The organism is Paracoccus aurantiacus, from assembly GCF_007993065.1.
In the GTDB taxonomy this organism is placed as follows: domain Bacteria; phylum Pseudomonadota; class Alphaproteobacteria; order Rhodobacterales; family Rhodobacteraceae; genus Paracoccus; species Paracoccus aurantiacus.
The window spans coordinates 1-56570 of the sequence record NZ_VOPL01000004.1 but is presented as its reverse complement, the minus strand read 5'-3'; the positions used below and the strand labels follow the sequence as shown (position 1 = coordinate 56570).

54 protein-coding genes and 2 tRNA genes (1 of these 56 running past the window's edge) are annotated in these 56570 nt (G+C 62.3%); 23 read left to right on the top strand and 33 right to left on the bottom strand.

Features of this window, described 5'->3' with window-relative positions; translation table 11 throughout:
• A protein-coding gene (gene map, locus FQV27_RS10775) for a type I methionyl aminopeptidase (RefSeq protein ID WP_186827281.1) crosses the window boundary here: on the bottom strand, positions 1–616 show its 5' portion. 188 nt of this gene lie to the left of the window's left edge; 616 of the gene's 804 nt are visible here — the first part of the coding sequence; it begins with the start codon at positions 614–616; its stop codon lies beyond the left edge, outside the window.
• Positions 617–725: 109 nt separating this feature from the next.
• On the opposite strand from map, the gene FQV27_RS10770 reads away from it, so the two are divergent.
• Together FQV27_RS10770 and FQV27_RS10765 are read left to right on the top strand one after the other, a co-directional pair.
• Positions 726–1466: a competence/damage-inducible protein A gene (locus tag FQV27_RS10770; RefSeq protein ID WP_147098283.1), complete on the top strand. Its 741-nt coding sequence runs from the start codon at positions 726–728 to the stop codon at positions 1464–1466.
• Positions 1463–2194 carry a GNAT family N-acetyltransferase gene (locus FQV27_RS10765; RefSeq protein ID WP_246133075.1) on the top strand — a complete coding sequence of 244 codons (732 nt, stop codon included), beginning with the start codon at positions 1463–1465 and terminating at the stop codon, positions 2192–2194. Before FQV27_RS10770 ends, FQV27_RS10765 begins: the two co-directional genes overlap by 4 nt.
• Here FQV27_RS10765 and FQV27_RS10760 read toward each other — a convergent pair.
• Together FQV27_RS10760 and FQV27_RS10755 are read right to left on the bottom strand one after the other, a co-directional pair.
• Positions 2191–2574, bottom strand: coding sequence for a hypothetical protein (locus FQV27_RS10760; RefSeq protein ID WP_147098961.1), 384 nt, complete (start codon positions 2572–2574; stop codon positions 2191–2193). The two genes, FQV27_RS10765 and FQV27_RS10760, sit on opposite strands and share 4 nt — an antisense overlap.
• Positions 2575–2601: 27 nt before the next feature.
• The gene (locus FQV27_RS10755; protein WP_147098280.1) at positions 2602–3387 is read right to left on the bottom strand and encodes a DUF6478 family protein; all 786 of its coding nucleotides are present in this window, start codon (positions 3385–3387) and stop codon (positions 2602–2604) included.
• Between the two features lie 159 nt (positions 3388–3546).
• Here FQV27_RS10755 and FQV27_RS10750 point away from each other — a divergent pair, with 159 nt between their 5' ends.
• The gene (locus FQV27_RS10750) at positions 3547–4143 is read left to right on the top strand and encodes a CAP domain-containing protein (RefSeq protein ID WP_147098278.1); all 597 of its coding nucleotides are present in this window, start codon (positions 3547–3549) and stop codon (positions 4141–4143) included.
• Between the two features lie 37 nt (positions 4144–4180).
• Here the strand turns inward: FQV27_RS10750 and cls are convergent, their stop codons facing one another.
• Positions 4181–5611, bottom strand: a complete 1431-nt coding sequence (gene cls, locus FQV27_RS10745) for a cardiolipin synthase (protein ID WP_147098276.1) — start codon at positions 5609–5611, stop codon at positions 4181–4183.
• Between the two features lie 98 nt (positions 5612–5709).
• Here cls and accD point away from each other — a divergent pair, with 98 nt between their 5' ends.
• Positions 5710–6636 carry an acetyl-CoA carboxylase, carboxyltransferase subunit beta gene (gene accD / locus FQV27_RS10740; protein WP_147098274.1) on the top strand — a complete coding sequence of 309 codons (927 nt, stop codon included), beginning with the start codon at positions 5710–5712 and terminating at the stop codon, positions 6634–6636.
• Positions 6637–6653: 17 nt separating this feature from the next.
• Positions 6654–7928 carry a bifunctional folylpolyglutamate synthase/dihydrofolate synthase gene (locus FQV27_RS10735; RefSeq protein ID WP_147098272.1) on the top strand — a complete coding sequence of 425 codons (1275 nt, stop codon included), beginning with the start codon at positions 6654–6656 and terminating at the stop codon, positions 7926–7928.
• Here the strand turns inward: FQV27_RS10735 and zapE are convergent.
• The 4 genes from zapE to FQV27_RS10715 form a co-directional block, all read right to left on the bottom strand.
• Entirely contained in the window at positions 7925–9040 is a 1116-nt protein-coding gene (gene zapE, locus FQV27_RS10730; RefSeq protein ID WP_147098270.1) for a cell division protein ZapE, read from the bottom strand. The genes FQV27_RS10735 and zapE overlap by 4 nt on opposite strands.
• Before the next feature lie 21 nt (positions 9041–9061).
• Complete coding sequence (locus tag FQV27_RS10725) at positions 9062–9808, bottom strand: glycerophosphodiester phosphodiesterase family protein (protein ID WP_147098268.1); 747 nt, start codon at positions 9806–9808, stop codon at positions 9062–9064.
• Positions 9805–10263 carry a RidA family protein gene (locus FQV27_RS10720; protein WP_147098266.1) on the bottom strand — a complete coding sequence of 153 codons (459 nt, stop codon included), beginning with the start codon at positions 10261–10263 and terminating at the stop codon, positions 9805–9807. The genes FQV27_RS10725 and FQV27_RS10720 overlap by 4 nt, the downstream gene beginning before the upstream one ends.
• Before the next feature lie 65 nt (positions 10264–10328).
• Positions 10329–10889 (bottom strand): NADPH-dependent FMN reductase, encoded by a 561-nt coding sequence (locus tag FQV27_RS10715; RefSeq protein WP_147098264.1) that lies wholly within the window; start codon positions 10887–10889, stop codon positions 10329–10331.
• A gap of 166 nt (positions 10890–11055) precedes the next feature.
• On the opposite strand from FQV27_RS10715, the gene FQV27_RS10710 reads away from it, so the two are divergent.
• The gene (locus tag FQV27_RS10710; RefSeq protein ID WP_246133073.1) at positions 11056–11847 is read left to right on the top strand and encodes an aminoglycoside phosphotransferase family protein; all 792 of its coding nucleotides are present in this window, start codon (positions 11056–11058) and stop codon (positions 11845–11847) included.
• On the opposite strand, the gene FQV27_RS10705 is transcribed toward FQV27_RS10710, so the two are convergent.
• Positions 11844–15293 carry a chromosome segregation SMC family protein gene (locus FQV27_RS10705; protein WP_147098260.1) on the bottom strand — a complete coding sequence of 1150 codons (3450 nt, stop codon included), beginning with the start codon at positions 15291–15293 and terminating at the stop codon, positions 11844–11846. The two genes, FQV27_RS10710 and FQV27_RS10705, sit on opposite strands and share 4 nt — an antisense overlap.
• Before the next feature lie 237 nt (positions 15294–15530).
• Here FQV27_RS10705 and FQV27_RS10700 point away from each other — a divergent pair, with 237 nt between their 5' ends.
• From FQV27_RS10700 to FQV27_RS10690, 3 genes are read left to right on the top strand one after another with little or no spacing between them, the layout of a single operon-like run.
• Positions 15531–15887, top strand: a complete 357-nt coding sequence (locus tag FQV27_RS10700) for a CidA/LrgA family protein (RefSeq protein WP_147098258.1) — start codon at positions 15531–15533, stop codon at positions 15885–15887.
• Positions 15880–16593: an LrgB family protein gene (locus FQV27_RS10695; protein WP_147098256.1), complete on the top strand. Its 714-nt coding sequence runs from the start codon at positions 15880–15882 to the stop codon at positions 16591–16593. The genes FQV27_RS10700 and FQV27_RS10695 overlap by 8 nt, the downstream gene beginning before the upstream one ends.
• Complete coding sequence (locus FQV27_RS10690; RefSeq protein ID WP_147098254.1) at positions 16593–17720, top strand: GNAT family N-acetyltransferase; 1128 nt, start codon at positions 16593–16595, stop codon at positions 17718–17720. Before FQV27_RS10695 ends, FQV27_RS10690 begins: the two co-directional genes overlap by 1 nt.
• Here the strand turns inward: FQV27_RS10690 and FQV27_RS10685 are convergent.
• Entirely contained in the window at positions 17717–18091 is a 375-nt protein-coding gene (locus tag FQV27_RS10685; protein ID WP_147098252.1) for a VOC family protein, read from the bottom strand. The two genes, FQV27_RS10690 and FQV27_RS10685, sit on opposite strands and share 4 nt — an antisense overlap.
• 133 nt (positions 18092–18224) lie before the next feature.
• Here FQV27_RS10685 and FQV27_RS10680 point away from each other — a divergent pair, with 133 nt between their 5' ends.
• Entirely contained in the window at positions 18225–18884 is a 660-nt protein-coding gene (locus FQV27_RS10680) for a glutathione S-transferase family protein (RefSeq protein ID WP_147098250.1), read from the top strand.
• On the opposite strand, the gene FQV27_RS10675 is transcribed toward FQV27_RS10680, so the two are convergent.
• Positions 18881–19639 (bottom strand): N-formylglutamate amidohydrolase, encoded by a 759-nt coding sequence (locus FQV27_RS10675; RefSeq protein WP_147098249.1) that lies wholly within the window; start codon positions 19637–19639, stop codon positions 18881–18883. The two genes, FQV27_RS10680 and FQV27_RS10675, sit on opposite strands and share 4 nt — an antisense overlap.
• Before the next feature lie 102 nt (positions 19640–19741).
• Between FQV27_RS10675 and pyk the strand changes: the two genes are divergently transcribed.
• From pyk to rplT, 4 genes are all read left to right on the top strand, one after another.
• The gene (gene pyk / locus FQV27_RS10670; protein WP_147098247.1) at positions 19742–21187 is read left to right on the top strand and encodes a pyruvate kinase; all 1446 of its coding nucleotides are present in this window, start codon (positions 19742–19744) and stop codon (positions 21185–21187) included.
• Between the two features lie 32 nt (positions 21188–21219).
• On the top strand, positions 21220–21429 hold the full coding sequence (locus FQV27_RS10665) for a hypothetical protein (protein WP_147098245.1): 210 nt from the start codon (positions 21220–21222) through the stop codon (positions 21427–21429).
• 110 nt (positions 21430–21539) lie between these two features.
• A complete protein-coding gene (gene rpmI, locus FQV27_RS10660; protein WP_147098243.1) occupies positions 21540–21740 on the top strand; it encodes a 50S ribosomal protein L35 in 201 nt (66 codons plus the stop codon).
• A 15-nt stretch (positions 21741–21755) separates the two neighbouring features.
• Complete coding sequence (rplT, locus tag FQV27_RS10655) at positions 21756–22115, top strand: 50S ribosomal protein L20 (protein ID WP_147098241.1); 360 nt, start codon at positions 21756–21758, stop codon at positions 22113–22115.
• Between the two features lie 57 nt (positions 22116–22172).
• On the opposite strand, the gene FQV27_RS10650 is transcribed toward rplT, so the two are convergent.
• The gene (locus FQV27_RS10650) at positions 22173–23474 is read right to left on the bottom strand and encodes a carboxylesterase family protein (RefSeq protein ID WP_222611691.1); all 1302 of its coding nucleotides are present in this window, start codon (positions 23472–23474) and stop codon (positions 22173–22175) included.
• A gap of 100 nt (positions 23475–23574) precedes the next feature.
• Here FQV27_RS10650 and FQV27_RS10645 point away from each other — a divergent pair, with 100 nt between their 5' ends.
• From FQV27_RS10645 to FQV27_RS10615, 7 genes are all read left to right on the top strand, one after another.
• Positions 23575–23910 carry an STAS domain-containing protein gene (locus tag FQV27_RS10645; RefSeq protein WP_147098240.1) on the top strand — a complete coding sequence of 112 codons (336 nt, stop codon included), beginning with the start codon at positions 23575–23577 and terminating at the stop codon, positions 23908–23910.
• A complete protein-coding gene (locus FQV27_RS10640; protein ID WP_147098237.1) occupies positions 23907–24389 on the top strand; it encodes an ATP-binding protein in 483 nt (160 codons plus the stop codon). Before FQV27_RS10645 ends, FQV27_RS10640 begins: the two co-directional genes overlap by 4 nt.
• A 242-nt stretch (positions 24390–24631) precedes the next feature.
• Positions 24632–25729: a carboxynorspermidine decarboxylase gene (locus tag FQV27_RS10635; RefSeq protein ID WP_147098235.1), complete on the top strand. Its 1098-nt coding sequence runs from the start codon at positions 24632–24634 to the stop codon at positions 25727–25729.
• 17 nt (positions 25730–25746) lie between these two features.
• Entirely contained in the window at positions 25747–26970 is a 1224-nt protein-coding gene (locus FQV27_RS10630) for a saccharopine dehydrogenase family protein (protein ID WP_147098233.1), read from the top strand.
• A 101-nt stretch (positions 26971–27071) separates the two neighbouring features.
• Positions 27072–28400 (top strand): AI-2E family transporter, encoded by a 1329-nt coding sequence (locus tag FQV27_RS10625; RefSeq protein WP_147098231.1) that lies wholly within the window; start codon positions 27072–27074, stop codon positions 28398–28400.
• Positions 28401–28523: 123 nt separating this feature from the next.
• The gene (gene hspQ / locus FQV27_RS10620) at positions 28524–28850 is read left to right on the top strand and encodes a heat shock protein HspQ (RefSeq protein WP_147098229.1); all 327 of its coding nucleotides are present in this window, start codon (positions 28524–28526) and stop codon (positions 28848–28850) included.
• 25 nt (positions 28851–28875) lie between these two features.
• Positions 28876–29904 (top strand): lysine-2,3-aminomutase-like protein, encoded by a 1029-nt coding sequence (locus FQV27_RS10615; protein WP_147098227.1) that lies wholly within the window; start codon positions 28876–28878, stop codon positions 29902–29904.
• 15 nt (positions 29905–29919) lie between these two features.
• Here the strand turns inward: FQV27_RS10615 and FQV27_RS10610 are convergent, their stop codons facing one another.
• From FQV27_RS10610 to FQV27_RS10595, 4 genes are read right to left on the bottom strand one after another with little or no spacing between them, the layout of a single operon-like run.
• A complete protein-coding gene (locus FQV27_RS10610) occupies positions 29920–31029 on the bottom strand; it encodes an ABC transporter permease (RefSeq protein ID WP_147098225.1) in 1110 nt (369 codons plus the stop codon).
• A gap of 3 nt (positions 31030–31032) precedes the next feature.
• Positions 31033–32163, bottom strand: coding sequence for an ABC transporter permease (locus FQV27_RS10605; protein ID WP_147098223.1), 1131 nt, complete (start codon positions 32161–32163; stop codon positions 31033–31035).
• Positions 32160–33941 carry an ATP-binding cassette domain-containing protein gene (locus tag FQV27_RS10600; protein WP_147098221.1) on the bottom strand — a complete coding sequence of 594 codons (1782 nt, stop codon included), beginning with the start codon at positions 33939–33941 and terminating at the stop codon, positions 32160–32162. The genes FQV27_RS10605 and FQV27_RS10600 overlap by 4 nt, the downstream gene beginning before the upstream one ends.
• A complete protein-coding gene (locus FQV27_RS10595) occupies positions 33938–34933 on the bottom strand; it encodes an HlyD family secretion protein (RefSeq protein ID WP_147098219.1) in 996 nt (331 codons plus the stop codon). The genes FQV27_RS10600 and FQV27_RS10595 overlap by 4 nt, the downstream gene beginning before the upstream one ends.
• A gap of 130 nt (positions 34934–35063) precedes the next feature.
• Here FQV27_RS10595 and FQV27_RS10590 point away from each other — a divergent pair, with 130 nt between their 5' ends.
• On the top strand, positions 35064–35759 hold the full coding sequence (locus tag FQV27_RS10590; RefSeq protein ID WP_147098217.1) for a TetR/AcrR family transcriptional regulator: 696 nt from the start codon (positions 35064–35066) through the stop codon (positions 35757–35759).
• A gap of 4 nt (positions 35760–35763) precedes the next feature.
• On the opposite strand, the gene FQV27_RS10585 is transcribed toward FQV27_RS10590, so the two are convergent.
• The 14 genes from FQV27_RS10585 to FQV27_RS10520 form a co-directional block, all read right to left on the bottom strand.
• A tRNA-Val gene (locus tag FQV27_RS10585) sits at positions 35764–35838 on the bottom strand.
• A 98-nt stretch (positions 35839–35936) separates the two neighbouring features.
• Positions 35937–38351, bottom strand: a complete 2415-nt coding sequence (gene lon / locus FQV27_RS10580; protein WP_147098215.1) for an endopeptidase La — start codon at positions 38349–38351, stop codon at positions 35937–35939.
• Positions 38352–38593: 242 nt separating this feature from the next.
• Positions 38594–42826 (bottom strand): DNA-directed RNA polymerase subunit beta', encoded by a 4233-nt coding sequence (rpoC, locus tag FQV27_RS10575; protein ID WP_147098213.1) that lies wholly within the window; start codon positions 42824–42826, stop codon positions 38594–38596.
• A 69-nt stretch (positions 42827–42895) separates the two neighbouring features.
• Entirely contained in the window at positions 42896–43693 is a 798-nt protein-coding gene (locus FQV27_RS10570; RefSeq protein ID WP_147098211.1) for an acyltransferase, read from the bottom strand.
• Positions 43690–47844, bottom strand: coding sequence for a DNA-directed RNA polymerase subunit beta (gene rpoB / locus FQV27_RS10565; protein ID WP_147098209.1), 4155 nt, complete (start codon positions 47842–47844; stop codon positions 43690–43692). The genes FQV27_RS10570 and rpoB overlap by 4 nt, the downstream gene beginning before the upstream one ends.
• A gap of 240 nt (positions 47845–48084) precedes the next feature.
• Positions 48085–48459, bottom strand: coding sequence for a 50S ribosomal protein L7/L12 (gene rplL, locus FQV27_RS10560; RefSeq protein WP_147098206.1), 375 nt, complete (start codon positions 48457–48459; stop codon positions 48085–48087).
• A gap of 66 nt (positions 48460–48525) precedes the next feature.
• Positions 48526–49041, bottom strand: a complete 516-nt coding sequence (gene rplJ, locus FQV27_RS10555; RefSeq protein WP_147098204.1) for a 50S ribosomal protein L10 — start codon at positions 49039–49041, stop codon at positions 48526–48528.
• A gap of 352 nt (positions 49042–49393) precedes the next feature.
• Complete coding sequence (rplA, locus tag FQV27_RS10550) at positions 49394–50095, bottom strand: 50S ribosomal protein L1 (RefSeq protein ID WP_147098203.1); 702 nt, start codon at positions 50093–50095, stop codon at positions 49394–49396.
• A gap of 4 nt (positions 50096–50099) precedes the next feature.
• The gene (rplK, locus tag FQV27_RS10545) at positions 50100–50552 is read right to left on the bottom strand and encodes a 50S ribosomal protein L11 (RefSeq protein WP_147098201.1); all 453 of its coding nucleotides are present in this window, start codon (positions 50550–50552) and stop codon (positions 50100–50102) included.
• Between the two features lie 86 nt (positions 50553–50638).
• Entirely contained in the window at positions 50639–51178 is a 540-nt protein-coding gene (gene nusG, locus FQV27_RS10540) for a transcription termination/antitermination protein NusG (RefSeq protein ID WP_147098199.1), read from the bottom strand.
• Positions 51179–51335: 157 nt separating this feature from the next.
• Positions 51336–51527, bottom strand: a complete 192-nt coding sequence (secE, locus tag FQV27_RS10535) for a preprotein translocase subunit SecE (RefSeq protein ID WP_147098197.1) — start codon at positions 51525–51527, stop codon at positions 51336–51338.
• Positions 51528–51604: 77 nt separating this feature from the next.
• Positions 51605–52540 (bottom strand): hypothetical protein, encoded by a 936-nt coding sequence (locus FQV27_RS10530; protein WP_147098194.1) that lies wholly within the window; start codon positions 52538–52540, stop codon positions 51605–51607.
• Positions 52541–52591: 51 nt separating this feature from the next.
• Positions 52592–52667, bottom strand: a tRNA-Trp gene (locus FQV27_RS10525).
• 130 nt (positions 52668–52797) lie between these two features.
• A complete protein-coding gene (locus FQV27_RS10520) occupies positions 52798–54663 on the bottom strand; it encodes an ABC transporter ATP-binding protein (RefSeq protein ID WP_147098192.1) in 1866 nt (621 codons plus the stop codon).
• Positions 54664–54869: 206 nt separating this feature from the next.
• Here FQV27_RS10520 and FQV27_RS10515 point away from each other — a divergent pair, with 206 nt between their 5' ends.
• Positions 54870–55364: a DUF892 family protein gene (locus FQV27_RS10515; protein ID WP_147098190.1), complete on the top strand. Its 495-nt coding sequence runs from the start codon at positions 54870–54872 to the stop codon at positions 55362–55364.
• A gap of 69 nt (positions 55365–55433) precedes the next feature.
• On the opposite strand, the gene FQV27_RS10510 is transcribed toward FQV27_RS10515, so the two are convergent.
• From FQV27_RS10510 to FQV27_RS10500, 3 genes are all read right to left on the bottom strand, one after another.
• The gene (locus FQV27_RS10510) at positions 55434–55847 is read right to left on the bottom strand and encodes a GFA family protein (RefSeq protein WP_147098188.1); all 414 of its coding nucleotides are present in this window, start codon (positions 55845–55847) and stop codon (positions 55434–55436) included.
• Complete coding sequence (locus FQV27_RS10505) at positions 55844–56236, bottom strand: VOC family protein (protein ID WP_147098187.1); 393 nt, start codon at positions 56234–56236, stop codon at positions 55844–55846. The genes FQV27_RS10510 and FQV27_RS10505 overlap by 4 nt, the downstream gene beginning before the upstream one ends.
• Positions 56237–56431: 195 nt before the next feature.
• A partial coding sequence (locus FQV27_RS10500; RefSeq protein ID WP_484217494.1) for an EF-Tu C-terminal domain-related protein occupies positions 56432–56570 on the bottom strand: 139 nt, incomplete at its 5' end.

Genomic DNA, 56570 nt, shown 5'->3' with positions numbered 1-56570 from the left:
ACATGCCTTCTTCCAGCACCGGCCCTTTGCCCGGACGCCCGAAATGCAGCACGTTCGGCGGCGCATGGAACACACGCCCTAGGCCGTGACCGCAGAAATCCCGGACCACCGACATACGCTGCGCCTCGGCATATTCCTGGATAGCCCAACCGATATCGCCGAATGTCGCGCCCGGACGCACCGCCTCGATGCCCTTCATCAGTGCATCATGCGTCACCTGAATAAGACGCGCGGATTTGATCGAAGGTTTCCCGGCGACATACATCCGGCTGGTATCGCCGTACCATCCGTCAACGATCACGGTGACGTCGATATTGAGGATATCGCCATCCTTCAGCAGCTTGTCACCGGGGATGCCGTGGCAGACGACATGGTTGACGCTGATGCAGCTTGCATGCTGATACCCGCGATAGCCAATGGTGGCCGAGGTCGCGCCGGCATCCTCGACCCGCTGGCGGATAAAGTCATCAAGACTGCCCGTGGTGGCGCCGGGATGAACCAGATCACCCACCTCATCAAGGATCTGCGCCGCCAGCAGCCCGGCCTTGTGCATTCCGGCAAAATCGCCCGACTGGTGAATGCGAATGCCCTCGCGCGTCAAAGAACCGTCTTTCATCGCCAACCCTTTCTTTCGCCCCGACATAACCATGCCGGCACGCTTGTTCCAGCCCTGCTTGTTCATCGGCCATAGCGGGCGTAACTTGTCCGCGCGAATGGAGGTTGCCATGCTATCGGAAAACAAGACTGCTGCAATTCTGGTCATCGGCGACGAGATCCTCTCGGGCCGCACGCGCGAGGGGAATGCGCACCACCTTGCAGGCGTGCTGAGCGCGGTCGGTATCGACCTGAAGGAAATCCGGGTCGTCGCGGACGAACAGCCCCTGATCGTCGAAGCCATTCGCGCACTCGACAGCTCGCTCGGCGGGCGCTACGACCTTCTCTTTACCTCGGGCGGGATCGGGCCGACCCATGACGACGTGACAGCCGATTCCGTGGCCGAGGCATTCGGCACCGGAATCGAGATGAATGAGGAGGCGCTTGCCGTCATGCGCGCCCGCTGGGAAGCGCGAGGTGTCCCGGTCACTGGCAACCGCACCCGCATGGCGCGCATTCCCGTCGGCGCAAAGCTGATCGCGAACAGCTACAGCGCAGCGCCCGGCTTCCATATCGGAAATACCTACGTCATGGCCGGCGTTCCCGAGGTTTTCCGCGCCATGGTTGACGCGATTTTGCCCGAACTGCCGACCGGGCGTCCGCCTGTAAGCGAGTCGCTGGACCTGCATCGTGGTGAATCCGAGGTCGCGGAAGAACTGAAATCCGTCGCTGAAGCTTATCCCGACCTCTCTCTCGGCTCGTATCCCTGGCACCGCGACGGCACATTCGGCACCATGCTGGTCGTCCGCGGTCTGGATCAGGATCGCGTGGCTGCGGCGATGGCTGAACTCAAGGGCCGGATCAGCGCGTGATCGCTGCCGATACCCCGCTTGACAGAACGTTCGAGGCAAGCTGGCCTGCCGCAGAATACGCCGTCGCCGGTGCGTTTCGCATCGGTCGGGGCGAAGGCGGCGGAATGCGCGTCAGCTCGGCGCGGCTTGTTTCGACCGAGTGGAACATGGATGATATCGGCCAAGCGATTGAAATCCAGCGAAGCTGGGGACAGCCGCCCGCCTTTCGCCTAAGCGAGGGTCAGGGCATCGAGGCCGAAGACCTGCGCGCCGCGCTGCAGTCGCGTGGATTTCGTCGCCATACGCCGACGCGGCTGCTCTGTGCCGATCTGGGCGCGCTGACCGATACGCCGGTGCCTCGCGTCACCTGCTTTGCCGTCTGGCCCCCGCTCGCAATCCAGCGCGAGTTGTGGACCGAACAGGGGATCGGCGCAGCGCGTCAGGCGATCATGGCGCGGGTAACGCTGCCCAAGGTGGCGCTTCTTGGCCGGATCGAGGATCGCGCCGCCGCTGTCGGATTCGTCGCCGCAGGTGAGTCGCTGGCGATTCTTCACGCGCTTGAGGTGCTGCCATCGCTGCGCCGCAAGGGGCTGGCGCGATGGATGTTGCGCGAAGCGGCGTTCTGGGCCGCTGGCCAAGGCTGCGACACTCTGGCGCTTGCGGTTACGTCCGAAAACGCCCCCGCGCTTTCACTTTATGACGAAATGGGCTTTCGGGACATCGGCGGCTACAGCTACTTCGTTCACTAGGTACGCGCGGCAGCGTAACGGCGAAATTCGCGCTTCAGCAGGTCCAATTCCGCACGGATCAGGTCGATCTCTGCACGCAGATCCGTATCGAGCGGCGCGCCAGCAACCAACGTCAGCGTTGCCAGATGCCGCGCCGAAGGCGACAGCGCCTCATCCTGACCGTCGTCGCTCATCAGAATCAGGCTCTGCATTCCGTCCGACAGGCAGTGCGGCGGAATTGCGACCTCGACCTTCCATGCGCCGGGACCATCGCTGAGGACCTGCGCTTCGGCGACCGGCGCGGCGAGATGGAAAAGACGGATGCGCGCGGGCGCATTGTCGGCCAGCAGACGCCCGGACCAGATGCCGGCGGTCACACCGTAGGATTCGAATTCGGACATGGTCACGCCTGCCTCTTTGTCACTCGATCAGATATGTGCGCGGGGATGGCGCGAAAGGATCATCTCCCGGATCGTTACGGCCGTCATACGCGGATTCTCGACGATCAGGTCGAGCCATATCTTTTCAAGCCGCTTCTCGTTCATCTGCGTCTGCGCCAGGTCAAATTCGGTAACCAGATGGGCCATGCGTCCCGCCTGCAGCTCGCCGACATGGCGCAGCAGTTCTTCGGTGTTAGGGCCATTGCCGATATTCAGCCGATAATAAAGTTCGGTGCCCGCCTCTGGTTCGATCGTCGTTTCGACACGGATGATGTGGTCGCGCGTCAGGTTGGTCAGGGCGTCGCGCGGAAGGTCGATGGAAAGCGACATGAAGCTGCCGCCGAAGCCCATCACCTCGACCTGCAACCCATAGGCCGCCAATTCGCCAGCGCGCGTGTTCCGCACCTGTCTCAGGATCAGCGCGCGCTCAGGGCAATCGTGCCAGACGGCGACCCCTTCGGCGATGCGACTGGCATTTTCGGGCGCAGCCACGCCGCTGGGACTGACCGGGACGACCATGAAATCGGGTCGCCATCGCCAATCGGTGCCGCCGGGCAGCGGCACCCGGTCGATATCGGCGCGCGCGCTTGCGACCCGGCGGTCGGACTGGGTCAGGAAACGGTCAAGATGGCGGCGCAGCGACATCGCTTCGTCCCGGAGACCGCCCAGACGGGACTGGCGAAGGCGAAGCGCGCCCGCGCTTAGGCGCGCCCACTGCTCCTCGGCGCGCAGGCGCTGCATTCGCTCAATCCAATGTCTGAGGCGGAAGGCCATTTTTTGCCGCTGGTTCCCGGTCGTTTCAACGTCCTTCGGCATAATCAAGCCGGTCCGAAGGAGCAAGCGCGTGATTGCGCGGATTAACTCGACTTTAGGGGTTTTCAGGTTATCAAAATACACGCTTAACGCGAATCAACTGAAACGGGAAAATCTGAAATGAATATTCTGCGAGCCGCCGGGCTGATTTTCACCGCCAGCCTGGGCCTGACCGCCTGCGGCCCGCAAACGCCTGCGGAACCAGAACTCACGGCACGGACCTCGACCCTGTCTCCGCGGCTGCCGAAGGGGATCGTGCGGACGGATGGACACGAGGATATCTACGTGGCCTCGGCGGGCCGCGCGCAGTGCCTGCAGACCGCCGCCGCCGATGCGGCCACGGCACTTGCCTCGACAAACGCATCACGGGCGCAGCATGGACTGGCACCCTTGCGCACCGACCCGCGCCTGCAACGCTCGGCCGAGTCGCATGCCTGCGACATGGCACAGCGCGGAACACTGACGCATGCAGGTGGGAAAAGCAAAGGACCGATGGGCCGGGTCAAACAGCGCGGCTACAAACCCCGTCTCGCCGCAGAAAATATTGCCGGTGGCCGCTTCGATCTGGGGCGCGTCATGTCTGAATGGTCAAGCTCGCCGGGCCACCGCTCGAACATGATGATCGCCGGCCTGCGCGATTTCGGGATCGGCAAGGCGGTCGCCGCGGACGGAAAGATCGTTTTCTGGGCCGCCGTTTACGCGCAACCCGCGCGCTGAGACGACACGCAGCCGTCGAAGGTGACGCAATTGCCGATCATAGAAGCGGTGTCGCCAGTGCCAGCGTATTGTTGACGATGCGCCGCCAGCGCGGCCATGCCTCGACCTCGGCCAGCGTCAGTGCGCGCGAACGGGCTACATAGCTGGCCTGTCGCGTGTCTATCGCGGTAATGACGTCATGACCTGCGGCGATAACGTTCATCTCGTAGTTCAGCTCGAAGCTGCGGCGGTCCAGATTGCCGCTGCCCAGCATGGCGACCCGCCCGTCAACCGTAATCAGCTTTGCATGCAGCAGGCCCGGCTGAAAAAGCATCAGCCGCACGCCAGAACGTAAAAGTCCAAGATAAAACCCCTGCGAGGTCGCGCCGACCAGCAGCGAATCATTCCGCTCCGGCAGGATCATGGTGACTTCCACACCACGCCTCGCGCAGGCGCGGATGGCAGTGTCCAGCGATGTGTCCGGCACATAATAGGGCGTGGTTATCATCACCCGCTCGCGCGCCGCGGCAAGGATCGCCACGATACAGTCCGATACGCTGCCGGCGCGACGGTCCGGTCCCGTCGCGACCACCTGCGCAATCGCACCCGGATCTGCAACGGCGGGCACGGCTGCCAGGATCTCGTCACCAAGATCGGCACCCGTATAGCTCATCCAGTCGGCAAGAAAGGCACCCTGCATCTGCCGCAAAATCGGCCCCTCGAACGAAAACCAGACATCGATCCAGGGCGCGTAGCGCTGCTTGACGGCGAAAGCCATGTCCGCAGCATTTCTGCTGCCGGTAAAGCCGATCCGGTTATCCACCAGCACGATCTTGCGGTGATTACGCAGATCAAGCCGTCGGGTCAGTGCGCGCAGCACCGAATAGCCCGTCGGCATCGCCTCGACCAGTGCTACCCCGGCGGCTTCCATCTGACGCCACGATGCGGAACGCGCGAACCCGCGCGAACCGACAGCATCCACCACCACGCGGCAGGACACCCCACGCTGTGCCGCCATGCGCAGCGCAGCGGCGATCCGCTGCCCGGTCCCGTCGTCCAGCCAGATATAGAACAGCACATGGACATGATCGGTCGCCTCGTCGATGGCCCGGATCATGCGGTCAAAGGCATCGTCACCCTCGGGCAGCAGGTCGATAACGTTCCCGGAAACCGGCACCATACCACCCACCGAATGCGCCGTCGCAGCGATCCCGGCAATCCATTCGGGCGGGTCGCTGACAGCGTGCGGGCTTGGTGTCCAGATGCCGCTCAGCCGGGCGCGGATGTCGGCGGTTTTCTGACGCTCTGCCTGCGCGATACGGACCTCGCCGAACAGAAGGTAGGCCAGAATGCCGATGAACGGCAGCGCCTCGACGACCATGATCCATGCCAGCCTGACAGATGGTTGCATTTGGGACCGCATCAGCACGCGAATAACCACGAGCGCCGCAGCAACATAGTTCAGGCCAAGCAAAAACGACATCCACATGAAGCGGCATCAAACCCTGCGCAACGCGTCGCCGCAATTGCAATTCGACGTCAGCCAGCCTATCTGTCCTGCGACCCACGCTCAGGGAGCTACCGCAGATGAACTGGATCACGAACTATGTCCGCCCGCGCATCAACTCGCTGTTTTCGCGGCGAGAAGTGCCGGAGAATCTGTGGACCAAATGCCCCGAATGCGGAACCATGCTGTTCCACCGCGAACTTGCGGACAACCTTCAGGTCTGCACAAATTGCGGCCACCACCTTCCGATTTTCCCCCGCGAAAGGTTTGCCGCGCTGTTCGACGCGGGCATTTTCCGCGAGGTTTCGGTTCCGGAACCTGTTGCCGATCCGCTGCAGTTCCGCGACCAGAAGAAATACCCCGAACGGATGAAAGCCGCGCAGAAATCCACAGGCGAGAAGGAAGCGATGCTCGTCGCCGAGGGCGAGATCGGTCGCACGCCGATTGTTGCGGCGGCGCAGGATTTCAGCTTCATGGCCGGCTCGATGGGGATGTATGTCGGCAACGCGATCATCGCGGCGGCCGAACGCGCGGTCGAGTTGAAGCGGCCGCTGGTGCTGTTTTCCGCCGCTGGCGGTGCGCGCATGCAGGAAGGCATCCTCAGCCTGATGCAGATGCCGCGCACGACCGTCGCGGTCGAAATGCTGAAAGAGGCGGGCTTGCCCTATGTGGTCGTGCTCACCCATCCGACGACTGGCGGGGTCACGGCATCCTACGCGATGCTGGGCGATGTCCAGATTGCCGAGCCGAATGCGCTGATCTGCTTCGCAGGGCCGCGCGTGATCGAGCAGACCATCCGGGAAAAGCTTCCCGAGGGATTTCAGCGGGCAGAGTATCTTCTGGAACACGGTATGCTCGACCGCGTGACCAAGCGCGGTGACCTGCGTGAAGAACTGATCGTTATCCTTCGCATGCTGACTGGTCAGCCCCCCGCCGTGATGGGCGAACTGCCCGCCCCGGCGGCGGCCACGCCCGCCGTGCCCGCACCCCCTGCCCCGAAGGCTTGACGCGTTCCTGCCCGGTCATGGATCATTCTGACGCCATCCTGAAGCGGGTCATGGGGCTGCACCCGAAGATGATCGACCTGTCGCTGGATCGGATGTTCCGACTTCTGGACGATCTGGGAAATCCGCAGGACAGCCTGCCGCCGGTTGTTCATATCGCCGGAACGAATGGCAAGGGCTCGACGGTATCGATGATCCGCGCCGGTCTCGAATCGGCAGGGAAGCGCGTCCACGTCTATACCTCGCCGCATCTGGCGCGGTTTCACGAGCGTATCCGCCTGGCCGGTAACCTGATCCCCGAGGATGCGCTTTCAAATATCCTGACAGAGATCGAGACCGTGAATGCCGGTCGCCCGATCACTTTTTTTGAGCTGACTACTGCCGCCGGTTTTCTGGCCTTCGCACGTCATCCGGCGGATTACACATTGCTTGAAGTCGGCCTTGGCGGGCGGCTGGACGCGACCAATGTGGTGGCCGATCCGGCCCTGACGGTCATCACGCCAGTCAGCATCGACCATACGCAATACCTTGGCGAGACCCTTGCGGAAATCGCTGCCGAAAAGGCGGGTATCCTGAAGCGCGGCGCGCCCGCCGTAATCGCGCGTCAGCACGAGGCCGCGCTGTCGGTGATCGAAGACCGTGCCGCTCGGCTGGGCGTTCCGGTCATGGCCTGTGGTCAGCAGTGGCATTCAGCGCCAGAGGGCGACGGGATGGTCTTTCAGGATGAGAATGGCCTCATCGACATGCCGCGCCCGAACCTTCGCGGCCCGCACCAGATCGACAATGCCGGCACTGCCATCGCGTCCCTGCGCGCGCTCGGCTTTGGCGCGCCCGAGGCGCTCGCAGCAGTGACCCGCGCCGAATGGCCGGCCCGCATGCAGCGCCTGTCGTGCGGCCCGCTTGTCGACATCGCGGCGCGTCATGGCTGCGAATTGTGGTTGGACGGGGGGCATAACCCGGCTGGGGGGCAGGCCATCGCGGCGACTTTGGCCGAACTGCCGCGAAAGCCGACGCATCTGGTCTGTGGCATGCTGAACACCAAGGATATCGCGGGTTACCTGCGCCCGCTGTCAGGTCAGGCGCAGTCGCTGCTGGCGGTTTCGATCCCTGGTGAGGCCAATACCCTGCCCGCAGAAACAACGCGCGATGTCGCGGCTTCGGTCGGTTTCGATGCCGGCATTGCCGATGATGTCGCGTCTGCCGTGGCAGAGCTGTCCGCCGCTTATCCCGGCGCGCGCCTGTTGATTTGCGGATCGCTTTATCTGGCCGGCACGGTCCTGCGCGAAAACGGTTAGTCGCCCGACTTTCCGGCGCCCCACCCGGCATCCTGCATCTCTCGCAATCGCGAGGCCGTGCGCTCGAATTCGAAGCTGCCTTCGCCTTCGACATAAAGCCGTTCGGGCTCTGCCGCGGCCGAGGCGATGACACGCACCTTCGCCTCGTAAAGCGCATCGATCAGGGTCACGAAGCGCTTGGCCTCGTTGAAATTGGACGAAGAAAGCTGCGGGATTTCGTCAATGACCAGCAGATCGAGCGCGTTCGCGATTGCCAGATAATCGGCAGGACCAAGTGCGCGCGAGCACAGATCCCAGAAGCTGGCGCGCCCTGCCCGCCCAAAATGATGCGGAATTTCGACCTTGCGGCCCTTCACCTCCAGCACGAGCGGAGGCGCCGCCTCGCCACCCGTCAGGTCGGTCCAGATTTTATCGACGGCAAGGCGGGTATCGCGGTTCAGGGGGCTGAACCAGACCTGATCGCCGCCTGCCCGACCCTGCCGGTGGTCGCGAGGACTGTCGAGCGCGACGACCTCCAGCCTGTCGCGGATAAGCGCGATGAAGGGCAGGAAAAGCTGGCGGTTCAGGCCGTTCTTGTAAAGATCCTCGGGCACCCGGTTCGACGTGGTGACGATGCAGACCCCGCGCTCGAACAGAACTTCGAACAGGCGGCCGACGATCATCGCATCCGCAATATCGGTGATCTGCATTTCGTCGAAACACAGAAGCCTTGCGCCGGCGGCAACCTGTTCGGCGACCGGCCTTACGGCATCCTGATCGCCACGTTTGCGCGCTTCGTTCAGGCCGGCCTGAATTTCCTGCATGAATTCGTGAAAATGCACACGCCGCTTGGCCCGGATCGGCGCGGCTTCCATTATCAGATCCATAAGCATCGACTTGCCGCGACCGACACCGCCCCACAGATACAAACCGCGCGCGCCGCCCGGCGCAGGCTCTGGCCGCCCTCCGCCGAAAAGACCGCGCCAGCCGCCTGAACTGGCCTTTGGCGCAGCTGCGTCGGTGAGGTCGGTCGCGATTGCGTCAAGCAGCGGAAGCACCGCGCGCTGCGCCGCGTCATCCTTCAGTTGCCCATCCCGAACGCGGGCATCGTAAAGTTCGGAAACCGTCGCCATAAGTCAGCCTTCACCCAGCCGTCAGGGGCGATAGTTCTCGAAGGTGATGCCGTCGGCAACGCGCCGCGCCACTGCCTCATCCTCGGCGGACCGCACCGTCCAGCACAGCACAGGCACCCCGCCCGCCTTCAGATCTGCAACGGCCTGATTTTCAAGATCGCGGCAGTCATGGGACACGAAGCTCGCGCCGCTGCGGGCGTAATCCTCCAGCGCGGCAAGGCTGTTCCGGGTTTCTTCATCCAGCATCGGCCAATCCTCCTTGGGAAAGGCGCAGCTTGTCAGTCCTGCCGCAACATCCGGTGCAGCCTCGTTGAACGCCCTGACCGCGTTGGGGTTGAACGACATGACCGCGACCGGTCCTTCATAGGTTTTCAGCAGCGCGGCGACCCGATCCTGCACCTCGCCGATGGCCGCGCCCAGCCTGCCGTCCTGATCCTTGATCTCAATCAGCAGCGGCACCCGGCCAGCCACCTCGCGCAGCGTTTCCGCAAGGGTCGGGATGCCCTCGTCGCTTTCGGACAGACGCAGCGCCTCCAGGTCGTCCAGATCCATGTCGCTGATAAAGCCTTCGTCGCCGCACATGCGCGTCAGGTCGTAGTCGTGAAACACCATCGGCGTGCCATCGGCGGCGGGCTGGATATCCAGTTCGATCCCATAACCTGCCTCTATCGCCGCCCGGAAGGATGCGAGCGAATTTTCCGGCACTCCGCGCGAATGCAGCCCGCGATGGGCGATGGGCAGCCGGATAAAGTCGGGATGCAGATTCATGATGCCACCTCGAAGATTGCCTCGATTTCAACGGCCACGCCGCGCGGCAAAGCATTTGACGACACGGCTGCGCGGGCATGGCGACCGGCATCGCCGAACACTTCGACCATAAGATCCGAACAGCCGTTGATGACCTCGGGCTGTTCGCTGAAATCATTGGTCGAATTGACGAAGCCGACAAGCTTGACGACCCTGACGATCCGGTCGAGAGATCCGGTCGCCGCGCGCGCCTGCGCCAACAGCGCAAGACCGCAGCGCCGCGCGGCGGCAGCGCCGGCGGCACTGTCCAGGTCCGCGCCGAGACGGCCGGTCACAAGCCCGTTCGCATCCGACGAGATCTGGCCCGAAACGAACAGCAGATTTCCGGTTTGCACGTAAGGGACGTAATTCGCGACCGGCGCGAGCGCCTCGGGCAGACTAATGTTCAGCGCCCTCAGGCGTTCTTCATGGGACATATCAGGCTCCGGTCGTCTTCCGCGCCGATCCTAAGCCGGTTCGGCGCGGAAGGGGAAGCACATTATCAGCGCAGCGGCTTCAGCGCAGACGCCCATCTGCCCAGTTCAGCAATCATCGTGTCAGCACTGTCCTGCACGATCTGCGGCGCGTTGAAAGCCCCGTCCTTCAGGTGGTCAAAGACCATCGGCACCGCAACCTGTTCAGGAATCGGCATGATCTTTACGGTGGTCAGGATTTCCTTCGCCGCCTGTGACGATCGCATCCCGCCAGAAACACCGCCATAGGATACGAAGCTTGCCGGTTTGTAGTTCCATTCCAGCGCGAGATAGTCGATCGCGTTGAAATAGGCCGGCGGCGGGGCATAGTTGTATTCGGGCAGAATGAACACGAACGCGTCAGAGCCGTTGACGATTTCGGCCCATTTCTTGGTATGTTCCTTCGTGTATTTCTGCGCGCGCGGGTGGTTCGGCTCGTCCAGAAGCGGCAGGTCGATCTGCGCCAGATCAGACAGGATCACTTCGTCAAACGCGCCGGGTTTGGCCTTGGCGTATTCAAAGAACCATTCGCCGACAGGTTCGCCGTTCCGGCCCGGCCGGGTGCTGGTGATAATGACGTTGAGCTTCATTCTGCGTCTCCTGAAAATCAGTTCGGCCCGACCTACGCCCATTGCAGTAGCGTCACAAGAGCAGTTGCCGAGCAGTGGCTTTCTGCGACCTTCGCCGGGAACAGCACCCGCTGATCCGCGTTGCCACGGGATGAAGCAAGGCGATCACCTTTCACCCGATCCATGGTTGGCCCGCTGGCACCTGTCGCCGGACGGTCCGGTCATGACGACGCATCACGCCCTTCTGCTGCCGGTGCGCCATGACGGCCGGAAGGCAATGCTGAAGCTGACCGAAGAACCTGCCGAATTACGGGGCGCCAGGATGATGGAGTGGTGGGCTGGCGATGGTGCCGCGCCCGTGCTGGCCCGAGAGGGCGGCGCGCTGTTACTGGCGCGCGCAGACAGCGAGCAATCGCTGTCCGAAATGGCCCGCGACGGCAGGGATGCCGAGGCCAGCCGCATCATCTGCCAAACGGCCGCGCGACTGCACCGCAAACGCGCGAATCCGCCCGCGCTTATGCCCCTGACAGTATGGTTTCGCGATCTGGAAGTCGCCGCCGCCACTCAGGGCGGTCTGCTGGCGCAGGCCTGGAACACCGCATCGACCCTGCTCGCGGACCCTCGCGATCAGACAGCGCTGCACGGTGATCTTCATCATGACAACATCCTCGATTTCGGCAGCGACGGCTGGCTGGCCATCGACCCGCACGGCCTGTGCGGAGAGCGGGGCTTCGATTTCGCGAATATCTTCACCAATCCCGACCTGTCAGACCCGGCGCGCCCGGTGGCGACCCTGCCCGGCATCTTTAACAGGCGACTGGATGTCGTCACGGCTGCGGCAGGGCTGGAACGCAGACGGTTGCTTCAGTGGATCCTTGCGTGGACAGGGCTGTCGGCAGCATGGTTCATCGCCGACAACGATCCCTTGGCAAGGATCGACCTGCAGATTGCCGAACTCGCCGCGGCAGAACTGGCCTAAGCCACAAGCTGTTCGGCCCGTTTCAGATCGACGCTGACAAGCTGGCTGACGCCTTGTTCGACCATCGTGACGCCGAACAGCCGATCCATCCGCGACATCGTGACGGCATGGTGTGTGATGATAAGAAACCGCGTATCGGTGCGCCGCGTCATCTCGTCCAGCAGGTCACAGAACCTGCTGACATTGGCGTCATCAAGCGGTGCGTCGACCTCGTCCAGCACGCAGATCGGCGCAGGGTTGGCCAGAAAGACCGCGAAGATCAGCGCGAGCGCCGTCAGCGTCTGCTCGCCACCCGACAGCAGCGACAGGGTCGACAGCTTCTTGCCCGGCGGCTGACACATGATTTCCAGCCCCGCTTCCAGCGGATCGTCAGATTCGACCAGCACCAGCTTGGCCTCGCCGCCGCCGAACAGATGGGTGAACAGGGTGGTGAAGTTGCTGTTCACCGTATCGAACGCGGCCAGAAGGCGTTCGCGCCCTTCGCGGTTCAGGCTGCCGATGCCGGCGCGCAGCTTGCGAATCGCCTCCTCAAGATCGGTTTTCTCGCCGGCGAGCTTGCCTCGCTCTTCCTCCAGCTCGCGCTTGTCCTCTTCGGCACGCAGATTGACGGGGCCGAGCGCGTCGCGGTTGGCGCGCAGCCGCGCGATCTTGTCCTCCAGTTCAGTGGCTGGCATCTCGGTATCGGCTTCGCCAAGGCTTTCCAGCAATGCCTGCGGGGTCGCCTCTGTCTCCTCGAAAATCCGGGTCCGCGCCGCCGCTTCCGTATCACGCGCGGCTTCGGCCTTCGCCTCGCGTGCGGCGCGTGCCTCGCGCGATTCCGAGGCGGTGCGTTCCGCCTCGCGCTCTGCCATGGCGGCATCGCGCAAACGCGCCTCGGTCTCGCCCAGCACGGCGCGCGCCGTGGCCAGCCGGTCACCGGCGGATTCCTCTGCCGCCTGAAGGCTGCCGCGCTTTTCGGCCAGAAGGCCGGGCTGACGCTCTGCTTCCGTCAGTTCGGCCTGTGTCGCGTCGTGGCGGCCATTCAGTTCCGCCGCGCGCGTACCGGCCTGTTCCAGCCGCAACGTCCAGCCCGATTCTTCCTTGGCGATTTCCTGAAGACGGCGGGTGCGCGCGTTGGCGTCACGCTTTAACTCATCCAGCGCGCCGCGCCGCGTCATGGTCGCGATTCGCGCGGCCTCGACACCGGTTTTCGCAGCCTCGACCGCCGCAGCCGCCGCCCCGCGATCAGGCAAGGCAGCAAGCTGACGCTCTGCCTCGGCCAGCCGCGCACGGGCGTCGCTGGCATCTTCGCGGTGACGCTTCAATTCGCTTCGCGCCGATTCAGACCGGGCCCGCGCCATGGACAAATCGCTTTCCGCGCGCGTCGCGGCACGCGCCGCGTCAGACAGCGCCCGTTCTGCGTCACGCCGGGCCTCGCGCGCAGTTTTTTCGACTGCGCCTGCGTCGGCCAGCCTGGCCCGCGATGCATCATGTGCGGCAATGGCCTTGTCGGCCCGGGCGACGGCTTCGGCCGCGACGAGGCGCATTTCAGACAGCCGGTTGACCTGTTCCAGATGTCGCGCAGCGGATGACGATGCTTCGCCCGGCATGACGCGCATTCCGTCCCAACGCCACAGCCCGCCGTCGCGCGTCACCATACACTGGCCGGGACGCAGCGCGGGCTGCATCGCATCCGCCTTTGCCGCATCCGCGATCACGCCGATCTGTGCCAGTCGCCGCGCCAGCAGGGCCGGCGCGTTAACCTGCGCGGCAAGTCCTTCGGCACCAGCTGGCAAGGGTGCGGCGTCGTCATAATCCGGCAGATCGGCCCAGCCAGAGCCGTCCTTGGCCAGCCCCACCGTCAGATCATCGCCAAGCGCAGCGCCAAGCGCCACCTCATACCCCTTTTCGACCCGGACCTGATCGAGCAGTGACGTGCCATCACTGCCCCCCCGCGCCACCAGCTTTTCCAGTGCCGCCATCTCGGCCTTCAGCGCACCCGTCTCGCCCTCAACCTCTGCGCGGGCGGCGCGGGCAGCAGCTTCCGCACTTTCGGAACTGCTGCGGATCTGCTCCGCCTCTGCCAGCGCTGCTTCTGCCGCTTCGGCAGCGGATGCTGCAGTTTGCTGAGCGGCCTCGGCCTGTTTCAACGCAGCCTCCGCCTCAGCGCCTGCTGCCTCGGACCGGCTGGCAGCCGCTTCGGATTCGCCGGCAGCGCGCTCTGCCCTGTCGCGCATGGCAGTCAGGTCGGCAACCAGCCTTTCGGCGGAATGCGCCTGCGCGGTCAAACGCGCCGATTCATCGGTCAGCTCCGCCAGCCTGGCTTCGACCTGACGCAACGCATCCGCGGCCTCATCCGCGGCTTTGGCGGCGGCATCCTGCTTGTCGGCCTGACCTTCGCCGGCCTTTTCCAGTTCCCGCCGTTCCCATTTCAGGCGATCCACGACTTCCGCCGCGTCGCGGTTCAGCTGGCCTTCCCGGTCGATGTCCTTGGCCAATTGCGCAACACGTCCACGAAGGGCGGCTATCGCGGCCTCTGCGCGCGCTTCAGCCTCGTCCAAAGCCTCGCGGTCCACAATGGCGCGTGACATCAGCGCCGCCGCGATCTGTTCTTCCTCCCGCAGTGGCGGAAGCGCGGCCTCGGTCGCCTCACGGCCCGCAAGCGCCCGCTTTGCCGCGGCCTCGGCCTCTGCCGCGGCCTTGACGGCATCTCGCAGAGCTTCAGCCGCCGCCTCGCGGGCGCTGTCCGCTTCGGCCCAGCGGCGATACAGCAGCACACCTTCCGCCTGACGCAGCGCCGCGCCGATCTCTCGGTATTTGGCGGCCGCGCGTGCCTGCCGCGACAACGATGCCGCCTGCGTTGCCAGTTGATCCAGCGTATCATCGACACGGGTCAGATTGGTTTCCGCCCCGTTCAGCTTCAGTTCGGCCTCGTGGCGGCGGGCGTAAAGGCCGGAAATCCCCGCCGCTTCTTCCAGAATTCGCCGCCGCGCCTTGGGCTTGGCGTTGATGAGTTCGGAAATCTGGCCCTGCCGCACCAATGCCGGCGAATGCGCCCCGGTCGAGGCGTCCGCGAACAGCATCTGCACATCGCGCGCCCGCACGTCTTTACCATTGATCTTGTAGGCAGACCCGGCATCGCGCGTGATCCGGCGCACGATGTCGATGCCGTCGGCGTCATTCACCGCAGCCGGTGCAAGACGTTCGCTATTGTCGATGGCCAGCGTCACCTCGGCATGCGCGCGCGCGCCACGGCGCGAGGTGCCGGCGAAGATCACATCCTCCATCCCCTCGCCGCGCATGGCGGTGGGACGGTTTTCGCCCATGACCCAGCGCAGCGCTTCCAGCAGGTTGGACTTGCCGCAGCCATTCGGTCCCACCACGCCTGTCAGCCCTTCGCGGATGATCAGATCAGTCGGGTCCACGAAAGATTTGAAGCCGTTCAGCCGTAGCCGGTCGAATTTCACGCTGCTGCCCCCGTTGCCCCTGAATCGGTTCTGTTTTCCGCGATTGTCCGGCTGACGCACGCCCGAGTCAACCAAAACCGCAAGATATGGGGGCTATAGGCAGCTTATCCACAAGTTTTTGCGCAATCACCGAGATCCGCCTTGTAACAAGCGTCTGCCAGATACGCATGGCTCCCCGCCGCTTTCGACATGGCTGCGCCTCTGGTCAGTCGGGAAAATCGCGCATAACTTCGCCACATGATCCCCGCCCTGACCATCATCCTGTGTTTCCAGCTTATGGGCGAGATCGCCTCGCGCGGGTTGCACTTGCCCCTGCCCGGCCCGGTGGTCGGGCTGGTGCTGCTGGTCTGCGCTTGTCTTGCATCGCCTGCCTTGGCGGAAAGGCTGCGGTCTGTGGTACAAGGGCTTCTGGGGCATCTGTCGCTGTTCTTTGTCCCGGCAGGCGTCGGCGTGATCGCGCATCTGGGGATTCTCGGCCAACACGGGCTGGGGCTGGCGCTGGCATTGGCCGTATCTACGGTGCTGGCGATTGCGGCCGGGGCGCTGACATTCGCAGCCGTCTCGCGATGGACCGGGGCCGACGACGATGAATGACGCGTCCCTGATCTGGTCCTATCTGTCCAGCCAGCCGTTACTGTGGCTGACGGCCACGCTTGCGGCATATTGGGCGGGCGACACGCTGTTCCGCGCCCTTGGGCGGAAAAGCTTTGCCAACCCGGTGCTGATTGCGGTGGTGATCCTGGGCGCTGTGCTTTGGATAAGCGGCACCAGCTATCAGACCTATTTCGAGGGCGCGCAGTTCGTTCATTTCATGCTGGGTCCGGCAACCGTCTGTCTTGGCCTGCCGCTTTACGACAACCTGAAACGGGTCCGCCGCGCCGCGTTGCCGGTCGTGGCGTCCCTGATCGTAGGGTCGACAGTCGCAGTTGTTTCCGCCCTGCTGATCGGGCGCGCCTTCGGACTGGACGACCTGCTTCTTGCCTCCATGGCCCCAAAATCAACGACCGCGCCGGTCGCCATCGGCATCGCAGAAAGGCTTGGGGGTCAGCCCACGCTGGCGGCTGTCATGGTGCTGCTGACCGGCATTTTCGGTGCCATGATCGCGACCCCTCTGCTGAATGCGCTGCGCATCACCGATTGGCGGGCGCGCGGCTTTTCTGTCGGGGTGGCCGCGCATGGCATCGGCACCGCGCGGGCCTTTCAGGTCAATGAAACCGCTGGCGCATTCGCGAGCATCGGCATGGGGCTGAACGCCGTGCTGACCGCCATCCTTGCCCCTCTTGTGCTGAGCCTGTTCTGATGTCGCTATCCGTCACTGTCCATCAGACAATCGCCGAGATCCCCGCCGAGGCATGGGATGCAACCGGGGCTGGGCGCAACCCGTTCACGACCCACCGCTTCCTTGCAGCGCTGGAAGATTCGGGCTCGGTCGGGGAGGGCACCGGCTGGGTTCCCGCGCATATTGCCGCGCGCGAAGGCGATACGCTGCGCGGCGTCTCTCCCTGCTATGTCAAGCTGCACAGCCAGGGCGAGTATATCTTTGACCATGCCTGGGCAGATGCCTTCGAACGTGCGGGCGGGCAGTATTATCCAAAGCTGCAATGCGCCGTGCCCTTCACGCCGGTAACCGGTCCGCGCCTGATCGCGGACGATCCTGCGGTGCAGCGCGGGCTGCTGAACGCGATGACGCAGCTTTGCCTGCAGAACGGGCTGTCGGGCGCGCATGTTACCTTCTGCACCGAAGCCGAGGCGGAACTGGGCGAAAGCGCAGGCTTCCTGCCCCGTTCGACCCAGCAGTTTCACTGGGTCAATGACGGCTATTCGGATTATGCTGAGTTCCTGTCCCGGCTGTCATCGCGCAAGCGCAAGGCGCTTCGGAAGGAACGCGAGCGCGCGCAGGCGTTCGGCGGCGCGATCCGCCAGCTTCGCGGCGACGAGATCCAGACCGAACATTGGGAAGCCTTCTGGACCTTCTACCAGCACACTGGCGCGCGCAAATGGGGCCGCCCCTATCTGACCCGCGCCTTTTTCGACCGCCTGCACGACACCATGCGCGATGATTGCCTGTTGGTTATTGCCGAACGCGACGGCCAACCTATTGCTGGCGCGCTGAACCTGATCGGCCCGGACGCCATCTATGGCCGCTATTGGGGCGCGATCGAGGAACACCCCTTCCTGCATTTCGAGCTTTGCTACCATCAGGCCATCGACTTCGCGATCGCCGAGGAACTGGACCGGGTCGAGGCCGGCGCGCAGGGCGAACACAAACTCGCCCGCGGCTATCTGCCGACCGAAACCCATTCCCTGCATTGGGTCGCAGATCCGGGTTTCCGGCGTGCGCTGGAAGATTACCTTGACCGGGAACGCCGCGCCGTGGGCGAGGAGATCGACTTTCTGCGCGATTGGGGGCCATTCAAGCGCGGTTAGCCGCGCTGTTCAGAGATCCACCAGACAATGCCATTCGCATCCGCGACGCCGCCGCGATAATCGCCGTCCGCCCCCTGCTTCGGCGGCTGGACCACCTCGCCGCCTGCCGCCTTGGCGCGGGCGAAACAGTCATCCACATCCGGCCGGTAGACATGCACATGCGACGGCGCCGCATCCGGGGTCTGGCCCATCATCACGACGCTGTCACCCAGCCGAGCCTCGGCATGGGCTATGGATTGCCCATCTTCACCCGCGATGACGCGCAAGCGCTCGGCGTCGAAAACTGATTCGAGAAATTGCAGCGTTTTCTCGGCCTCGCGGACCAGCAGATACGGCGAAGCGGTGGGGTATCCTTCTGGCTTATGGCTCATGATATAAACCTTTTCTGACCACATTCCCTTTAGACCGCCGCCACAGTCCGCGCTTGCCAAGGCTGTGCGATCCATGTCAGCGCTGTAATGATACAGTCAGACATCCTCCTGTCCAAATATATGGTTCCGATCCATGGCGCTGACCCTCTACGGCCACCCGTTTTCGTCCTACACCCAGAAGGTACTGATCGCGCTTTATGAAAACGCGACCCCGTTCGAATTTCGCCTGATCGAGCCGGATCAGACGGAAACGACCGCCGAATGGCTGCGCCGCTGGCCTTTGCGAAAGTTTCCCCTGCTGGTCGATGGTGATCGTCAGGTGGTCGAAACCAGCATCATCATCGAATATCTGGGGCTGAGCCATCCCGGCCCGGTGGAGCTGCTGCCGCAAGACCCGCTGGCGGCGCTGCCGGTGCGATTCATGGATCGCTTCTTCGACCTGCATGTGATGAACGCCGCGCAATATGCGGTCGATGGTGCGCTTGGCATCAATGCGACCGACAAGGAAGACGGTCTGAAGGTCGCAACTGAAAAGCTGGCCCGCGCCTATGGGTGGCTGGAAAGTGAACTCGCGGGCCGGGAATGGGCGACGGGCGACAGCTTCACCATGGCTGATTGCGCGGCGGGGCCGTCGCTGTTTTATGCGGACTGGATTTCCGAAATCCCGCAGGACTGCCCGAACCTGCGCGCCTACCGCAGCCGCCTGATGGCACGCCCGTCATTCGCGCGCGCCGTGGATGAGGCGCGCAAATACCGACATTGCTTCCCGCTTGGCGCACCGGACCGGGATTAAAGCCCGGCTTCCTCCAGCAGACCGTCCATCACCAGCGCCAGTTTTTCGGCCCACTCTGCCTGCCCGGCATCGTCGCGGATCAGGTCGTTGCGAACCTCTATCAGCACGTTGGGGCGGCCCTGCGCAAGCGCATGCCGGTCGATAGAATCGCCGTCGAGATGACCTGAATAGGGTTCGTTATCCCCCGTCACCCAGCCTTGTTGCCGGCAGCGTTCGATCAGCAGGGGCGCAAGGCGTTCATCCTTGTGGGAATACAGCACGCCCACGGCCCAAGGCCGCGCCATGCGGCCACGCAATTGCGGGGTGAAGCTGTGGATCGCGCAGATTGCCCGGTCCGGACGCGCCCCCGCCAGTTTTTCCAAGGCGTTGTGATAAGGGCGATGCAGCCGGTCCAGCCGCCGCTGACGTTCCGCCGCGTCGGCATCGCGATTGGCGGGAATCACCGTGCCGTCATAAAGACGCATCAGCAGCGTCGGATCATCCTCGCCGCGATTCGGGTCGATCACCAGACGCGAGAAATCGGACCCCACCACCGGCGCCCCGATCAGCGCGCCCAGTTTCTTCGACACGCCCGCCGCGCCCACATCATAGGCGATATGGCGCGCCATATCGTCAGCCGCGATACCCAGATCGCCACTGCCTACCCAATCAGGCACGCGGTTGGTCGCATGATCGCAGGTAATCAGCCAACGGCTGTCCCGCGCCTCGCCTTCGCTCCAGAAGGCTTCGTCCCGGATAACACTGTCATCTTTCATACGCGCCCCTTACGTCAATTCTTCACGCTAGGCCAGTTGTCCCGGCGGATGGTTTCGGCCATGATGGCGCAAACATTCCATTGACCAGCCGGAGAGATCACCATGAGACGCCACCGCAATGTCAAGATCGTGGCCACGCTGGGACCGGCCTCTTCCGAATATGACACCATCCGCGCACTGTTCGAGGCAGGCGCAGATGTCTTCCGCCTGAACATGAGCCATGGCAGCCATGCAGACCACAAGGCGCGCTATGACGCGATCCGCAAGGTCGAGGCCGATCTGGGCCGGCCTATTGCCATTCTCGCCGATCTGCAGGGGCCAAAACTACGCGTCGGCGTTTTCGATGGCGACGAGGCAGAACTGACCGAGGGCCAGAAGTTCCGGTTCGATCTGGACGATGCACCCGGCGACGCGGCCCGCGTGCAACTTCCCCACCCCGAGATTTTCGCAGCACTCGAACCCGGTTCGCAGCTGCTGGTCAATGATGGCAAGATCCGCCTGAAGGTCGAAGATTGCGGCAAGGATTTCGCCAATTGCGTGGTGACGGTCGGCGGCACGATTTCGAACCGCAAGGGCGTCAACGTGCCAGACGTCGTGCTGCCGCTGGCGGCACTGTCGGACAAGGACCGCGACGATCTGGAATTCGCCTGCGAGCTTGGTGTCGACTGGCTGGCCCTGTCCTTCGTGCAACGCCCCGAGGACATGGACGAGGCCCGCAAGCTGGCCAAGGGCCGCGCTGCCGTGCTGGCCAAGATCGAAAAGCCCGCAGCTGTCCGCGCCTTCCCCGAAATCCTTGCTGTGTCTGACGGCATCATGGTCGCGCGGGGCGATCTTGGCGTGGAATTGCCGGTTCAATCCGTCCCGCCGATCCAGAAGCGTCTGGTGCGCCAGTGCCGTGCGGCCGCAAAGCCGGTGATCGTCGCGACCCAGATGCTGGAATCGATGATCGAAAGCCCGGTGCCGACCCGTGCCGAAGTCTCGGACGTGGCGAACGCGATTTATGAAGGCGCCGATGCGGTGATGCTGTCGGCCGAATCGGCGGCGGGTCAGTATCCGATCGAGGCCGTTCAGACGATGGACCACGTTGCCCGTTCGGTCGAAACCGACACGACCTATCGCGAGGTGATCGAGGCGTCACGCAAGGCCGACCGCAATACCGTCGCCGACGGCATCGTGGCCGCCGCCCGCGAAATCGCCGAGACGACCGACATTCAGGCGATCTGCGCCCATACGCAATCCGGCACCACGGTCAGCCTGGTGGCGCGCGAACGCCCCCGGACACCGATCATCGCCATGTCCCCGATCCCGACCGTGCTGCGCCGCCTGTGCCTGACATGGGGCACCCATTGCGTCGCAACCGAACCGCTGTCGCGCTTCCGCGAGGCCGTCATCACCGCGGCCCGCGCCGCGCGCGATTTCGAATTCGCGGACGAGACGCAGCAGATCGTCGTGACCGCCGGCGTGCCGTTCAACACCTCGGGTACGACGAATATCCTTCGCGTCGCAACATGCGATGAACGCTTGATTTCCCGCGCCGACCCGGAATAAGCCCGGCGCCGGAATGGGCTAAGGGAAATATCATGGGTGACATTCTTCTGCTTCTCGGCACGGCGCTTTTCGTCCTGTCGGTCATCGCGGCCATCGTGTCCGTCATCAACACACGCGCGCCGCGTGGTGCAGCAATCCTGTTTTGCGCCGGCCTCGCGGTGCTTGCCGTCTGTGCCTGGTTGTATCCCGGCAGCGTCGGCATTCCCCAACTTGGGGCTGCCTGGGGCCGCCTTTTCGGCTGATCCGGCTTGCAATTGCAGGCGTCTCTCAGTATAGGGACGCCTTCAATCCCGCGCGGCCGGCCGATATGGCATTGCCGAGTCGCGCGTAAACCTCTGACAAGGAGAGTAAAATGCCGAAGATGAAGACCAAAGCGGCCGCCAAGAAGCGGTTCTCGTTCACGGCGTCGGGCAAAGTGAAATCGGCTCAGGCCGGTAAGCGCCACGGCATGATCAAGCGCACGACGAAATTCATTCGCGATGCGCGCGGCACCAACGTCCTGTGCGACGCTGATGCCAAGATCGTCAAGAAATACATGCCCTATAACCGCTGATCCGAGGACTGACACATGGCACGAGTTAAATCCGGCAAGGTTACCCACGCCCGCCACAAGAAAGTCCTTGATGCTGCCAAGGGCTATTACGGCAACCGTTCGCGCAACTTCCGCACCGCGACCCAGGCCGTCGACAAGGCGAACCAATACGCCACCCGCGACCGCAAGAACCGCAAGCGCAACTTCCGCGCGCTGTGGATTCAACGCATCAACGCCGCTGTGCGCGCTGTCGATGCCGACATGACCTATTCGCGTTTCATCAACGCATTGTCGAAAGCCGGGATCGAAGTCGACCGCAAGGTTCTGGCCGATCTGGCCGTTCACGAGCCCGAGGCTTTCGGCGCGATCGTCGAAAAAGCAAAAGCCGCCGCCTGAGGCGCATCTCAATGACATGAAAGACCCGCGCCCCGGCGCGGGTTTTTTCTATCCTGCTTAGGGCAAGTGCAGCCGGATCAGGCCGGTCGCCTCTGCAGGCGGCGCTGCAACAGTGCCGTCACGCGCAAAATCCGCCCAGATCCGCCGGATGGGCCGACCGATGCGCCGCAGATCCTCGGCGCTCATCTCGCGCGGCACAAGCGGCGTTCCCAGCCAGTCATCGCTAGGGAATAGCAGCGGCAGATCGGCCAGATGCGCGCTGCCCCAATCGCCACCCCCGCAGTCGATGACAAACCGCGCCGCATAGCCCCCGGCCGCATGATGACGCGATGCGAAACGCCTTGCCGGACGGCCATAAAGTCGCGCGGTGAGTGCGCGGACAGCCAGCCGGCGCGGCGCGTCGAGAACCGAGGCAGCACCCTGCGCGAATGGGGGTAAAAACAGCGCTGCCTCGTCACGCATATGCCCGATAAGGATCGGAATATGCGGTGCAATTTCGGCATGCGCCGTGGCAAGCTGAGGTTCGATCGGGAACGGCGCATGACCGAATTCCGGCCCGAACGGCATCTGCCCAGCCAACCCGAAACGGCGAACCGCCTTTCGCAAGCGGGCCTGCCGGGACAGAATTTCCGACACCTTCTCATCGGACAGGGCCCCTGAAGCGACCCTGCGCATGACCCGCCGCATGCGTGCCGTCTTCAAAGGCAGATCGAGCGGCGCGCTCTGGATGATCGCGCGGTGGAACATCCCGCGCGCAGCGCCGGCCATCATCAGCCGCGCCGTCAGATCACCGCCTGATGATTGCCCGAACAGCGTCACACGCCCCGGATCGCCACCAAAAGCGGCGATGTTCTCGGCGATCCAGCGCAGCGCTTCGATCACGTCGAGCGCACCGAGATTTGCAGGATGCCCGTCAAAGCCCAGCCAGCCGAAAAGCCCAAGCCGGTAACTGATCGCAACGAACACCACCTGCTGCTCGCGAACAAGCGCTGACGGGTCCAGCACGCCCATATCCGCAGCCCCCGATTCGTAACTGCCACCATGCAGCCAGACCATCACCGGCAGATCGCGCGCGTCTGCGGGTGCGCTGACAGACAGGCACTGGCATCTTTCGGCGAAGGCGATACCGGCGAAGGCGTCGGGTAACACCGCATCCAGCCGCGGGATCGGCAATTGCGGACATGCGGGGGACAGCGCGCTGGCGCGGACAGGCGCGGGTTTTGACGGTTTGGGAAGCTCCCACCGGCCCGCGTCTGCATAGGGAATGCCGGTGGCGCGGATGATATCACAATCCCGCCGCGCCAGAATTTGCCCGGCGGGTGACGCGATCACAATATCCCGCGAAGGCGCCTGTGACACGTAGCCCACCTTATGCCTGTTCCGAATTCCGAGCCTTGTTCATCGGATAGTAAGAAATCTGCGCTAGGGATTCCACACGACATCGGGGATAGGGGCAAGCATGAACCTGACGGTAAAGGATGAATCGGGTCAGATCGTGGTGCGCATCGTCGAAAGGCGGCTCGACGCCGCCATAGCTGGCGAATTCAAGGATGCGGTGCGCCCGCATGTCGCCATGCGCGGACCCGACCTGCTCCTCGATCTTGGCGAGGTCGAATTTCTGGACAGCTCCGGGCTCGGTGCGGTGATCGCATTGAAAAAGGCGCTTCCCGAGGGACGCCAGATGCGGCTGCGCCGACTGACGCCGAATGTCGCGCGGGTGTTTCGGCTGACACGCATGGATCAGGTTTTCGACATTGTCGACGCCGCCGATTGCGGCAAGGGTGGCTGTGCATGATCGCGGGAAAGCAGCCGGAAAGCCCGGCCGGCAGAGACAGCAAGGCCCAGCCGATCATCGTACTGACACGCAGTTTTCCGGCGCTGGCAGATACCGTGCGCGAGATACTGATCCTCATGACCGAGCGCCTGCGCCTGCATACGACGACAGACCTGCTGGGACGCGCGGAACTGGTTCTGGCAGAGCTTTTGAACAATGTCGCCCAGCACGGGCGGGCGCATTCGGCCGACCCTGCCCCGATCGTTCATCTGAGCGTGGTCGCGCAGCCCGACGGCCTTGCCTGTTCCGTCAGCGACGATGGCGGCCTGCTGCCGAGCATCTGCCTAAACTCACCCCCGCCTGACCCGCGAAACGATCCTGAGGGTGGCTTCGGATGGTTCCTGATCGGGCACCTGACCCAGTCGCTGATCTATTTCCGCGAGGGTGAGCGCAACTATGTCGCGTTCACGATCCCGCTGCATCCAAGCAAGGCAGCCTGACGTCCCGGTCAGAACCGCAAGGATACGCGGGACGGTTCGCGGCGAAATCCCCAGGCTTCATCGCGCGGCATCCCGGATCGCGGCCAAAGTGACCGGCCGCGACGACTGATCCTGCGCCGTCGTCAGTGTTTACGCCGCGCGTCATCCAGATGTCATGCTTTGCTGCCAGAGGCTTGGGGCAGTTCCTTGCGAAATGTGGGAGGGCGGCATATATCGCAGCCCTTGATTGCCTCGGGACAGCCATGACGATTCAGACGCCCTATTACCTGATGGACCTCGCAGCCCTGCGCCGCAACATGGAGATCGTCGCCCGTCTTCGCGACGCGTCGGGCGCAAAGGCATTGCTTGCACTGAAATGCTTCGCCACGTGGTCCGTGTTCGACCAGATGCGCGACTATATGGACGGCACGACGTCGTCGTCGCTTTACGAATTGCGGCTGGGTCGCGAAAAATTCGGCAAGGAAACCCATGCCTATTCCGTCGCCTGGGCCGATCATGAGATCGACGAGGCAATCGGCTATTCCGACAAGATCATCTTCAACTCTCTGACCCAGCTTGACCGTTTTGCAGACAGGACTGGCGATGTCGGGCGCGGGCTGCGGCTTAATCCGCGCTTCTCGACATCGGGTTTTGATCTGGCTGATCCCGCCCGGCCCTTCTCGCGTCTTGGCGAATGGGACATGGCGCGACTGGAGGCCGCAGAGGGTCGCATCAGCGGCGTCATGATCCACTACAATTGCGAGAATCGCGACTTTGACCTGTTCTCGGGACAGCTCGACCGGATCGAGGCGGATTTTGGCGGCTTTTTGAAACGGCTCGACTGGGTGTCGCTTGGCGGCGGCATCCATTTCACCGGCGAGGGCTACCCGCTGGATCAGCTCGCCGACCGGCTGAAAGCGTTCAGCGACCGGCTTGGCGTTCAGGTCTATCTGGAGCCGGGCGAGGCCAGCATCACCGGCACCGCCACGCTGGAAGTCAGCGTGCTGGACATCATCGACAACGGCAAGAAAATCGCCGTCGTCGACAGCAGTATCGAGGCGCATATGCTTGACCTGCTGATCTATCGGGAAACGGCGAAGCTGCCGCAGACAGGCGGCCACCCCTATCAGATCGCCGGGAAAACCTGCCTTGCGGGCGACATCTTCGGCGAAGCGCAGTTCCAGAAGCCGCTGGAAATCGGCGACCGGATCAGCATCGCCGATGCGGCGGGCTATACGATGGTCAAGAAAAACTGGTTCAACGGCGTCGCCATGCCGTCCATCGCGATCCGGGACGAGGATGGAACGATCCGCCTCGTCCGCGATTTTACTTATGACGACTATCGGGACAGCCTGTCCTGACACCGAAGGGGGAAATGTTGACGAAGAACGTTCTCATCATCGGCGCCGGCGGCGTCGCGAAGGTCACCGCGCACAAGGTTGCGCAATGGGCCAATGAATTCGGCGCGTTGCATATTGCATCGCGCACGAAGTCGAAGGCCGACGACATCATCGCAAGCCTTCGCGACAAGGGCCACAAGATGGATTTCGCCAGCCATCAGATCGACGCGATGGACAGCGTCGCGGTGGCCGATCTTATCCGCAAGATTGACGCTGGCATCTGCATCAATGTCGGCTCTGCCTTCATCAACATGACGGTGCTGCAAGGGTGCATCGATACCGATTGCGCGTATATCGACACCGCAATTCATGAAGATCCGTCGAAGATCTGTGAAACCCCGCCCTGGTATGGAAATTACGAATGGAAGCGCCGCGAGGCCGTCGAAAAAGCCGGCATGACAGCGATTCTGGGCGCCGGTTTCGATCCGGGTGTGGTCAACGCCTATGCCCGGCTTGCCGAGGATGAGTATTTCGACAAGATCGACAGCATCGACATTGTCGATATCAATGCCGGCAGTCACGTGCGCTATTTCGCGACGAATTTCGACCCGGAGATCAATTTCCGCGAGTTCACCGGCACCGTCTATGCGTGGCAGGGCGGCGAATGGACCGAGAACAAGATGTTCGAGGTCGGTCGCGAATGGGATCTGCCGGTTGTCGGCAAACAGACCGCCTATCTGTCCGGCCATGATGAGGTTCACAGCCTGTCCGCACGCTACAAGGACAGCGATGTTCGCTTCTGGATGGGGTTCGGGGCGCATTACATCAACGTCTTTACCGTCCTGCAATCGCTGGGGCTGTTGTCGGAACAGCCGGTAAAGACTGCCGAGGGCCAGGAGGTTGTTCCGCTGAAGGTGGTCAAGGCAGTGCTGCCTGATCCGGCCAGCCTCGCGCCCGACTATACCGGCAAGACCTGCATCGGCGATCTGGTCAAAGGCAGCCGCAATGGCGAGCCGGGCGAGGTGTTCATCTATAACGTGGCCGACCACAAGGATGCGTTCGAGGAAGTGGGCAGCCAGGGCATCAGCTATACCGCTGGCGTCCCGCCCGTCGCTGCCGCAATCCTGATCGCGCGCGGCACATGGGATGTGAAGCGGATGGTAAATGTCGAGGATCTGCCCGCGCGTCCCTTCTTGGAACTTTTGGGTGAGATGGGTCTGCCGACGCGGGTGATCGACGCAAGCGGCGATCACGCGATCTAGGGCAGCCAGGCTGGCAAACATTTAGCAGCACAGAATTTGATCGCGATGCCGGAACCCCCGGCATCGCGATTTGCTTATGTTGGCACCACACGGAGTCCTAGATGCCGCCGCCCAAGCCACGTTATTCGCCAGAGCACCGCTTCCCGACCATCCAACGTGAAGAAGATGCCAAGCCGCCACTCGTCCCGCGGTGGGCGATCATCGGCATTTTCATGATAATGCTCTTCTATTTTGTGACCGCCGCATCGGCTTTCCTGATGCCGGTCACACTGGGACTTCTGCTGTTCTTCGTTTTTGTCCCGTTCCGCCGCCTGCTCAGCAAATTCGGCATCGGCGCCTCCATCTCGGCGGCGCTCGTGACGCTTGGCATGATCGCGCTTGTGGTCGTGCTCGGCTATTTCATCTCTGGTCCGATCAGGGACATTGTGGACGATTCGCCCCAGATCACCTCGCGGCTGGAAGAGCGCTTGCGCGACCTTCGTGAAAGCGTCCGTCCGCTGGAAGAAGCGGCAGCGAAGCTGGATGAAGTGACCGGCGGCGGCGCGCAGGATCAGGAAGGCGACGCCCCTCCGCCGCCCGCCGCGACCGTCGCTGCCACCGAAGTCGTCGAACAGCCGGCAGAGGGCGACAAGCCGATACAGGTCGAGGTGAAGACCGACGAAAGCTCTACCCTTGCCAGCGTGATGGCGGCCGGACCTTCGGTCGTCGGACAGATCGTGTTCACATTGTTCCTGCTGTTCTTCCTGCTTGCGTCTGGCGATCTCATGTATCTCAAGATCGTCCAGAGCTTTGACAGCCTGAAGGAAAAGCGCGCCGCGTATATGGCACTGCGCGAGATTGAACTGGCGCTCGGTTCTTATCTCGGCGCGATCACGCTGATCAATGCGGGGCTTGGCCTCTGCATCGGACTTGGGATGTGGATATGGGATATGCCGCAACCCCTGCTTTGGGGCGTGGCCGCGTTCATCCTGAACTTCATTCCCTATCTGGGTGCCGTCACAGGGGTAGCCGCGTCCTTTGTCGTTGCCCTTATCAGCTTCAGCGACATCTTCACGCCCTTCATGGTCGCTGCAACCTATCTGGGTCTGACCTCGCTCGAAGGGCAACTCATTACGCCCTACTTCGTCTCGCGGCGGCTTCGTCTGAACACGGTTGTGGTGTTCGTGACGGTGGCGCTGTGGGCATGGCTATGGTCGGTGCTTGGCATGGTCGTCGCAGTGCCGATGCTTGTGGTCATGAAGGTGCTGGCAGACCATATCCCCGGATTGGAGAAGTTTGGCAACTTCCTTGCCGGCGAAGATCCCCCCGCGCTTGAGGATGAGGACGAAGAAGAGGCCCGCGATCTTGTCGAAGCGGGCGATTCGGCCGAAACCCTTGCCGAGGTCAGCAGCGATACTGCAGAGGTCGTTGCGGCAGGTCAGTCCCAATGATCCGACCCCGCGCCGATGCGACAATGCAGCGGCGCGGGATCACATCTGGCTGTCTCGCCCCACCTATCCATAGACAGGCAGGCTTCGAAGTCGTAAAAGTCACGGATCGAAGCGCGGGGTTTTATGGAAGCGAGAACGGCGAAATACATGATCGGACAGGTGGTGCGGCATCGCATGCATCCGTTTCGCGGGGTTGTCTTCGACATCGACCCGAAATTCTCGAATTCGGATGAGTGGTATGAATCCATTCCCGAGGACAGCCGCCCCGACAAGGACCAGCCTTTCTACCATCTCTATGCCGAGACCGAGGCGACCTATTACGTTGCATATGTGTCGGAGCAGAACCTTGTTGCCGACATCTCGGGCGAGCCGATCGAGCATCCCGAACTCAACGCCCAGTTCGGTGAATTCTGCGACGGTTACTACGCGCTTCAGCAGTCGCTTAACTGAGACGCTTGCGCACGACGCGTGACCCATGCCTGCCGCCCGACCCGCCCTGACCTCTGTTGCCGAGCTTGTGGATGCAGGTCTGGCGAACAGCGCGGATTCACCAGAACTCGATCGCGTCGCCAAGGACTTCCGAATTCGCATCACGCCCGCGATGCAATCTGCGGAACCGGGACTCGCGCGCCAGTTCGTTCCTGACCGCCGGGAACTTACCGTACGTCCGGAAGAACTGACCGACCCTATCGGCGATCACGCGCACAGCCCGGTGCCGGGTCTGACCCATCGCTATACTGACCGCGCCATTCTGCATGTCACCCAGACCTGCGATGTCTATTGCCGCTTCTGCTTTCGCCGAGAGGCAGTGGGCGCGGCTGGCCCCCTGCCCCCGGACCAGCTTGATAATGCGCTTGCCCATATCGCGTCCACACCTGCGCTTCGCGAGATCATCCTGACCGGCGGCGATCCCCTGACGCTGTCACCGCGCCGACTTGCCGACATCCTCGATCGCCTCGATGCGATACCTCATATCGAGGTCATACGCATCCATAGCCGCGTTCCCGTCGTCGCGCCGCAGCGGATCTCGGCGATTGCGCCACTGCTGACGCGCAGGGCTGCCGTTTTCGTGGTGAACCACATCAATCACCCTGATGAGCTGACCCCCGAGGCAAAGGCGGCAATCCGAACCCTCGCCAAGACCGGCGCTGCGCTTCTGTCGCAAAGCGTCCTGCTGCGCGGCGTGAACGACGACGCCGAAACGCTGGCGCGTCTGTTTCGCGGACTGACCGCGATTGGCGTCACGCCCTATTATCTGCACCATTGCGATCTGGCGCGAGGGACCAGCCATTTCCGCACCACAATCGATGAAGGCCTGTCGATCATCGCGGAACTGCGCGGGCACCTTTCTGGCATCGCCATTCCGAGCTATGTCCTCGATCTGCCGGGCGGCTTCGGGAAGGTTCCGCTCGATTCCGCGGCCGTCACACGCGCGGGTCCGGGTCTATGGCATATTCGCGATTGGCGCGGCGGGCTGCACGAATATCGCGACATCACGCGATAGCCCCTTGGCGCAGGCTCAGCTCAGCCGGTTCCGGAACAGCCATGCCGCAAGCGGTAATGTCACGGCCGCCACGGCCAGAAGCGGCACGAAATCGAATGCCACATCTGACAGCCGCGCCCCTTCCAGATAGACCCGGCGCACAAGGTCGATGCCGAAGCGCAATGGGTTCGCGTAGGTCGCCCATTGCAGGATCGCAGGCATGTTGCGCACCGGGGTCAGCAGACCTGAAAGCAGCATCAGCGGCATGATCAGGATGAAGGTGTAAAGCATCGCCTGCTGCATCGTCAGCGCGACCGCCGAAATCGAAAGCCCCAGCCCGACCGCAGCCGTGGTGAACGCGATCAGGCCCAGATACATCAACCAGACCTGTCCGTTCATCGGGATCTGAAACCAGAAGCGAATGATCAGAAAAATGATCGTCGATTGCAGAAGTCCGATCAGGATAGCCGGCAATGCCTTCCCGATCAGGATCTGGCCGGGGGTCAGGGGTGTGACCAGAAGCTGATCGAATGTGCCCTGCTCTCGCTCGCGGGCGACGGAAAGCGCGGAAAGCATCAATGTCTGAAGCATGCTGAGTGACGCAATCAGCGCGGGCATCAGGTTCCAGCGGGATTCGAAGTTGGGGTTGAACCAGGCGCGGCGCACGATGCTTAGCGGTGCGGATGCGCCTTCTTCCGCGTTATAGCGCGCAACGATCGCGGACAGATAAGCCGCGGCCAGGCCGGCAGTGGACGAGTTCCGCCCGTCGAAGATCGCCTGAACCTGCGCCTGCTCTCCCCTCGCCAGCGTCGCCGCGAAATCGGCGGGAAAGCTGACCACCAGAAGCGCGTCGCCGCTCTCGATCTGGTCGGCGATCTGACTGGTGCTTTGCAGGGTCGCAATGCGGTGGAAAACGCCGGTGCCTTCGATATCCGCCACGATCCTTGCCGATGCCTCGCTTCTGCTCTGGTCCAGCAAGGCGAAAGGCGCGTTCGTCAGATCGTAGGTCGCGCCATAGCCAAACAGAAGCGCCTGTATCAGCGCTGGTGCAAACAGCAATGCGCGGCTGGACGGGTCCTTCAGGATCGCGAACAGTTCCTTGCGGATCAACGCCAGTAGCGGGAACAGAAATGCAATGGCACCCATCGCTCAGTCCAACCGTTTTGCAAGCGTGCGCCGCGTCGCCCAGATCAGCAGCACGCCGTAAAGCGACAGGATGACAACCGATTTCGCGATCTCAGGCCAGTAGTTCCCGACCATGAACAGCGTCTTCACAAGCGACATGAAATGCGTCGCGGGTAGCGCCTGACTGATGACCTGGACCACCAGCGGCACATTGCGCAGGTCGAACACGAAGCCCGAAAGCATCATTGCCGGCATGAAGCTTGCCAGAAGCGCCATTTGGCTGGCCGCGAACTGGTTGCGCGTCACGCCCGAAATCCACAGCCCCATCGCCAGCGATACCAGCAGGTACAGCATCGAGGACAGCACGATGATCCAAAGTGACCCGCGCATCGGAACGTGAAACAGGAACTTCGCCGCGAGAAGGCACATGACCAGATCAATCGCGCCGATGACCAGATAGGGCGCGAGCTTCGACAAGACCAGTTCCAGCGGGCGGACCGGCGTGACGAACAGGGATTCAAGCGTGCCGCGTTCCCATTCGCGCGCGATAAGCAGCGAGGTCAGGAAGGCGCCGATCAGGGTCATGACCAGCACGATCAGGCCGGGTACCAGAAACCAGGTGCTTGTTCCCGCCTCGTTGAACCAGGTCCGTTGCACCAGCGTTATGCCGCCCGCATCTCCGAAACGCGCATCGCCCCGGTCGGCAAGATGTTCAAGCGCATTGGTAATCGCGCCCGTCGCATAGCCTTCGATGCTTTGCGCGGTATTTGAATCGACGCCGTTCAGGATCAGCTGCAAGGTGCCGGAACCATGGGACAGATCGCGGGTAAATTCGCTTGGGACGCGCAGGATGGCGTCTGCTTCGCCCGCGCGGATCATCGCCTCGGCTTCGGGCATGGAATGCATCCAGATCGGGCTGAGATAGTCCGAGCCCGCAAGCCCCGCCACGGCGTTCAGCGTAACGGGAGAGCTGTCTTCCAACACCACGGCGACGCGTGCATCCGTCACATCGAAGGACAGCCCGTAACCGAACAGCAGGATCAGCACAGCGGGCAGCACCAGCCCGACAACCAGATTGCTGCGATCACGCAGCATCTGACGCGTTTCCTTCCGCGTCAGCGCGACAAGTCGCGAGAATGATGCCACTGCGATCATGCAGCCGCCCTTTGCCGATCATGCCGCGCGCGGTTCTGTTCCACGACGGCGATGAAGGCATCGTTCATGGTCCTGACCGTCTCGCCATCGGCACCTGCAGCGGCTTTTTCGCGCACCTCGGCAGGTGTCCCGATGATAAGCATCTCGCCCGCATCCTGGATCGCGATCCGGTCGCAATATTCTGCCTCTTCCATGAAATGCGTGGTGATAACGATTGTCACGCCTTCCTTCGAGAGCGCCGTGATGGTGCGCCAGAACGCCCGCCGTGCAAGCGGATCAATGCCGCTTGTCGGCTCGTCCAGAAAAAGGATCTCGGGCCGGTGCAGAAGCCCGGTCGCCATTGCCAGCCGCTGCTTGTATCCGGCGGGTAGAAGCCCGCTTTGCGCCGAGGGGTCGAGGTCGAATTGCGCGATGGCATTTTTGATCCGGCCCGCCAGCTCGCGGCCACGCATCCCATACGCGCCACCAAAAAATTCAAGGTTCTGACGCACCGACAGGTTGCCATAAAGCGCGAATTTTTGGGCGACATACCCGATTTTCGCGCGGGCCTGCGCGCGGGCCGTGCGCAGGTTGCGTCCCGCGACCTCCAGCTGGCCGCTGGTGGCCGGAAGCAACCCGCACAGCATGCGGAACGTGGTCGTCTTACCCGCCCCGTTCGGCCCGAGCAGGCCGAAGATCTCGCCGCGCCCGACATCGAAAGAGGTGCTGGCGACAGCGGTGAAATCACCGAACTTGCGGACCAGATCGCGCACGACGATGACTGGCTTTTCATCTCGCGGCGGCATGGGGACGTCAGCGTCGCTTTCGGCGGCCTGCGACGCGGGACTTTGCGGCGGCTCGTCCTGCTGCTGGCGAAGCAGCATCATGAAGGCGTCCTCAAGTTCTTCCGCGCGCGGCGCGGTGCGGATATCACCCAGCAACGCCTCGCACTTTGCCTGATCTGCATCCGGCTGGCGGATGAAGCGAACGCGCCCCGCCTCGGGCACGGCATCAACGACAAGCGAGGGGTGGTCTATCAACCGCGCCTGCAATTCGCGCGCGGGCGTCCCGGCAGGAGGCGTTGCGGTAAAGGTCAGCCCTGCGGCCTTCGCCGTCAATGCCGCCGGAGTCCCGTCGGCCAGGATCCTGCCCTTGTCCATCACGAAGACACGCGCGCACCGCTCTGCCTCGTCCATATACGAGGTACTGATGATGACGCTCAGGCGTTCGTCATCGACAAGCTGCTGCACGATGGCCCAAAGGTCGCGGCGCGACAGCGGATCGACGCCGACGCTCGGCTCGTCCAGCAGCAGCAGATCGGGCGATCGAACGAGTGTGCAGGCCAAGCCCAGCTTCTGCTTCATCCCGCCCGAGAGCTTACCTGCAGGGCGGTCGGTGAAACGCGCCATGTCGGTCATTTCCAACATCCTGCCGAAACGTTCCTTGCGCTGATCTGGCGGCACCCCGTGCAGGTCGGCATACAGGTCCAGGTTTTCCTGCACGCTCAGATCTTCATACAGACCAAAACGTTGCGGCATATAGCTGATCCGATCCTGCACGGCCTGAGGGTGTTTCAGCACATCGGTTCCGAGCACCGTCAGGCTGCCCGCTGCAGGTTTCAGAAGCCCGGCCAGAAGGCGCATCAGCGTCGTCTTTCCCGCCCCGTCGGGGCCAACAAGCGCGGTAAGCTCGCCCGCCTGTATCTCAAGCGACAGTTCGTCAATCGCGACGACCTCGCCAATATCGGGATCGTCAAAGACCTGCCGCAGACCTTCTGCACGGACAGTCAGATCTCTCATGGCGTCGCCACATCCTGCAAGCGCACAGTGACCGGCTGACCAAGACGCAGGCGGTCGTTCGGATCGTCGATGGTGACGTGAACCTCATAGACAAGACTGGTGCGCAATTCCTCGGTCTGCACCGATTTCGGCGTAAACTCTGCGACCGACGAAATATAGCCGACTTTGCCCGCGGTCGGCTGATCCGGGAAGCTGTCGGCAAATACCTCTGCTGCCAGCCCCGGTCTGACATGGCCCAGATCCGGCTCGCTGACATAGACGCGAACCCATTTCGGCTGCGTCAATGCAAGTGCATAGACGGGCGTGCTGGCGGTGACCATATCACCCGGTTCGCGCAATCGAGAGCGGATGACCGCGTTGTCTGGCGACGACAATTCGCCATCTTCCACGCCACGGCGCAGCAGACTCAGTTCGGCCTCGGCGCCGCGCAACTGCGCCTCGGCCTGCGCAATATCCTCGGCGCGCGACCCTGCCTCGACCAGATCGAGCGCGGCACGCGCCTGCGCCACACTCGCCTTTGCAGCATCGGCCTGCGCCCTCGCCTGATCGACGCTCTGCTGACTGGCCGCACCGCTGCGCGAGGCGCGAAGCTGCGTTGCGCGCGCCAGTTCCTGATCGGCCAGCACTGCTGACGCTTCAGCGGAATCGAGCTGGGCCCTGGCTTGCGCCACCTCTTCGGGTCTGGAGCCATTGCGCAGCTTCAGCAGCGCCTGTCGCTGCGCCTCGACCGCGGCTTCCTGCGCGTCGACCTGCAATTGCAGCGTGTCTGTATCCAGTCGTGCCAGCACCTGCCCCTTCACGACACTGTCGCCTTCTTCGACCCGCATCTCTGCCACGCGGCCACTGCCCTCAAAGGCCAGTGCAACCTGTCTGATATCGACATTGCCATACAGCACCAGCGGCCCATCGTCGCCTGATTGCCGCTGATGCCACCAATACCAGCCACCAGCCAGCACGAGGAGAATAACGAGAACCGGGATCAGCTTCTTCATGGCGCGACTCGATTGATTGGCATCTGCAGAACGGGGTCTGTGCGAATTGATTAAATCGAATTTAGATTAAATTCTATTTCATGTCTACCTGTTATTGTGTATGCTCGGCATCGGCAGCAGACAGAGAGAGATGACCAAGACACCACGCCCCCAACGCGCCGACGGAGAGGCCACGCGCAACCGAATCCTGAACGCCGCAGGCACCATGATCGCCGCTGCCGGCTTCGCCGATACGACGAACAAGTCAGTGGCCGCACGCGCTGACGTGGATATGGCCTCGATCAACTATCACTTCGGCAACCGAAGCGGCCTTTACCAGGCGACCCTGATCGAAGCGCATCGCCGCATCATCGACATCGGTGATCTGGAAACGCTCACGAACGCAGATATGCCCGCGCAGGAAAAGCTGCGGCGCGTGATCTCGTTCTTCGTGGCCACGGCCAGGGCAGAGGAAAACTGGCCGGTCACGGTCCTGTTGCGAGAGCTGCTGTCACCCAGCCCGCATATAGAAGTGCTGCGTCAAAGCGAGGTGGCACCGAAGCTGATGCTCGTGATGCCCATCATAAGCCAGATCACGGAAATTCCCGTCGGCGATCCCGTGCTGTGGCGCTGCCTGCCGTGCATCGGCGCGCCATGCCTGGCGCTGCTTCTCGCGGGAACCAGACGATCCATTTTTGACGTCCCCGCCCTGAACGCACCGGCGGAAGAACTGGCAGACCATCTGTATATTTATGCGCTTGGCGGCTTGAACGCGATTGCACGCGAATACGCCGAAAAGGTGTCAGAAACAGAAAAGGGCGTTGGCGAAACGCGCCAACGCCCCTGAATGATGGTGGGTGATAACGGATTTGAACCGCTGACATCTTCGATGTGAACGAAGCGCTCTACCGCTGAGCTAATCACCCGTGCGGCGCTAGATAGCCAGCGCGGGAAGCCTGCGCAAGTGATTTCGGCATCCCGAGGCAGCAGAGCGCGCGTTTCCACGCGCTCTGCACTGATCATGTCAATGCGCGGTCGGAACTGCACTGCCGCGATCGCCACGTGCGGCGGCCTGACGAGCGGCTTCGGCGGCTTCTTCGGCCGCCTCGTCCCACTCGACCGGCTCGGGCATGCGCACAAGCGCGTGCTTCAGGACTTCGCGCACGTTCGAGACCGGGATGATGGTCATCCCTTCCTTCACGTTCGCCGGAATCTCCGCCAGATCCTTGGCGTTGTCTTCCGGGATCAGCACCGTCTTGATGCCGCCACGCAGCGCCGCCAGCAGCTTTTCCTTCAGGCCGCCGATGGCAAGCGCATTGCCGCGCAGCGTCACCTCGCCGGTCATGGCAACGTCCTTGCGGACTGGAATGCCGGTCATCACCGACACAACCGAAGTCACCATGGCCAGACCCGCAGACGGGCCGTCCTTGGGCGTCGCGCCTTCGGGAACGTGAACGTGGATGTCACGCTTCTCGAACTCCGGCGGCTTGATGCCCAGATCCGGCGCGACCGAGCGGACGAAAGAGGACGCGGCGTCGATGGATTCCTTCATCACGTCGCCCAGTTTCCCGGTCGTTTTCATGCGGCCCTTACCGGGCAGCTTCAGCGCCTCGATCTGCAGGAGATCGCCGCCGACCTGGGTCCAGGCCAGCCCGGTGACAACACCGACCTGATCTTCCTTCTCGGCCAGGCCATAGCGATGACGGCGCACGCCAAGATATTCCTCGACCTTGTCGGCATCGACCTCGACGGACTTCGCCTTGCCTTTCAGGATCTCGGTCACGGCCTTCCGCGCCAGCTTGGCGATCTCGCGTTCCAGCGAACGGACACCGGCCTCGCGCGTGTAATAGCGGATGACGTGGTTCAGCGCGTCGTCAGTGACGCTGAACTCGCCCTTCTTCAGGCCGTTCGCCTTGACCTGCTTGGGCAGCAGGTGGCGGCGCGCGATTTCCCGCTTTTCATCCTCGGTATAGCCGGCAAGCGGAATGATCTCCATCCGGTCGAGCAGCGGTCCGGGCATGTTGTAGCTGTTGGCCGTGGTCACGAACATGACATTCGACAGATCGTATTCCACTTCAAGATAGTGGTCCACGAAGGTCGAGTTCTGTTCGGGGTCCAGCACCTCCAGCATGGCCGAAGCGGGGTCGCCACGGAAATCCTGCCCCATCTTGTCGATTTCATCGAGCAGGATGAGCGGGTTGGTGGTTTTCGCCTTTTTCAGCGCCTGGATGATCTTGCCGGGCATCGACCCGATATAGGTCCGACGGTGGCCGCGGATTTCAGATTCGTCGCGCACACCGCCAAGCGAGATGCGGATGAATTCGCGACCCGTCGCCTTCGCCAGCGAGCGTCCAAGCGAGGTCTTACCCACGCCCGGAGGGCCGACAAGGCTGAGGATCGGGCCTTTCAGCTTCTGGCTGCGCGCCTGCACGGCCAGATATTCGACAATCCGTTCCTTGACCTTTTCCAGACCATAGTGATCGGCGTCGAGCACCTCTTCGGCCTTGGCAAGATCCTTCTTGGTGCGCGATTTCACGCCCCAGGGAAGGGCGAGCAGCCAGTCCAGATAGTTGCGGCTGACCGTCGCTTCGGCCGACATCGGCGACATCGACTTCAGCTTCTTCAGCTCGGATTCCGCTTTCTCGCGGGCTTCCTTGCTGAATTTGGTTTCCGCAATCTTCTGCTCCAGCTCCTCCAGCTCGTTCGCGCCTTCCTCGCCGTCGCCGAGTTCCTTCTGAATGGCCTTCATCTGCTCATTCAGATAGTATTCGCGCTGCGTCTTCTCCATCTGGGTCTTGACGCGCGACTTGATCTTTTTCTCAACCTGCAGGACCGACATTTCGCCCTGCATCAGGCCGTACACCTTCTCCAGCCGCTCAGCGACGGTGAGGGTTTCCAGCAGTTCCTGCTTCTTGGCGATCTCGATGCCAAGATGTCCGGCCACCAGATCCGACAGGCGATCGGAATCAGAGGTTTCGGCAACTGTCGAAACCACCTCGTCAGGGATATTCTTGCGGATCTTGACGTATTTCTCGAACTCCTCGGCAACCGCGTGGGTCAGGGCGGTGACGGCATCTGCGTCGCCCTGCTCCTCGATCAGCGGGGTCGCTTCTGCTTCGAAATAGTCGTCATTCTCAAGGAAACGCGTGATTTCGACACGCCGTTGCCCTTCGACCAGCACCTTGACCGTGCCGTCGGGCAGCTTCAGCAATTGCAGGACATTGGCCAGCACACCGATGCGGTAAATGCCGTCCGAGGTCGGCTCATCGACAGAAGCATCCTTCTGGGTAGCCAGCAGGATCGGACGATCCTCGGCCATGACCGCTTCGAGCGCGCGCACAGATTTGTCGCGACCGACGAATAGCGGCACGACCATATGCGGAAACGCCACGATATCGCGCAGCGGCAGCACGGGATGCGAATGAATGATATCGGTCATATTCTTCCTTTCAGGCCCGAGGGCGCGCGCCCCAAGATCGGCAGCACGGACCCCCTGCACCGCCTAAATCTAGGCATAGGCCACCCACGATTCAATGCCACCCTTCCTTGCGCAACCCTGCATGAAAACCGGGGTTCACATAACAGTATTCCGCGCGTAACGGCACGCCGTCACTCCATTCAGAGTATCATGAAAAAGGCCCGGCGTGATGCCGGGCCCTCTGTGTGACCGCAATCGGTCACTTATTCTTCGTTCGAGACTTCCGCGAAGCTCACGTCGACGACCTCGTCCGTCGCGGCTGGCCCTTCCAGTGCCGCCGCAGTTGCTTCGGCCTCGGCACGCCGCGCCTCGATGACCTCGGTATCGCGATCGCTCGCGATCTTCTTCAGCCGCATGGTCGCGCCGCCTGTGCCCGCCGGGATAAGGCGGCCAACGATGACGTTTTCCTTCAGCCCGACAAGCTTGTCGCGCTTGCCCTGAACCGCAGCCTCGGTCAGCACGCGGGTGGTTTCCTGGAAGGACGCGGCCGAGATGAAGCTGCGGGTCTGCAGCGACGCCTTGGTGATCCCCAACAGAACCGGCTCGCCCGTGGCAGGCTTGCCGCCTTTGGCAGCGATCTTCGCGTTTTCTTCCTCGAACTCGTCGCGCTCGACATGCTCGCCCTTCAGCAGCGTGGTGTCGCCGCTGTCGAGGATCTCGATCTTCTGCAGCATCTGGCGAACGATCACTTCGATATGCTTATCGTTGATCTTGACGCCCTGCAGACGATAGACGTCCTGCACCTCGTCGATCAGATAATCGGCAAGTGCCTCGATCCCCATGATCCGCAGGATGTCGTGCGGGGCCGGGTTGCCGTCCATGATATACTCACCCTTCTGCACGAAGTCGCCTTCCTGCACCGGGATGTGCTTGCCTTTCGGCACCATGTATTCGACAGGCTCCAGCCCTTCATCCGTCGGTTCGATCGCGATGCGACGCTTGTTCTTGTAGTCCTTCCCGAAGCGCACATAGCCGTCGATTTCGGCGATGATCGCGTGATCTTTCGGACGACGGGCCTCGAACAATTCGGCCACGCGGGGCAGACCCCCGGTAATGTCCTTGGTCTTGGCGCCTTCGCGCGGGATCCGCGCGACAACGTCACCGGCCTTGATCTCCTGCCCGTCCTCGATCGACAGGATCGCATCGACCGACATCGGATAGGTGACGGGGTTGCCTTGATCGTTGCGGATCGGCTCTCCGTCTTCGCCGACGACAAGGATTTCCGGCTTCAGGTCGCCGCCTTTCGGCGTCGAGCGCCAATCGGTCACGATCTTCTGCGTCATCCCCGTCGCATCGTCGGTTTCATCGCGGACCGAAAGCCCGGTGATGAGATCGACGAACTTGGCCACACCAGCCTTTTCGGCGATGATCGGCAGGGTATAGGGGTCCCATTCGAACAGCTTCTGGCCGCGAATGACTTCCTCGCCCGCCTTCACCATCAGTTTCGAGCCATAGAACAGCTTGTGCGAGGCCACCGGCTCGCCCTGCTTGTTCAGCAGGTTCAGAACCATGTTCCGGGCCATGACGATCTGTTCGCCAGCGTCGTTGGTGATGGTCGCCTCGTTTTCGAATGCGACGGTACCTTCCTGGTTCGCAGCCGTGAAGGACTGCTGTCCGCCCTGCGCCACGCCGCCGATGTGGAAAGTCCGCATCGTCAGCTGGGTGCCGGGTTCGCCGATGGACTGGGCAGCGATGATGCCGACAGCCTCGCCGATATTGACCAGCGTGCCACGGGCCAGATCGCGGCCATAGCACATTGCGCAGACGCCGTCTTCGCTTTCGCAGGTCAGCGCCGAACGGATGCGCACGTTCTGCACGCCCGCCCCTTCGACCGCATCGGCCTTGCGCTCGTCGATCAGCTCGCCTTCGCGCACAATCACCTCGTCGGTGCCGGGTGCCACGACATCCTCGGCCGCCGTGCGGCCCAGGATACGCTCGCTGAGCGGCGAGATGATCTCGCCGTCATTGACCGCAGCCGAGGCGGTGATCGCGCGGTCGGTGCCGCAATCGTATTCGCGCACGATGCAGTCCTGCGCCACGTCAACCAGACGACGGGTCAGGTAACCAGAGTTCGCGGTCTTCAGCGCGGTATCCGACAGACCCTTCCGGGCGCCGTGGGTCGAGTTGAAGTATTCAAGAACGGTCAGACCTTCCTTGAAGTTCGAGATGATAGGCGTCTCGATGATCTCGCCGTTCGGCTTGGCCATCAGGCCGCGCATCCCGCCAAGCTGCTTCATCTGCGTGACCGAACCCCGCGCGCCGGAATGGGCCATCATATAGACCGAGTTCGGTTCCATTTCCGCGCCCGCGTCATCCTTGCGGGTGGCAGCGATGGTCGCCATCATGGCGTCGGTGACACGGTCGTTACATTTCGACCAGGCATCGACGACCTTGTTGTACTTCTCGCCCTGGGTGATGAGACCGTCCAGATACTGCTGTTCGAACTCTTTCACCTGCTCCTGCACCTCGCCCACGATGTCCCACTTATTGTCGGGGATCACCATGTCGTTCTTGCCAAACGAGATGCCGGCCTTGAACGCCTCGCGGAAGCCGAGACCCATGATCTTGTCCGAGAAGATCACAGCCTCTTTCTGGCCGCAGTAGCGATAGACAGTGTCGATGACGTGCTGCACGTCCTTCTTGCGCAGCAGGCGGTTGACCAGTTCGAACGGCGCTTTCGCGTTCAGCGGCAGCAGCGCACCAAGGCGCAGACGGCCCGGCGTCGTTTCGAAACGCTGCATCACCTCGTTGCCGTCTTCGTCGATCTGCTTCAGACGCGCGGTGATTTTCGAATGCAGATGAACCTCGCCCGAGGCCAGAGCATGCTCGACTTCGTCAACATTCGCGAAGACCATGCCCTCGCCCTTCATGCCTTCACGCATCATGGTCGTGTAATACAGACCAAGGATCATGTCCTGCGACGGAACGATGATCGGCGCGCCGTTGGCGGGCGACAGCACGTTGTTCGTCGACATCATCAGAACGCGCGCTTCCAGCTGCGCTTCCAGCGACAGCGGGACATGCACGGCCATCTGGTCGCCGTCGAAGTCAGCGTTGAAGGCCGAACAGACCAGCGGGTGAAGCTGGATCGCCTTACCTTCGATCAGGATCGGTTCAAACGCCTGAATGCCCAGACGGTGCAGCGTCGGCGCACGGTTCAGCAGAACCGGATGCTCGCGGATGACCTCGTCCAGAATATCCCAGACTTCCGGGCGCTCTTTCTCGACCAGCTTCTTCGCCTGCTTCACGGTCGAGGAATAGCCCTTGGCTTCCAGACGCGAATAGATGAACGGCTTGAACAGTTCCAAAGCCATCTTCTTCGGCAGACCGCACTGGTGCAGCTTCAGTTCCGGGCCGGTCACGATGACCGAACGGCCCGAGAAGTCGACGCGCTTGCCCAGAAGGTTCTGACGGAAGCGGCCTTGCTTACCCTTCAGCATGTCCGACAGCGATTTCAGCGGGCGACGGTTGTTGCCCGTGATGACGCGGCCACGGCGGCCGTTGTCGAACAGCGCGTCAACGGATTCCTGCAGCATCCGCTTTTCGTTGCGCACGATGATATCGGGCGCACGAAGCTCGATCAGGCGCTTCAGGCGGTTGTTACGGTTGATGACGCGGCGATACAGGTCGTTCAGATCCGAAGTCGCAAAGCGGCCGCCATCCAGCGGAACCAGCGGGCGCAGTTCCGGCGGGATGACCGGGATCACGGTCATGACCATCCATTCCGGCCGGTTGCCGGATTCGAGGAACGACTCGACGATTTTCAGACGCTTGATGATCTTCTTCGGCTTAAGCTCGCCCGTGGCTTCCTTCAGCTCCTCACGCAGCTGTTCTGCCGTCGCGTCGAGGTCGATATTGGCCAGCATGGTCCGGATCGCTTCGGCACCGATATCGGCCTGGAAGGCGTCCGCGCCGAACTGGTCCTGCGCGTCCAGATATTCTTCCTCGGTCAGCAGCTGGCCATAGGACAGATCCGTCAGACCCGGTTCGATCACGACGTAGTTTTCGAAATACAGAATCCGTTCCAGATCGCGCAGCGTCATGTCCAGCATCAGGCCGATGCGCGACGGCAGCGACTTGAGGAACCAGATATGGGCAACAGGTGCTGCCAGTTCGATATGGCCCATGCGTTCGCGGCGGACCTTCTGCAGGGTCACTTCCACGCCGCATTTTTCGCAGACCAGACCGCGATATTTCATGCGCTTATACTTGCCGCACAGGCATTCGTAGTCCTTGATCGGACCAAAGATGCGCGCACAGAAAAGACCGTCACGTTCCGGCTTGAACGTGCGGTAGTTGATGGTTTCGGGCTTCTTCACCTCGCCATAGGACCAGGCCAGAATTTCTTCCGGCGAGGCCAGCGAGATCTTGATTTCGTCGAACTGCCGCGGCTGAGCCAGCGGGTTCAGGGGGTTGGTGGCGAGTTCCTGGTTCATGTAGTTTCCTCTTGATTGAGGCGGCCGCGAGCGGGATGCGGTCAGTGCCTGCGATCAGATTTGTTCTTCCTAGCTCAGCGACGCGAAGTAAGGGCGGGAGGACGGGTCGATATTGAAGGGGCTCCGGCTCCATCCGATGTTCTTGCGACGGACCGTCGCCGGGTTTCCGGCGATCAGGCTGTTTGCGGGCATTCGGCCGATGACTGCTGCCTGGGCGGCGACAATGCAACCGTCCCCGACCTGCGCATTACCGCCGACATAGCTTCGATAGCCCAGCCAGACATGGTGACCGATGCGCACGTCCGGCCGGCGGGTGACGATCTCCGGCCCGCCCGAAGACAGGTCGACGACGCCGTGATGCGCGGCGCCCATGACCATCGTCTCGCTGGCGATCTGGCCGCCACGGCCGATCTGGACCCGACCGCGCGCGCACGAGATTTCCAGCCCGTTCGCGGTGGTTTCCTCACCGAACCGCACGCGCGATTCAGGGCCGAGGCCAAGCTTCGCGACGAAGCGCGAGGTGCTGCCGATCTGCACATCGATGTCCGAGCCGGCGATGCCGAAGCGGATCTTGCCCATGCCGATTTCGCCGATGGTGATGGCGATATTGTCATGCGGCTTGGCTCCGGCATGGCCGGCGATGGTGATCTCGACACCCGGCGGCGTCCGGCGATCCAGCGTCAGAAACGCGTTCTCGCCAAAACTGCCCGTAATCCTGACCTGCGGCAACGGGCTGGGCGCGCCAAGCGCGATCACCAGCCGATGCTCGTCAGGAACCGGGTCGCAATCCTGCTGTTCGGGCATAGGGGGAACCCATGCCGTCTGCTCCGTTCCCGAAGCCAGCAGCCTGCGAAGTCGGTGGATCACTCCTCTTCCTCCGCGTCCAGAAGCTCCATGTTGAGGCCCAGACCCCGGACCTCTTTGACAAGAACGTTGAACGATTCCGGCACGCCGGCTTCGAAATTGTCCTCGCCCTTGACGATGCTTTCATAGACCTTGGTCCGGCCTGCCACGTCGTCCGACTTGACCGTCAGCATTTCCTGCAGGGTATAGGCGGCGCCGTAGGCTTCCAGTGCCCAGACCTCCATCTCACCCAGACGCTGACCACCGAACTGCGCCTTACCACCCAGCGGCTGCTGGGTCACAAGCGAGTAAGGACCGGTCGAACGTGCGTGCATCTTGTCGTCAACAAGGTGATGCAGCTTCAGGTAGTACTTGACGCCGACGGTAACAGGACGCGCAAACGCCTCGCCGGTGCGGCCGTCATAGACGATGGACTGACCGGACGTGTCGAAGCCCGCACGGCGCAGCGCGTCGTCAACGTCGCCTTCCTTGGCACCGTCAAAGACAGGGGTTGCAATCGGCACACCGGCGCGAACGGCATTCGCGTGCTCCAGCAGCTGATCTTCATCCATGCCATCGAAGGTTTCGGCATACATCTCGTCGCCATAGCCGTTCTTCATGGCAGCGCGCACGCCGTCCATGTCGCCCGAGCCGTTGCGGAACGCTTCCAGCGCCTCGTCGATCTGGATCCCAAGACCGCGCGCGGCCCAGCCCATATGGGTTTCAAGGATCTGACCGACGTTCATGCGTGATGGCACACCCAGCGGGTTCAGCACGATGTCGACAGCGGTACCGTCAGCAAGGAACGGCATGTCCTCGATCGGAACGACCTTAGACACCACACCCTTGTTGCCGTGGCGACCAGCCATCTTGTCGCCGGCCTGCAGCTTGCGCTTCACCGCGACAAAGACCTTGACCATCTTCATCACACCAGGAGGCAGGTCGTCGCCCTGACGGACCTTTTCAACCTTGTCCTCGAAGCGGGCCTCAAGGGCCTTCTTCTGGGCGTTGAACTGGTCGTGCAGCGCTTCGACTTCCTTCGCGGTATCCTCGTCGCCGATGGCCAGCTGCCACCACAGCCCGCGCGAGATCGAGCCAAGCAGTTCGTCATCGACGGTGCTGTTCGACTTGATGCCCTTCGGACCCTTCACGGCCGTCTTGCCCGAGATCAGCGTTTTCAGGCGCGCATAGATGTTACGCTCCAGAATCGCCAACTCGTCGTCGCGGTCGCGCGACAGGCGCTCGACTTCTTCGCGTTCGATCTGCAGCGCACGCTCGTCCTTGTCGACGCCGTGACGGTTGAAGACACGAACCTCGACGATGGTGCCGTAAGCACCCGGCGGCAGACGCAGCGAGGTATCGCGCACGTCCGAAGCCTTCTCGCCGAAGATGGCGCGCAGAAGCTTTTCTTCCGGCGTCATCGGGCTTTCACCCTTGGGCGTGATCTTACCGACCAGAATGTCGCCCGGACCAACCTCGGCACCGATATATACGATGCCGGCTTCGTCCAGATTACGCAGCGCTTCTTCGCCGACGTTCGGGATGTCGCGGGTGATTTCTTCCGGCCCCAGCTTGGTATCGCGGGCGGCGACCTCGTATTCGTCGATATGGATCGACGTATAGACGTCGTCGCGGTGGATCCGTTCCGAAATCAGCACCGAGTCTTCATAGTTGTAGCCGTTCCACGGCATGAAGGCGACGATCACGTTCCGGCCGATGGCCAGTTCGCCCTGATCGGTCGAGGGGCCGTCAGCGATCACCTGACCCTTCATCACCTTCTCGCCCACCTTGACCAGCGGACGCTGGTTGATGGTCGAGGACTGGTTCGAACGCTTGAACTTGCGCAGGCGGTAGATGTCCACGCCAGCATCGCCCGCACCCAGATCTTCGGTGGCGCGCACAACGATACGCTGCGCATCGACCTGGTCGATCACGCCCGAACGCCGCGCCATGATGGCGGCCCCGGAATCGCGGGCGACAGTGGCTTCCATGCCGGTGCCGACAAACGGCGCCTCGGCCCGCAGAAGCGGAACCGCCTGACGCTGCATGTTGGCGCCCATCAGCGCGCGGTTGGCGTCGTCGTTTTCAAGGAACGGGATCAGCGCGGCCGCGACCGACACCAGCTGTTTCGGCGACACGTCGATCAGATCGACAGCATCAACCGGGTTCAGCATGAAGTCGCCAGCCTGACGGGTGCTGACCAGTTCATTCACGAACTTGCCGTCATCGTCCAGCTGTGCGTTGGCCTGCGCCACGGTGTGACGCATTTCCTCGGTCGCGGACATATAGACCACATCGTCGGTCACCTTGCCCTCGACCACCTTGCGATAGGGGGTTTCGATGAAGCCATACTTGTTCACGCGGGCGAAGGTGGCCAGCGAGTTGATCAGACCGATGTTCTGGCCTTCCGGCGTTTCGATCGGGCACATCCGGCCGTAATGGGTCGGGTGAACGTCGCGAACCTCGAAGCCTGCGCGTTCGCGGGTCAGACCGCCCGGCCCAAGCGCCGAAAGGCGACGCTTGTGGGTGACTTCCGACAGCGGGTTGGTCTGGTCCATGAACTGCGACAGCTGCGAGCTGCCGAAGAATTCGCGCACAGCAGCAGCCGCCGGTTTCGCGTTAATGAGGTCCTGCGGCATGACGGTGTCGATCTCGACCCCCGACATGCGTTCGCGTATGGCGCGTTCCATGCGCAGCAGGCCGACGCGGTACTGGTTTTCCATCAGCTCGCCGACCGAACGCACCCGGCGGTTGCCGAGGTGGTCAATATCGTCGATCTCGCCCTTGCCGTCACGCAGTTCGACCAGACCCTTGATGCAGGCCACGATGTCTTCGGGGCGCAGCGTGCGCTGCGTGTCCGGCGCATCCAGATCAAGACGCATGTTCATCTTCACGCGACCAACGGCGGAAAGATCATACCGCTCGCTGTCGAAGAACAGGCTGTCGAACATCGCCGAGGCCGCTTCCACGGTCGGCGGCTCACCCGGGCGCATGACGCGATAGATATCCATCAGCGCCTGGTCGCGGTTCATGTTCTTGTCCGCGGCCATGGTGTTGCGGATATAGGCGCCGACATTCACGTTATCGATGTCCAGCACCGGAACATCGGTGATGTCATTGTCCAGCAGCACCTTCAGCAGACCGCCGGTCAGTTCGCCGTCCTTGTCATATTCCGCAGTGATTTCGTCACCGGCTTCGGCATAGATCAAGCCTGTCTCGTCGTTGACGAGATCCTTTGCGACGAAGCGGCCGATGATCTGATCGAACGGCACCAGCAGGTCGATATCCTTGTCGCCGTCCAGCAATTGCTTGACCTGGCGTGGGGTAACTTTATCGCCGGCTTTGGTGATGATCTCGCCGGTCGCGGCATTGATCAGGTCAAATGCCGGGCGAGAGCCGCGCATACGCTCGGGGAAGAAGCGTGTGACCCAGCCGGCATCGGTACCGCCCTTGGCCTTTTGCAGCTTGAAGCCGACGGTGTTGTAGAAGGCGTCCATGATGCCTTCCTGATCCATGCCCAGCGCATAGAGCAGCGTCGTCACCGGAAGCTTCCGGCGGCGGTCGATGCGCGCAAAGACCAGATCCTTCGCGTCGAATTCAAAGTCGAGCCAGCTGCCGCGATAGGGGATGATCCGGCAGGCGAACAGCAGCTTGCCCGAGGAATGGGTCTTGCCGCGATCGTGGTCGAAGAACACGCCGGGCGAGCGGTGCATCTGCGACACGACAACGCGCTCGGTCCCGTTCACGATGAACGTACCGTTCTGGGTCATCAGGGGCATGTCGCCCATGAAGACGTCCTGCTCCTTGATATCCTTGACCGACTTGGCGCCGGTGTTTTCGTCGACATCGAACACGATCAGACGCAGCGTGACTTTCAGCGGCGCGGCATAGGTCATGTCACGCTGCTGGCATTCGTCCACGTCGTATTTCGGCTTTTCCAGCTCGTATTTCACGAATTCCAGCGTCGCGGTCTCGTTAAAATCCTTGATCGGGAAAACCGACTGGAAGACACCCTGAAGCCCCTCGCCGTCGGCATGCTTGTCGCCGTCGCCCGAGTTCAGGAACAGATCATAGGAGGATTTCTGAACCTCGATGAGGTTCGGCATTTCGAGAACTTCGCGGATATTTCCGTAGCTGCGCCGGATGCGCTTCTGGCCGACATAGGACTGCGCCATGGGGTCTTGCACCTTTCGTCTTGACGCGCGCGCACCGTCGGGGCCCGGAGCGTGCGGCCTGCGAATGTCAGGGGTTCCAGTTCAATACCTGCCGCCCGTCCCACCGCGCGGCTCCCGAACCTGAACATGCCATGAAGGAAGCTGATGCCATGTAGGCACTCTGTCAGCGTCCTTCAAGACAGGTTCGGCAGGGACCAGGAAAATCCCGGACCCTGCCCAATTCATCATCCGAATATCGGATTACTTCAGCTCAACCTTGGCACCGGCCGCTTCGAGCTTTTTCTTGATCTCTTCGGCTTCGTCCTTGGCAGCGCCTTCTTTGACTTTGCCACCGGCTTCAACCAGATCCTTGGCTTCTTTCAGGCCAAGACCGGTGATGCCGCGAACTTCCTTGATCACGTTGATCTTGTTCGCACCGGCTTCGGTCAGGACGACGTCGAATTCGGTTTTTTCTTCAGCGGCTTCGCCTGCACCAGCAGCCGGGCCAGCCATCATGACAGCGCCGCCGGCGGCGGGCTCGATGCCGTATTCATCCTTCAGGATGGTTTTCAGTTCCTGGGCTTCCAGCAGGGTCAGGCCCACGATTTCTTCGGCGAGTTTCTTAAGATCAGCCATTTTTCCGTTCTTTCCAAGTTAGGTTTCCAACGTCGGGTTTGGTCCATACGTCGGGAATTGATTGCATCAGGCAGCTTCGCGCTCTTCCAGCGTCGAAAGAATGCCCGCGATGTTCGAAGCAGGTGCGCCAATCGCACCGGCGATGTTCGAAGCAGGCGCGCCAATGCAGCCCACGATCGAAGCGATAAGCTCCTCACGCGACGGCATCGCAGCGACGGCTTTCACACCGGCCGGATCAAGCGCCGTGTCGCCCATGGCACCGCCCAGAATAACGAATTTTTCGTTATCCTTGGCGTATTTATCGGCGACCTTGGCCGCAGCCACAGGATCTTCCGAATAGGACAGCACGGTCATGCCCGTCAGATATTCGCCGATGCTTTCGCATGGCTTACCTTCCAGGGCGATCTTGGCGAGCCTGTTCTTGGCAACGCGAACGAACCCGCCTTCTTCACGCATACGCGCGCGCAGGTCCTGCATTTGTGCAACCGTCATCCCTTCGTAATGGGCAACCACCACGACGCCAGAGCTTTCAAAGATCTGGCCGAGTTCCTCGACCACCTGTTCTTTTTGCGCTCTATCCACGGTTTACTCCAAGTTTGGGGATTTCTCCCCGGCTCTCACTTTCCCGTGACCCCGAAAGATCACAGGTCGGGTCCGTTAACGATGGACCCGAGATCACCCGAGGAGAGCCCCGGAAAAATGGTCTCGATTTCCATCTCGGGAAGGAAATTAAGCCGCTTGCGGCACCCTCCGTCTCGGACGAAAGCAAAGGGCCAGCGAATCGCCAGCCCGATGCGAGTTGCCGATATAGGCCATGACGCGATGATTGCCAAGGGGGTGAAGCAGCTGCCTCGCCCTCGACCTCGCCGCGTGGCGGAAAAGGAAAACCCCGGCGGGCCTGCCGCCGGGGTCTGTATCAGACGGGTGCGCGGAATTACTGCGCAGCGACCGCGTCAGCGACGTCGATCGACACGCCCGGACCCATGGTCGAGCTGATCGAGACTTTTTTCACATAGGTGCCCTTGGCGCCGGTCGGCTTCGCGCGGTTCACCGCTTCGACGAAGGCGCGCACGTTCTGCGCGATCTTGTCGGCATCGAAGCTGACCTTGCCGATACCCGCATGGACGACACCGGCTTTCTCGGCCTTGAACTGGACCTCACCGCCCTTGGCAGCAGCCACTGCCTGCGCGACATCCATGGTCACGGTGCCAACCTTGGGGTTCGGCATCAGGTTGCGCGGACCAAGCACCTTGCCCAGACGACCGACCAGCGGCATCATGTCCGGCGTGGCGATAACGCGATCGAAGTCGATCTTGCCGCCCTGAATCGATTCCACCAAATCCTCGGCGCCGACGACTTCCGCACCGGCTTCCTTGGCTTCGTCAGCCTTGGGGCCACGCGCGAACACGGCAACGCGAACGTCCTTGCCGGTACCGGCAGGCAGTTGCACGACACCGCGGACCATCTGGTCCGCGTGGCGCGGGTCAACGCCCAGATTCATCGCGATCTCGATGGTTTCGTCGAACTTTGCCGAGGCAGAGTCCTTTACCAGCTTGACGGCGTCAGCGACGGTCATGTTCGACTTGCCTTCGAAGGCAGCGCGGGCGGCGGCTTTTTTCTTAGCGATCTTTGCCATGCTCTTAGCCCTTCACCTCGATGCCGATCGAACGGGCCGAACCAGCGATGATCTTCATCGCTTCTTCGACGCTGTTCGCGGACAGGTCTTTCATCTTCGCTTCGGCGATTTCACGCACCTGCTTGGTGGTGACCGAGCCAGCGGTCGAACGACCCGGCTTTTCCGAACCCTTCGCGCGGTTGCGCTTGCCCTGCGGCTTCAGCCCAGCGGCCTGCTTCAGCAGATAAGAGGCGGGCGGCGTCTTGGTTTCGAAGGTGAACGACTTGTCCTGATAGTAGGTGATGACCACCGGGACGGGCGAACCCTTCTGCATTTCCTGCGTCTTGGCGTTGAACGCCTTGCAGAATTCCATGATGTTGATGCCGCGCTGACCCAGTGCGGGGCCGACGGGCGGGGACGGGTTGGCTTCACCCGCCTTGATTTGCAGCTTTAGGCTGCCGACAACTTTCTTGGCCATCTGGCCTTCTCCTTTTCATCATGCCCTGCCCATGATTGGGCGATCAGGCCGATTTAGCGGTCCGGCTTTCGCCTCCCGCACACACATCACGCGGTCTTGGCGACCTGCGTGAATTCCAGTTCGACCGGCGTCGGCCGGCCAAAGATAGACACCGTGACCTTGATCCGGCTGGCAGCGTCGTCGACTTCTTCCACGGTGCCCGAAAAGCCTTCGAACGGGCCATCGGTCACGTTAACGGTTTCACCGACATCGAAGCGGATCAGGTTGCGCGGCGCAGCCTCTGCCCCGCCCTCGCCGGTGCGATGCAGGATGAGGTTCACTTCCTCGTCGCGCATGGGCGACGGACGGCCCTGCGCGCCAAGAAACCCGGTCACGCGGTTAATTGAGTTAACGAGGTGATGGGTCCGGTCATTCAGTTCCATATGGACCAGGACATAGCCCGGCATGAAGCGGCGTTCGGATGTCACCTTCTTGCCGCGCCTGATCTCGATCACTTCCTCGGTCGGGACCAGAACCTCGTCGATCTGATCGTCCAGGGATTTTTCAGTCACGGCCTGACGGATCGCTTCTGCGACCTTCTTTTCAAAGTTCGACAGGACGCTGACCGAATACCAACGCTTTGCCATATCTCGATCGACCCCAGCTTCGTCACACGAACGGCAACCCGTCCGGTCATATTCCATTGAAGCCTGAAAAAACAAACCGGCGCGCAGCGAATCGTGCACGCCGACTTTCAGGCAGGTCGGGCGGGCATACAGCCGCCCATACCCAAATGCAACCCCGTCAGCTTACCGCGCCAAGAAGCGCTGCCAGCCCGGTGCGGATGCCAAGATCCACGAGAAAGAAGAAGATCGCGGCCAAGGTCGCCATTATCAGGACCATGATGGTGGTCGTGACCACTTCGCGCCGGGTCGGCCAAGTGATCTTGGCGGCTTCGGCGCGGACCTGCGAAATGAACTGGACGGGATTGGCCATGATGTTCCTCGGTGTTGCAGCCGGTCAGATAGACCGAACCGCGAAGGGTTTCAAGCTTTGCCTGATCTGGCGCAGGTTCATCTTGCGACGGGGCTGCCATCAGGATCGGCGGCATCGGGCGAAGGCGCGCCATCACCGGGTTGCGGACGCAGCAACCGCACGCGGTCCAGCCCGGCGAGACTATCCAGATCCTGCGCATATTGCGCACGGCTTTCGTCATGCACCCGCGATGACAGGATGCGGAAGGACGGCTCACCCGGCGATTTCGGAAATCTGCGGCACGCATCGCGAAGCAGGGTCTGCGTCGGCGTTTCATCGTCCGTCAACGCCTCTGCCACGAAGGCATCATAGGCCGCCGCAGAAATGCCGCTGTTCACCACGCGCGACGGCGGAACCCGCGCCGCTGCCCGCCTGCCGACCATCTCGGTCAGGATTCGCGGTCGCAGAACGGCATAATCCTCGTATTGCCAGCAGATGATCTTCTGCACCTGCGGCTGGTTCAGCAGTCGCCGCGCGAGGTCGGTCCAGCTTATCGCCGGCAGGCTGAAGTCGCGAAGGTAAACATCGTGATGAAGCGGCAGCGGGCGGCGCAATTGCTGGCTATAGGCAGAGGTCACGAAATCCGCGGGGTCGCGCACGGCCAGAAACAGAACCACATCCCGCCCGCGCAGCAACGAAAACGCGCGCGACGACAGACGTTCGGCGCCGGGATAAAGCTGTCCATGCCGCCCAATCACACTGGTGCGCGCGGTTGTGCCAAGGATGTTTTCTTCCGAGATCAGCAGATTGCGAAACTGCGCCAGCCTGTCGTCGAACAGACCCGCAACTTTCTCGGCCAACGCCGGCTGCGTGCTGCGCAGCGCCAGATGAAACGGAAAGCCTTCCCCGCGAAGCGTTTCAGGCCCGAGAAACCCCATACCGCCGCGCGCCAGACGTTTGGTGGTCTGAAGCAATGCGCGCTGCAACTCGGTCGTGGCGGTCTTGTGAGCGCCGATATGGATGCGGATGGACATGAGGGATCAGAAGTAGGCAGCCGGTCAGGTCGGGTCAACTTCATATGCGACTGGCAGGGGTTGGGGGACTCGAACCCACGACCCTCGGTTTTGGAGACCGATGCTCTACCAACTGAGCTAAACCCCTAAGCCGCGCGCCTGATTAGTGCGGAACGCATCAGGGCGCAAGGGGGAACTGTCGCGCTTCGCGCCAGATATCGGCAAGCAAATGCCGCGCCACGCCTGCCCCATCCGTGAACCGGGCAGGCGGGTCCGCATCACTCTGCAATAGCGGCGTCGTCATCGGCCAGAAGGAAGCCGCCCGATTGCCGCGCCCAGAGCCGCGCATAGATTCCGTCCTGCGCCAGCAATTCCGCGTGGGTCCCCTGCTCGACAATGCGACCGCGATCCATGACGACCAGGCGGTCCATCGCGGCAATGGTCGAAAGCCGATGCGCGATCGCGATAACCGTTTTCCCTTCCATGAGCACGTCAAGCCGCGACTGGATTGCGGCCTCTGCCTCGCTATCCAGTGCCGATGTCGCCTCGTCCAGAACCAGAATCGGCGCGTCTTTCAGGGCGACGCGCGCAATCGCTATCCGCTGACGCTGACCGCCCGACAGTTTCACCCCACGTTCGCCGACATGTGCATCCAGCCCGTGCCGCCCTTTGCTGTCAGACAGGCCGGGAATGAAGTCTTGCGCCTCGGCCATGCGCGCGGCCTCGACGATCTCTGCCTCGGTCGCGTCGGGCCGCCCATAGGCGATATTCTCGCGCACAGAGCGGTGCAGCAGACTGCTGTCCTGCGTCACCACGCCGATCGCCGCGCGCAGGCTTTCCTGTGTAAGATCGGCCACGTCCTGCCCGTCGATCATGATCCGACCGCTTTCCAGATCGTGAAAGCGCAGCAGCAGGTTGACCAACGTCGATTTGCCAGCCCCGGAACGACCGATCAGCCCGACCCTTTCACCGGGCGCGATATTCAGGCTGAGATTGTCCAGAACGGCAAGGGGACGCTCTGCCTCCTCTGCACCATAGCGGAAGGTGACGTGGTCGAAGGATACGGCCCCCGGACCGGGCGACAGCGCGCGTGCGTCGCGCTTGTCTTCGACCATGCGCGGCATCGCCAGCGACGAGATCCCGTCGCGCACCGTGCCGACATTTTCGAACAGCGCGGCGAATTCCCACATGATCCAGTGCGACATGTTGTTCAGCCGCATCGCCAGCGGAATGGCCACCGCGACCGCACCGACATTGACCCGTTCGTCAGTCCACAAGACCAATCCCAGCACCGTGACCGATGCCACCAGCAGCACGTTCATCGCGGTCAGCAGGATGTCCTGAGTCGCTGCCAGCCGCATCTGGCGATAGACTGTCTGCAGAAAGCCATCCATCCCACGATGAACCCACGCTTCCTCGCGGTCAGAATGCGAGAAGAGCTTGACCGTGGCGATGTTGGTATAGCTGTCAACCACCTGCCCCGTCATCGTGCTGCGTGCATCGGCCTGTTCCTGCGCGACCCGCCCCAGCCGGGGAACGATGTACCACAGCAGCACGCCGAAACCCGCGCCCCACAGCGCGAACGGAAGACCAAGACGCCAATCCTGACTGGCCGCAAGCAGAACCGCGCCCAGGAAATAGACCAGCACATAAACAGCGACATCCATGATTTTCATGGCCACTTCGCGCACCGCGAGCGCCGTCTGCATCAGCCGCTGCGCGATCCGTCCCGCGAATTCGTCCTGAAAGTATCCGACGGACTGGCGCAGCAGATAGCGATGCGCCTGCCAGCGAATGCGCTGCGGGAAATTGCCGAGAAGTGTCTGGTGCATGATCATGCTGGTCAGCGCATTCAGAAGCGGCAGCACGATCAGCAGCAAAAGCCCCATCGCCGCCAGCCTGCGGCCTTCGACGGACCAGAAATGCGCGCGCGGGGTATCGGACAGCCGGTTCACGAGATCGCCGAGATAACCGAACAGCGACACCTCGATCAGCGCGATCACGCCAGAGCCGATGGCCATGACCAGCAGCCATGGCAGCGCACCGCGCGAATAGAATAGCAGAAATCCCCAGAACGTCCGGGGCGGCATCCTGGGCCGATCCAGCGGATAAGGATCAAGCCGGCCTTCGAACCAGCGAAACATCATATAACCTCGTGGAAGCCGGCCAGATGGCGGGCTGGACACGCGGCGTGCCGCATGGCGGGGACCGAGTCAAGCCTGCGCCCCTGTCTTCAGTTGGATTGATCTTTGCAAGAAGACGGGAACGGCCCCGCTGCCAGCCACGTTGGCCGACCGATCCGACCCACAGCGGTCGGCCGGAAACCACGCCCAGCCAGAGGAGGCACATCATGGCCATCAAGAATCTCAAGGACCTTTATCTCGACCAGCTTCGCGATCTTTATTCTGCCTGCAAGCAATCGCAGCCGATCGTCGCGGAAATGGGCAGCGCCGCCAAGTCCGAAGCCCTGTCGAAAGCACTGATTGCGGGCAACCAGGGCATCGCCGAAGGGATGGAGGTGCTGGCCGCGCTCTGCAACGAGCATGGCGTCGATCCGACGGGAGAGCATTGCAAAGGGATGGAGGGTCTGGTGACAGAGGCGCGCAAGCACGCATTGGAAACGGATTACGCGGATGAGGATGCGCAGGATGCCGGCATCATCACCCAGTATCAGCGCATGGCCCACTACGCGATTGCCGGCTATGGCTGCGTGCGGACCTTCGCCAACCGTCTGGGACTGGATGGCGATGCGGCCAAATTGCAGGAATGCCTGGACAACACCTGGGAAGGTGATCGTCACATGACCAAAATTGCTGAGGGCGGGGTCAATAAGGCCGCCGTTTGATCACACTGATAAAAACGAACAGGCCGCGGCGTCCTTGCCGCGGCCTTGATGACAGCGGCGGCGTCGCCGCTAAAGGTGCCGCGCCTCGGATGCGGGGTTCATCCAGTCATCATCTGCGCCATTCGCAACGTAGATCGGCGCGGCAATCAGTTCCTGCTCGGTCGCATCGTCAAGCGTGGCGACGCAGACCTGCATGAACCTGCCGCCCATTTCCGCGGTATTGCCCTCCGTCCAAAGTCGCGTGCCGCAGCGCCGGCAGAAGCGGTGATGCATGTCGATCCCGTCGTCGGCAGAGCGTGGCGTCTCGGCGATAAGCTCCTGCCCGCGCAGCAGGCGAAGCCCGTCGGGATCGGGCAGACGCATTTCCCAGTAGCGCATCTTGCGGCAGAAACGGTAGTTGCAGCGCATGGTGCCGTCGGCCAGATCGCCGTCCGCCTCGAACGCCACGCCGCCGCAAAAGCAGCTTCCATGATAGGTTTTCATGCATCCCCCTTGTGGCAAACGGCTTCAATATTGTTGCCCTCCGGGTCGATGACGAACGCCCCGTAATAGTTCGGGTGATATTCAGGTCGCAGCCCCGGCGCGCCGTTGTCCTTGCCACCCGCAGCTATTGCCGCATCATAGAACGCGTCCACACTCGCGCGGTCGGGCGAGGAAAAAGCGAGATGTACACCTTTCGACGCGGCCTGATGGGTTCCGATCCAGAAACTGTGAACCCCGTCGCGGCCCATGCCCAGATGCGCGCCATGACCGCCCGTCATTTCCTCGGTCACCTCCATCAATACCTCGTAGCCAAGCGGTTTCAGCGCGGCTTCGTAGAAGCTTCGCGATTGGCCAAGGTCCGATACGGCCAGTCCGACGTGATCGATCATCCGAAATACTCCCCTTTTCGCGTTTCACGGCCGATTATTGCCGCGCCCTGCTGACAGAATGCGTCAGCAGTCAAGCAGATGCGCTGGTTGCCGCCGAAGCTGGGTAGTTGCCACCAAAGAAAAAAGCCCGCCCCTTTCGGGACGGGCCTTCTGTTTTCCAGCACGGTGCGTGTGAACACGCAGCCTACGCAATCATCACTCGATGATTTTCGAGACCACGCCGGCGCCGACGGTGCGGCCGCCTTCGCGGATGGCGAAGCGCAGTTTTTCTTCCATCGCGATCGGGGCGATCAGCTCGACCTCGAACTTCAGGTTGTCGCCCGGCATCACCATT

What these genes read in the sequence shown, in the direction of transcription:
- FQV27_RS10770 (WP_147098283.1), top strand. Translation starts at nt 726, where the DNA reads ATGCTATCGGAAAACAAGACTGCTGCAATTCTGGTCATCGGCGACGAG.
- FQV27_RS10760 (WP_147098961.1), bottom strand. Translation starts at nt 2,574, where the DNA reads ATGTCCGAATTCGAATCCTACGGTGTGACCGCCGGCATCTGGTCCGGG.
- FQV27_RS10755 (WP_147098280.1), bottom strand. Translation starts at nt 3,387, where the DNA reads ATGGCCTTCCGCCTCAGACATTGGATTGAGCGAATGCAGCGCCTGCGC.
- FQV27_RS10750 (WP_147098278.1), top strand. Translation starts at nt 3,547, where the DNA reads ATGAATATTCTGCGAGCCGCCGGGCTGATTTTCACCGCCAGCCTGGGC.
- cls (WP_147098276.1), bottom strand. Translation starts at nt 5,611, where the DNA reads ATGTGGATGTCGTTTTTGCTTGGCCTGAACTATGTTGCTGCGGCGCTC.
- accD (WP_147098274.1), top strand. Translation starts at nt 5,710, where the DNA reads ATGAACTGGATCACGAACTATGTCCGCCCGCGCATCAACTCGCTGTTT.
- FQV27_RS10735 (WP_147098272.1), top strand. Translation starts at nt 6,654, where the DNA reads ATGGATCATTCTGACGCCATCCTGAAGCGGGTCATGGGGCTGCACCCG.
- zapE (WP_147098270.1), bottom strand. Translation starts at nt 9,040, where the DNA reads ATGGCGACGGTTTCCGAACTTTACGATGCCCGCGTTCGGGATGGGCAA.
- FQV27_RS10725 (WP_147098268.1), bottom strand. Translation starts at nt 9,808, where the DNA reads ATGAATCTGCATCCCGACTTTATCCGGCTGCCCATCGCCCATCGCGGG.
- FQV27_RS10720 (WP_147098266.1), bottom strand. Translation starts at nt 10,263, where the DNA reads ATGTCCCATGAAGAACGCCTGAGGGCGCTGAACATTAGTCTGCCCGAG.
- FQV27_RS10715 (WP_147098264.1), bottom strand. Translation starts at nt 10,889, where the DNA reads ATGAAGCTCAACGTCATTATCACCAGCACCCGGCCGGGCCGGAACGGC.
- FQV27_RS10700 (WP_147098258.1), top strand. Translation starts at nt 15,531, where the DNA reads ATGATCCCCGCCCTGACCATCATCCTGTGTTTCCAGCTTATGGGCGAG.
- FQV27_RS10695 (WP_147098256.1), top strand. Translation starts at nt 15,880, where the DNA reads ATGAATGACGCGTCCCTGATCTGGTCCTATCTGTCCAGCCAGCCGTTA.
- FQV27_RS10690 (WP_147098254.1), top strand. Translation starts at nt 16,593, where the DNA reads ATGTCGCTATCCGTCACTGTCCATCAGACAATCGCCGAGATCCCCGCC.
- FQV27_RS10685 (WP_147098252.1), bottom strand. Translation starts at nt 18,091, where the DNA reads ATGAGCCATAAGCCAGAAGGATACCCCACCGCTTCGCCGTATCTGCTG.
- FQV27_RS10680 (WP_147098250.1), top strand. Translation starts at nt 18,225, where the DNA reads ATGGCGCTGACCCTCTACGGCCACCCGTTTTCGTCCTACACCCAGAAG.
- FQV27_RS10675 (WP_147098249.1), bottom strand. Translation starts at nt 19,639, where the DNA reads ATGAAAGATGACAGTGTTATCCGGGACGAAGCCTTCTGGAGCGAAGGC.
- pyk (WP_147098247.1), top strand. Translation starts at nt 19,742, where the DNA reads ATGAGACGCCACCGCAATGTCAAGATCGTGGCCACGCTGGGACCGGCC.
- FQV27_RS10665 (WP_147098245.1), top strand. Translation starts at nt 21,220, where the DNA reads ATGGGTGACATTCTTCTGCTTCTCGGCACGGCGCTTTTCGTCCTGTCG.
- rpmI (WP_147098243.1), top strand. Translation starts at nt 21,540, where the DNA reads ATGCCGAAGATGAAGACCAAAGCGGCCGCCAAGAAGCGGTTCTCGTTC.
- rplT (WP_147098241.1), top strand. Translation starts at nt 21,756, where the DNA reads ATGGCACGAGTTAAATCCGGCAAGGTTACCCACGCCCGCCACAAGAAA.
- FQV27_RS10645 (WP_147098240.1), top strand. Translation starts at nt 23,575, where the DNA reads ATGAACCTGACGGTAAAGGATGAATCGGGTCAGATCGTGGTGCGCATC.
- FQV27_RS10640 (WP_147098237.1), top strand. Translation starts at nt 23,907, where the DNA reads ATGATCGCGGGAAAGCAGCCGGAAAGCCCGGCCGGCAGAGACAGCAAG.
- FQV27_RS10635 (WP_147098235.1), top strand. Translation starts at nt 24,632, where the DNA reads ATGACGATTCAGACGCCCTATTACCTGATGGACCTCGCAGCCCTGCGC.
- FQV27_RS10625 (WP_147098231.1), top strand. Translation starts at nt 27,072, where the DNA reads ATGCCGCCGCCCAAGCCACGTTATTCGCCAGAGCACCGCTTCCCGACC.
- hspQ (WP_147098229.1), top strand. Translation starts at nt 28,524, where the DNA reads ATGGAAGCGAGAACGGCGAAATACATGATCGGACAGGTGGTGCGGCAT.
- FQV27_RS10615 (WP_147098227.1), top strand. Translation starts at nt 28,876, where the DNA reads ATGCCTGCCGCCCGACCCGCCCTGACCTCTGTTGCCGAGCTTGTGGAT.
- FQV27_RS10610 (WP_147098225.1), bottom strand. Translation starts at nt 31,029, where the DNA reads ATGGGTGCCATTGCATTTCTGTTCCCGCTACTGGCGTTGATCCGCAAG.
- FQV27_RS10605 (WP_147098223.1), bottom strand. Translation starts at nt 32,163, where the DNA reads ATGATCGCAGTGGCATCATTCTCGCGACTTGTCGCGCTGACGCGGAAG.
- FQV27_RS10600 (WP_147098221.1), bottom strand. Translation starts at nt 33,941, where the DNA reads ATGAGAGATCTGACTGTCCGTGCAGAAGGTCTGCGGCAGGTCTTTGAC.
- FQV27_RS10595 (WP_147098219.1), bottom strand. Translation starts at nt 34,933, where the DNA reads ATGAAGAAGCTGATCCCGGTTCTCGTTATTCTCCTCGTGCTGGCTGGT.
- FQV27_RS10590 (WP_147098217.1), top strand. Translation starts at nt 35,064, where the DNA reads ATGACCAAGACACCACGCCCCCAACGCGCCGACGGAGAGGCCACGCGC.
- lon (WP_147098215.1), bottom strand. Translation starts at nt 38,351, where the DNA reads ATGACCGATATCATTCATTCGCATCCCGTGCTGCCGCTGCGCGATATC.
- rpoC (WP_147098213.1), bottom strand. Translation starts at nt 42,826, where the DNA reads ATGAACCAGGAACTCGCCACCAACCCCCTGAACCCGCTGGCTCAGCCG.
- rpoB (WP_147098209.1), bottom strand. Translation starts at nt 47,844, where the DNA reads ATGGCGCAGTCCTATGTCGGCCAGAAGCGCATCCGGCGCAGCTACGGA.
- rplL (WP_147098206.1), bottom strand. Translation starts at nt 48,459, where the DNA reads ATGGCTGATCTTAAGAAACTCGCCGAAGAAATCGTGGGCCTGACCCTG.
- rplA (WP_147098203.1), bottom strand. Translation starts at nt 50,095, where the DNA reads ATGGCAAAGATCGCTAAGAAAAAAGCCGCCGCCCGCGCTGCCTTCGAA.
- rplK (WP_147098201.1), bottom strand. Translation starts at nt 50,552, where the DNA reads ATGGCCAAGAAAGTTGTCGGCAGCCTAAAGCTGCAAATCAAGGCGGGT.
- nusG (WP_147098199.1), bottom strand. Translation starts at nt 51,178, where the DNA reads ATGGCAAAGCGTTGGTATTCGGTCAGCGTCCTGTCGAACTTTGAAAAG.
- secE (WP_147098197.1), bottom strand. Translation starts at nt 51,527, where the DNA reads ATGGCCAATCCCGTCCAGTTCATTTCGCAGGTCCGCGCCGAAGCCGCC.
- FQV27_RS10530 (WP_147098194.1), bottom strand. Translation starts at nt 52,540, where the DNA reads ATGTCCATCCGCATCCATATCGGCGCTCACAAGACCGCCACGACCGAG.
- FQV27_RS10520 (WP_147098192.1), bottom strand. Translation starts at nt 54,663, where the DNA reads ATGTTTCGCTGGTTCGAAGGCCGGCTTGATCCTTATCCGCTGGATCGG.
- FQV27_RS10515 (WP_147098190.1), top strand. Translation starts at nt 54,870, where the DNA reads ATGGCCATCAAGAATCTCAAGGACCTTTATCTCGACCAGCTTCGCGAT.
- FQV27_RS10510 (WP_147098188.1), bottom strand. Translation starts at nt 55,847, where the DNA reads ATGAAAACCTATCATGGAAGCTGCTTTTGCGGCGGCGTGGCGTTCGAG.
- FQV27_RS10505 (WP_147098187.1), bottom strand. Translation starts at nt 56,236, where the DNA reads ATGATCGATCACGTCGGACTGGCCGTATCGGACCTTGGCCAATCGCGA.